This window comes from Cryomorphaceae bacterium, assembly GCA_007695365.1.
Lineage (GTDB): Bacteria > Bacteroidota > Bacteroidia > Flavobacteriales_D > SKUL01 > SKUL01.
Map to the genome: position 1 here is coordinate 1 of REDV01000140.1, position 57671 is coordinate 57671.

Here is a 57671-nt window from a genome sequence, read left to right on the forward strand (position 1 = left end):
TGCCAGGCGAGGCTCCAGTAGTAGCCCCGCCAGGAATTCCCGACATCATCCTTCGTCGGGATAGACTTCGATTACACGACTTTTGCAAGTCGTGCGGCACTCTTTGACGAGTGCCAGGCGAGGCTCCAGAAGTAGCCCCGCCAGGAATCGAACCTGGATCTAGAGTTTAGGAAACTCCTATTCTATCCATTGAACTACGGGGCCAAAAAATGGAGCTGCAAAAATAAACCTTCCGAATCGAATCACTCCAACCAACAACCAACTCAGGAATTTTCGCTATATTGTGGGAAATTCTCATACACATGAAACACCTCGCATTCCTGATTTTGTTTCCAACCCTCATCGCGGTTACCAGTGCGTGCAAATCACTCGTAACACTTGATGACGTTAAAAAACAAGAAACCAAGGCTAAAAAAGCTACAGAAGAAGCCCGCAAGGAATCTACAGCCCTGGCCGATCTCAAAACCCAGTACTCCATTGACGAGGTGAAAAGGCAGATCGACGCCCTGGAAAAGGAGCAAAAAGCAGCGAAAAAGGACATTAAAAAACTGAAAGGAATAGCCACCGAAACGGCAGTGGGTACCACCGCAGGCACGCTCAAAACCCTCGAAGAACGCAGTTCGGCCATCGACGGACAAATTAAAGATCTCAAGGCCAAACAGCCCGAAAACTGGGATGAAGCCGTACGCACCATCAGTCAGGATATACGCTCCATCAACGCAGAGCTCGACAAAATCATGTCGAACCTTCGCTAGCGCACCACGCTGCCGGCTGGCCAGTTCGCAGGTGGAGCCACAAAGGTCAATACACCTTCGCTGTTCTCGGCCATCAGCACCATTCCTTGTGATTCAATGCCCCGAATTTTGCGCGGAGCAAGGTTCATCACCACGCACACTTCGCGGCCAATGACATCCTGGGCCGTGAAGCAATGCGCAATACCCGAAACAATCGTGCGCTTGTCAAGTCCGGTGTCCACCAGCAGTTGCATCAGCTTATCGGTTTTGGGAACCGGTGCAGCCTCCAATACTTTGCCTACACGTAGATCGAGCTTGGTGAAATCGTCAAATGAAATGTCAGCCAACTGAGGGGTATGAACGGGCTGGGTGCTGCTTTCCTGATGCAAAACGGAGTCTTCGGTTTTTAGTTTAGCCACCTGGGCATCAATCACGTCATTTTCTATTCGGCCGAAGAGCAACTCGGCAGCTCCAATGGTGTGGCCTGTTGTAAGGAGATGCATGGATCCTGCTGCACTCCAGCGGCCTGTTTTTTCTGGTTCCAAATTCAACATCTTGCAAATGCGCTCTGCGGTGTCGGGCAAAAAGGGCTGCAACAACACCCCGAGATTGGCGGTAATCTGCAGGCAGTTGTTCAGGATGGCCTGTACTTTCCGGGGGTCTGTTTTCTGGAGCTTCCAGGGCTCGGTTTCGGTGAGGTATTTATTGCCCAAACGCGCGAGGTTCATCACGCGCTGCTGGGCTTCGCGAAATTTGTAGCCCTCAATCAACCGCGCCACCTCCACAGGGCATTGCCTGATGTTTTCCTCAATGCCGTAGTCGCTCTCATCCGAACCCGCTTCGGGAACAACTCCTCCGTAGTATTTGTGACTCAGCACCACTACGCGGTTTATAAAGTTGCCAAGAATGGCCAGCAATTCATTGTTCACCCTTTCAGCAAAATCTTTCCAGGTAAACTCACTGTCTTTGTTTTCAGGGGCAATGGAGTTGAGCACGTATCGAAGCTCATCGCGCTTGCCAGCAAAATCCTCGAGGTATTCATGCAGCCACACAGCCCAGTTGCGGGAGGTTGAGATTTTCTTTCCCTCCAGGTTGAGAAACTCGTTGGCCGGCACATTGTGCGGCAGGATGTACGCTCCGTGGCTTTTGAGGATAATCGGGAATATGATACAGTGAAAAACAATGTTGTCTTTGGCCAGAAAATGTACCAGTCGCGTGTCTTCATCTTGCCACCAGGGTTTCCAGTCGAGTTGATGGTCGGCAGCCCATTGGCGCGTGGCACTGATGTATCCGATGGGTGCATCGAGCCATACATACAATACTTTACCCTTTGCATTTTGCAGCGGCACCTTTACGCCCCAGTCCAGATCGCGGGTCATGGCACGCTCCTGCAAGCCTCCATCCAACCACGACCGACATTGCCCCAATACATGGTTCTTCCACTCTTTGGGGTCGTGATGGGGCTTGTCGTTGAGTTGCCCGTCGTTGAGCCACGTACGCAGCCATTCTTCGTGCAATTGCATGGGAAGGTACCAGTGGGAGGTTTTTTTCAACTCCGGTCGGGTACCGCTGATGGCACTTCTGGGGTTGATCAACTCTGTAGGGCTGAGGGTTGAACCGCATTTTTCGCATTGGTCGCCGTAGGCTTCAGGGTGTCCGCATTTTGGGCATTCACCCAGGATGTAGCGGTCGGCGAGAAATTGCCCTGCCTCAGGGTCGTAGTATTGTTCGCTCTCCTTCTCTGTGAAAACGCCTTGGTTGTGCAGGTGGGTGAAGAATTCCTGAGCGCACTCGTGATGGAGCTCCGAAGAGGTTCGGTGATAGATATCGAAAGAGATTCCAAATTGCTCAAAGGCATTGCGGTTGATTTCATGGTATCGATCCACAATTTCGCGGGGGCTAACACCTTCTTTTCGGGCACGCATGGTGATGGCCGCGCCGTGTTCATCGCTTCCACACACAAAAAGTACCTGGCGCCCCTGCATGCGGAGGTAACGGGCGTAGATGTCTGCGGGAATGTACACACCGGCTATATGCCCGATGTGAAGAGGGCCGTTGGCATAAGGAAGCGCAGCGGTAATGGTATAGCGTTTCGGAGCTTTCAAAGTGTGTGGGTTCTCTATATTTGGGCAAAGATAACAAGCCGTTTTAACCGAAAAGCCCAACCATGCGCAAACCACCTCCGCTCACTGCGGGCGATGAAATACGAGTCCTCTCTACCGCCAGGAAAATAACCCCGCAGGAGGTAGAGCCTGCCGTTCAAATACTGGAATCATGGGGCTTTAGGGTGAGCCTGGGCAAACATCTCTATGCCGAAGAAAGGCAGTTTGCAGGTACCGATATACAACGGCGCGCTGATTTGCAGCAGGCACTCAACGACCCGCAGGTTAAAGCCATACTTTGCGCGAGAGGGGGGTACGGAACTGCGCGGTTACTGGATGAACTCGACTTTACACACTTTCATAATACTCCGTGCTGGTTAGCCGGATACAGCGATGTAACCGCATTGCACAACCATCTGCACCGACACCTGGGTATTTGCTCCCTGCACAGCACCATGCCCGTGAACTTCCCAACCAATACCCCTGAAGCCCTTGAAAGCCTCAGGCTGGCACTCACAGGTCAAAACCTTGAGTACAGTACCGAACCGCACCCCCTGCAGCGGGTCGGAGAATGCAGCGGGCAGCTTACGGGCGGTAACCTTTCCATGCTTTACAGCCTGATGGGCAGCCCCTCGCAGGTAGATGCCGCCGGCAAAATTCTTTTTCTGGAGGATTTGGATGAGTACCTCTACCACGTTGACAGGATGATGCTCAATTTGCTTCGTTCTGGGGTGCTGGGTAATCTCGCCGGATTGGTGGTGGGTGGTATGACTGATATGAACGACAACGCCGTGCCTTTTGGTCGCACTGCCGAGGAAATCGTTCGCGAGGCGATTGAACCCTTCGATTACCCTGTGTGCTTTGGTTTTCCGGCTGGTCATATAAAAGACAACCGCACTTTGGTACTCGGTCAAAAAACAAAGCTCACCGTCGGAGAGTCCGGGGTGAGCCTTGTACAAATATTGTAAAGATTTTTAACCGTCTAGTCGCGCTCAAAACGCGCAAACGTCTCCGGAATAGCGAATAAGTCGTCCGGAAGTCTCTCTCGCACTACGCTTTCCACTGTGAGTCTGGAAATTTCCGTTCCGTTTATTTTGCGCTCCACACCTTCCAGCGGAAACACGCCGCCCGCATCGGGAATGAGGTTGAAATATACCGCCAGCTTATCCTTTCGGTTCATGGTGTTGAGCATCGGAATAAAGAAATCAAAATCATCTCCGGCTGCCCAGTAGGTGGCTTCACGGCCATCGTGCACACACTTTACGTGCCACTCGGTGCATTCCATCCCAAGCAGGGTCTTGGTATTGCCTGTTTTATTGGTTTCTACCTTCACTTCCTTTGGTTTGCGGTGATTCGGGACGTCAATAAACATCTTCCGCTCCGGACTCAAGGCAGTAACGGTATTCATGCGGGTGTCCACAATCATGATGCCTTGAACATCACCTTCTTCACCGAGTTCTTCCACTCGAACACGGTCTTCTTTCACGTAGTAGATGTACTGCGCGGATACCGGACCGATGGTTTTGGTAAACTCAATTTTTCCTTCGAATGCCTGGGCGTTTGCGGCTGTACCTCCCAGAAAAAGGGCAATCCCAAGGCCGATCTGTACAAAATGCTTCATGGTTGTGTAAATTTGTTCTGTTAAAATGCTCCTGCCATGGCCGGTCACAACCAGTTGGGTCATCTCGGCGAGGCCCTTGCTTGTACGCACCTCGAAGAATTAGGTTACCGCATCCTGGAAAGAAATTGGCGGTACGACCGCGCTGAAATTGATATTATCGCTGAAAAAGAGGAACTTTTGGTTGTTGTTGAGGTGAAAACACGCAACACAGAATTTTTTGGAAGGCCTTCAGAATTTGTTTCGCAGCGCAAGCAAGAACTACTTATGAAGGCCGCTGAGGCCTACCTCGAATCTGAGAATCTTCAAAGTGAAGTGCGATTTGATATTGTAGGAGTGGTAATTGACCCTGCATGGCCCGACAAGCCCGGCATCCGACACATCCCCGGAGCCTTTTCGGCCTTTGGGTGAAAAATGCTCGTACCTTTGTAGCCAATTAAAAAGCTATGGGCGACGCCTCAGGAAAAAATAAAAAACACAAAAGCCCTGCACGGGGTACGCGTGGCGGAAGCCGAAACAAGCCTCTGTCTAACCGGGATGGGAAACGTCCGGATAGACAGGCATCGCGCACTTCATCGCGCCCTGATGGCAGCCGTAGCTCGGGGGGCAACCGCTTTGATGAATCCAGCCGTGGTAAATCTCGGGTGGGCGACAAAGACAAAGGATCTACCCGACGCAATAGTATTCCCATTCGCGACCAGGATTCCGGCTTTAAGGTGAGCCGTATCAAGGGTAAGAAAAAAGAGCTGGTGTGGGAACCGCGTAAGAGCGACGAGAAAGACACCGGAAAGCGCAAGCCACAACCTACAGGTTTTGAGCGCGCTATTCGCCTTAACAGATTTATTGCGAACGCAGGTATTTGCTCACGACGTGAGGCGGACGTGCTGATTGAAGCCGGTGCCATTCGCGTAAACGGGGAGGTTGTAACCGAACTGGGAACCAAAGTGGGCCCCGACGACATTGTTCATTACGGAGAGCAAAAGCTCAGCCGGGAGAAAAATGTGTACGTGCTTCTCAATAAACCCAAAGACTTCGTAACCACCACTCGCGATCCGGAAGGCCGCAAAACGGTGATGCAACTGGTGCGAGCGGCTTGTCGCGAAAAAATTCTACCCGTAGGGCGCCTCGACCGGCAAACTACAGGTTTACTGCTGTTTACCAACGATGGGGATATCGCCAAAAAACTCACTCATCCCAAGTACAAGATAGGGAAGTTGTACCACATTCACACTGATAAGAAGGTATCACCTGCCCACCTCGAAAAATTAACTTCGGGGCTGCAATTGGAGGATGGTCCTGTGAAGGCCGATAAGGTGTCTTTCGTGGGCGAAAGCCAGCGCGAACTGGGCATGGAAATTCACGTCGGAAAAAACCGCATTGTGCGTCGCATGATGGAGCATTTGGGTTACAAGGTGATCAAGCTCGACCGTGTGATGCTGGCGGGTCTTACCAAGAAAAACCTGCCCCGGGGTCACTGGCGTTTTCTCACTCCCGAAGAAGTGAACCGCCTTAAAATGCTCTGATTCGGTCTGCTGCCAACTGTGGAAAACATAATTTCCGCAAGGCTTGCAAACTTCGTTTCTTTACCCTCAAAATTTCTGTGCAGATGAATGTACTGGTATTGGGCTCCGGAGGTCGTGAGCACGCGTTGGGTTGGAAGGTTGGGCAGAGCTCGTTGCTTCGCTCCCTGTATTTTGCGCCCGGAAATCCGGGTACAGCCGCTATTGGCACCAACCTCGATGTCAATATCCTCGATTTTGAAGCGGTAAAGCAGGCGTGTATTGAACACGATATCGCTGTGTTGTTGGTTGGTCCGGAACAACCCCTGGTAGAGGGAATAGCTGATTTTTTTGCTGCCGACGATGCTTTGAAAAAGGTGCTGGTGATAGGCCCTTCCAAAGAAGGAGCTCAGCTGGAAGGTAGCAAAGCATTTGCGAAAGCATTCATGCAAAGGCACAATATTCCTACAGCTGCTTATCAAAGCTTCGAAAAGAAAGAAGAAAAAGCTGCGTGGGCATTTCTCGAAACGCTTCAACCGCCATACGTACTGAAAGCTGATGGGCTTGCGGCAGGAAAAGGGGTGGTAATTGTTGATTCGCTTCCAGCCGCCCGCAAGCAACTCAAAAGTATGTTTGCCGGTGAGTTTGGCGAAGCAGGCCACAAAGTGGTGATTGAGGAGTTTCTGAAAGGAGTTGAAATGTCGGTTTTTGTGCTGACGGATGGAAACGCATACAAAGTACTGCCCGCTGCCAAAGATTACAAACGTGTAGGTGAGGGCGATACCGGGCCAAATACCGGAGGTATGGGCGCTGTTTCGCCGGTGCCTTTTGCGCGTCCCGATCTGATGGGCAAAATCCACGACCGTATCATTGTGCCCACCATCAATGGCTTGCGCAGCGAGAAGATCACCTACAATGGTTTTATTTTTGTCGGGTTGATGATTGTGAAAAATGAACCCTACGTCATTGAGTACAACGTGCGCATGGGCGACCCCGAAACCGAGGTTGTGATGCCGCGCCTGAAGTCAGATTTGCTGGATATGTTTGAAGGTATTGCCACCGGCACACTCTCTGAGCGTCACGTAGAAGTTGATGAGCGTACGGCTGCTACAGTGATGCTCGTTTCAGGAGGCTACCCGGGGAGCTATGCAAAAGGAAAAACCATAACTGGCTTGGATGCTGCCCCCGAACATGTGTTGGTGTTTCAGGCGGGAACGGCTTTTGGCGATGACGGCTCTGTGCAAACATCCGGCGGACGGGTTGTTGCCGTTACAGCTTTGGGCAAAGACCTCGAAAGAGCACTTGGCAAAGCATACGAAGCCGCCAACAATGTGCAGTTCGAAGGCAAAAGCCTCCGCTCAGACATTGGTCAGGACTTGCTTGAAATGAAAGTGGGTCGGTAAGCGATTATTTCAGGGTTCCGCTTTCCTCAGCCTGCTTGTTGTACTTTGACTGGGCTCGCAACCAGTAAAAAAGTCCGAAGAATCCCAATACGATGAAGAGATTGTTGGGGTTCATGGCTCCAAGGTCCCCAATCGGGACCAACAGATTGTCGAACGTCCACACAATCAGATTTCCAAGAGGGTTTACGATGTAGTCCATTTTACAGGTAATTAATGAGTGGGCTCCAAAAGTAGTACATCTCGTGGAAAGAGCATTATTTTTAGCGCATGATCCTGCGCATTTTCCGCTCCAACCAGCCTGTGTTGTTCGCTATGCTCATTCCTATTGGGCTGGTTTTGTGGCTTCCAGGGTGGTGGTATTCTACGGGTTCCATTCCAGACCTCAGTGTATTACCAACCCTTTACGGCCTGATTCCAATCCGTGCGCTGCTCGTGTTGGGATTTGTCTTTTTACTGTTGGGCGCCCTTGTGTTTAATCAGCTGTTTCAGCAATTCGACCTTATTGAACGCCGTAATCAGTTACCCGGACTGTGCTTTGTGCTTGCTTTTTCATGGTCTCCTGCATTGCTGGTGTACAGTTATTTTCTGCCCGGGTTGGTGTTTGTGCTTCTTGCTTTGCGCCGCACCATGCAGGTTTACAGGCAGACCTGGGTGATTCGCGAAATGTACGACGTAGGCGTACTGCTGGGCTTGGCTGCACTTTGCTACCTACCCATGACGGGACTATTATTGGCAGGCTGGATGAGCCTTTTGGTGCTCAGACCCTTCTTCTGGCGTGAGTGGATGGCGCTGCTCAGCGGTTTTTTGACCATTGTGATTCTCTCGGTGGGTTTGTACTACGTTTTTGCCGGAGCGACTTGGCCCGACACCGCTATGCTTTTCGCTGAGGCTCCCCGTACTAAAGTTCCGGCTACATTTAAATATGCGGTTGCAGTGTTGTTTGTGCTACTTGCGCTGGCTGCAACACCCACCTTTATGCAGTCACTGGGCCGCAGTACCATGCGAAACCGCAATCTTCGGCTATTGCTGGTGGTATTTGGCATGGTAACACTTTTGATTTTTCCAGTACTTTATTTTGTTTTTCCACGGCAAAGTAACCTGCAGCTTGTGGGGTTTCCGTTGGCCCTCATGCTCGTATATGCGGTTGCCGATAAACGCGTAAACTGGATCATTACTACTCTTTTTTATGTTCTCATTGCCATGGCCCTGGTCATGAATATTGGGTATATATTCTGGAATCAGCTCTTGTAATACGCATCAGAAATAGGGGGCTTTCAATCAACGCACCGCACAGAATGATTACCTTCGCAGCAGCAAAAGCTGAATGCCGCACGGCACAATCTAAATCACACACTCTATGAAATTTGGCGTTGTAATTTTCCCGGGCTCCAACTGTGATGAAGACATGATTTACGTGCTCGAATCCATCATGGGTCAGCAGGTAGAACGTCTTTGGCACAAAGATACCGACCTCAAAGGCTGCGATATGATAGTGTTGCCGGGTGGTTTTTCTTACGGTGATTACCTTCGATCGGGTGCTATTGCCCGCTTTTCGCCCATTATGGAACAGGTGATACGCTTCAGCGAAAAAGGCGGTTACGTTCTCGGAATCTGCAATGGTTTTCAGGTGTTGTGCGAGGCAGGGATGCTTCCCGGGGCTCTGTTGCACAACAACAGCCGCCAGTTCATTTGTAAAAATGTGTACCTCACTCCTGATAACCACGACAACATCGTGACGCGCAGCATACCACCGGGCGATGTGCTCAAAATACCCATTGCGCACGGCGAAGGAAAATATTACCTGCCCAATGATGAGCTGGAGAGAATTACCGAAAATGGTCAGGTGCTCTTCCGATACTGCGATGAACAAGGCAAAGTGAGCGAATTTGCAAACCCCAACGGATCAGTGGCGAATATTGCAGGTGTTTGTAACGCGGGCAAAAATGTGTTTGGAATGATGCCTCACCCCGAACGCGCTGCAGACATTGAGCTCGGCAACGTTGACGGTCGCTTGATTTTTGAATCCATCCTCGACACCATCTCCGCACCCGGCGCCTGATTCGGGCTTTTTGCAACCAAAGTGAATGGGTTGCCGTATTTTTGAAAGATGAAATGGGTCATTCTTGTATTTTGTTGTTCACTGGCATACAACGTCAATGCGCAGTTACCCTGCGACCATCCCGACCGAATTCCACTTATAGTAAAAGTCCCTAACGTATTTACGCCCAACGGCGATGGGGTGAATGACCTTTTCAGGCCGGAATACAATATCCTTTCATTCGACAGCTATCAGCTACAGGTATTTAATCGTTCGGGGGTATTGATTTTCTTTACCGATCGCCCTGGCATGGGCTGGGATGGGAGAACACCATCCGGAACCGTCGCTCCCGGAGGATCGTATTTCTACGTGCTTGAGTATGCCGGTCCATGCGAAGGAAACCGTTTGGCGGGAATCGTCAACCTGATGCGCTGAGGGCCTCTCAGCCGCAAACCGTATCTTTACCCACGCATGTCGGAACCTAAACCATATATCGTGGGCATTGCAGGGGGAAGCGCCTCAGGAAAGACTTCTTTCCTCAATGAATTGAGAGCCGGTATGCCCGACGGCAGCATCTGTGTTATCTCGCAGGATAATTACTACCTGCCCCGCGAAATGCAGGCCACCGATGTGCATGGCCAGATTAACTTCGACCTGCCGACCTCCATCCATCGTGAAGATTTTGTGAACGACCTGAAGAAACTGGTAGCCGGTGAGCAGGTATGCCGCCGCGAATATGACTTCAACAACCCCAGGTCGGAGCCTAAGCTGGTTTGTGCCGACCCGGCTCCCATCATCGTGATGGAAGGGCTCTTTGTGTTTCACTTTTCTGAAATTTGGGAAATGCTCGATCTCAAAGTGTACATTGATGCGCGGCACGACATCAAATTACAGCGCCGAATTGCCCGCGATGCCTTGGAAAGGGGCTACGACGAGTCGGTTGTGCGGTACCAGTGGCTACACCATGTAATGCCGGCGTACTTTAAGTTTTTGCGCCCCTACCGCGACCTTGTGGATGTGATTGTTACCAATAACACTCACTACCGGAATGGCCTCAAAGTGCTGAACAATCACCTGCTGGCTGTGTTAAAGGAGCGTACTGTGGTTCTACCCGCAGTTTCCGACTCTAAAGGCTATGCATAAACTTACTTTTCTTTTACTTGTTGCCCTCATCCCTTTGTACTTGTGTGCTCAGGATGACCTACCCAACGGTGGATTTGAAGAATGGGTAACGGGGGGTGGTTTTTTCAATAGCTACCGTGATCCTGTAGGGTGGGGCACCCTTAACTCAGAAACTGCATTGTTCGGCATCACAACCGCCCGGCGTGCTTCCAGTCCCAACGAAGTGTATAGCGGGCAATATGCGCTCAAGCTTCAGAGTCAGTTCTTTTTACTGGCAAATGAGGTTATACCCGGACTGTGTCTTACAGGAAGTTTCAATATCCAAACCCGGCAAATTGAAGGTGGACTTCCTTTCAACCTGCGCCCCGAAAGCATCAGTGGCTGGTATCAATACAGCCCGGCCAATGTGGATACGGGGCAGGTTGGAGTGGTACTCACGAGATGGAACGCTCTCGAAAATAAACGCGACACCATCGGAATGGGTGGGCACTTTGCTACCGAAGCCGCAATTTCATTCACATTTTTCGACGGTCCGATTGAATACATGAGTGATGATACACCCGATACCATGATGGTGGTGCTGGTGTCGAGTTCCACCCACAGTCCGCAAAATGGTTCGGTGTTTATTCTCGATGATCTGGCGCTCAACTTCACGGCCACTTCAGTTCCATTGCAGGACATCATTGAGGCGAAAACCTATCCAAATCCAACCAGAGATTTTCTCAACTACGATGTGCGGGGCTCTGCTCAGGTACTGATTTACGCCACGTCCGGTTCTCTGGCTAAAAAACTACCACTTGTTGCCGACAAAGGGATGATTGACCTGTCCGATCTTCAAAAGGGTAGCTACCTGCTGCATTTTCTCAACGAACGCGGTAAACTGAACGCGGTGGCACGCATCGTACTGGCTTAATGGCAATCTAACTGACTTTGTTCTTCCCGGAGTCTTGCCATCACCTTCATTCGTTTGCATTATTTTAGGGCGTTCGTTTCGACCTATGAATACAGTTTCAAAATCAATACGCGCCGTCAACTACCTGATTGATTCTTTATTCATTGCGATTGCAACGGCCATCTGTAATGAAGTGGTGCCCGACACCAGCAAATACATTCTTTTTGCTTCAATTTCAGTGTTTTATTACACCTGCTTTGAAACTTTCACAGGCCAGACACCCGGTAAGCGCATTACCAATACCGTGGTCGCGTGCAGGGATGGCTCGAAACCCGGTGCTTTTCGCATTCTTATTCGTTCAGTTTTGCGGCTCAACCCACTCGATGTCTTCTCGTATTTGTTCGGTAATGAAATGGGTACACACGATGTGTTATCGGGTACGCGTTTGCAGGTGAAAGAATGATTCTTTTTGTTTCCGTGCCTCGCCAGAAAAACAGGTGCATTTTCAGAAAAATCGCATTAATCTGCATAGCTGTGAGAATAGTGGCGCCCTGATTACAAACGCTTAGTCGTCGCTTTTAAACCGATCTATTTTTCTTCTGTCGCGCTTGGTTGGCCTTCCGCGGTCGTGCTGAAAAAGTATCTGATCGCGCTGGACGAGTCTGTATTCCTCAAGCCTTTTAAGCTCTTCGGGCGGTGTGTTTTCCAGAAGGTATTCCGGCACAAGCGCACCCTTTACCCGGTTGGCAGGGTGATCCAAAATTTGGAACGTGCGCCAGATGGGTGTTGTTTTCACCGCAATGGTATCGCCTTTTCTGGCAGGCTGGGCTGCTTTGGCAGCTTTTCCGTTGATGGTTACGTGTCCTTTTTTACAGGCCGCTGCTGCCTGGCTGCGCGTTTTGAAAAGACGCACCGTCCAGAGGTATTTATCGAAACGCGGATCACTCATCGGCAGTAGCGTTTCATTACAGCAAAAGATGGCTGGTATCCGTTTTCACCGGCACTGCTCAGGTGTTTGCACGCATCGTCGCGATTGTTGAGGTAGAGCAGGGTAAGGGCCAGGTTGAAGTGAATTGCACCCAGATTGGGCACAAGTTCAATAATATCGCGGTAAGTCTTTACAGCAGAGCGATGGTCGCCCATGGAGGCGTACAAGTTGGCAAGGTTGAAGCGCGCAGGGATAAACTCTGGTTTCAGTACAATGATGCGCTCAAGGTTTCCGGCCAGTTGGTGGTAGTCGCCCGCAATGACGCTGCCTGCTTCGTCGGGCTTGTGCTTTTCGCTGAATGAAGCTTCCAGCGCATCGGTCAGAAACAGCATCCTGTGCAGCACGTACGAACGGTTTAACAGCGCAATGGTATGATCGGGTTCTTCGCTCAGCACTGCGTCGTACACCTCAAGAGCCAGTTCGTAGTTTTCGAGCAGTTGAAACAATATCCCCTGCTGAATTAGTGCCATGCGGTTGTCGGGGTTTTCGGCGAGGTCACGGTTCAGACGCTCCTGGCGCTCTTCGGCTCTGTCAAGCATCCAGCCGGGATGGCTCATTGCAACCATGGGTCGGGTGGAAGATGTCATGCGAGTAAGTATCCCCAAATAGAGGGCTTCTGATTTAAGTGAGTCAGGAACCCACGGCTCTGGCACGATGAAAAAGTCGGGAGCAGGTCGGATTTCTGTACGCTTGTTTTGAATTCGCCCAAAGCGTGTATCAGACCCCTGAAAATCCTCACGAATGGTAGCGAGTTCTCGAATCTTGCTCAGCTCTTCGGCTTGTTCAATTCCGCTGAGTGCATACATTTCCGACTTTATTTCACGCGCCCTATCCATGTCTTTTTGCGCCTTGTGATTCAATCCCATTCGCGAGTAAGCCATGGCGCGGTTGAAATATGCCTCGGCCATACCCGGATAGATTTCGATGGCTTTGCTGAGGTCTTCTACCGCCGCAGAGTATTTGCCTTTGTCGAAATACATGCTTCCGCGGTTGAAGTAGGTGATCATGTGTCCTCCGGTAAGCACAATCACCATGGTAAAATCTTCAATGGCCCCGTCTTTATCGCCGGTTTCAGCCAGCAAATTACCGCGCTCAAAGTAGGCCATGGCAGAGGCCGGGTCAATATTAATCATGCGAGAATACTGATTCATAGCACGATCAGGCTGATCCATTTCGCGATAAATATGAGCCAGTTGAAACATGGCGTGCAGATTCAATGAATCCAGCTCAAGCGCCTTGTCGAGGTCCTTCAGCGCGTCGTCATATTTAAGCTGAAAGGCATAGGTCATCCCCCGTTTGGTGTAGGTGTCGCTATTGAACTGGTTGATTTTTAGCGCCCGCGTGTAATCACGTATAGCTTCTTCAAGGTCATAGGTTTGGTATCTGTTCCACGCCCGGCAAAGAAATGCCCGTTCGTTCTTTTTGTTGATGCGAATGGCTTGGTTGCATAGCTCAATGGCCTGCTGGTGTTCTTCCAGATGCGTTTTGGTAAATGCCTTGCTTACGAGTATGTTGTCATTGAAAGGCTCCAGGCGGAGCGCGCGGTCAAAATCGTTGATGGCGTCGTGAAAATTCATCAGGCGCTCCCTGCTCACGCCTCGGTATAACAATGCGTCGGGAAAGTTGGGTTTGATGTTGAGTGCCGAAGTAAGATCCTGTTCGGCACCTTTGTAATCCCCCAGGTTGTACCGCGCTACAGCCCTCAAAAAGAAGGGCTCATACAAGTCGGGGCGAATTGGAATGACACCATTGAGCAAATGAATGGCCTCTGTGAAGTCGTTTCGCCCCAAAGCCTGCTTGCTTTTAAAAATCTGGTTGTTCACGTTTACCTGAGCCGTGGCCGAAACAGATAAAAAGAACAATACCAGCGCAAAATACCTCAATCCTTGAATTTTTTACGAAGATACGGAGAGTGGTGGTTTTTCGGTGGTATCAAAGTCTGCGATGATGAGTTAACATCGCTTAATTGAATTTTTTTTTTTGGCACCTGAAACCTCGCGCCACGAACCTCGTACACTGCTCTGATCCGAAATGAGCTTCTCGAAATGAATTATTTGCATAACTACACAATCGCTATAATTGTTGTCATTCTCACGATTTATTCATGGGGCTTGCAGGCCAGCACATGTATAACGGTGGGCAGCGGTGATTGGGCAACACCGGGGATCTGGAACTGTGAGCCCGGTGGCGGATCCGTAGATTGTGGACGCACCCAGATTATCATTCAGCCGGGTCACACTATTACCGTGGCCAATCAGTATAATTTTTTGAACTGCAGCCAGCCCATGCATTTGGTGGTTCATGGTAACCTGGATTTTACCAATGGTAACAAACTGGATTTACCTTGTGGTTCTGTCGTTGAAATTATGCCGGGAGGAAAGATTTTTAAATCTACACCGGGAGGAGGTAGCTCCACCCTTGTTGCCATTTGCAATGACAACTGGTGGATTGCAGGTAATGGGGATCAACAAGGTTACCAGGTTTGGGGTGCGAGCCCATTACCCGTTGAGCTTATCAGTTTTGAAATCAACACGAAAGGTAAGGATGTGCATGCCTCCTGGACAACCGCAACCGAGGTAAACAGTGACTATTTTGAATTGTCCCGAAGCCGTGATTTAGAGGAATGGCAAGTGGTTGGAAGGGTGTCGGCAGCGGGTATGGCCTCCACTGTAAGACACTACCGGTTTGTAGATAGGAACGCGCCTCAAGGAACGAATTATTACCGCCTGAAGCAAGTCGACTACAACGGTTTAGGTGGGGTGATTGCGATACAGTCAGTGGTTGTCGATGATGCAGCGTGGGAAGTTTGGCCCAACCCTTCCATCGGACAGTTTAATATCCGGCATCAGAACAAATTGTCAGAGTACAACTACCGCTTGCTGGATATTTCAGGTCGTCCGGTGAATATTGCGTCATCCTTCGGCAACGGAGAGATTCAGATTTCAACCTTCGGTCTTGCTCCGGGAAATTACCTGTTGGTGGTTGAAGATCGCAGTGGCCAAATCGTTACCCGAAAAAAAGTAATTATTCATTAGTACCGCATATTCAACAATAAAAAACCCCGACATACATCGGGGTTTTTACTTAAGATTTATGATTGTTTGTTTTCTCATCGTCCTGATTGCGCGTAATTCATCATTTGCAATCGGAGTTCCTGGAGCATAGCAAGTTGTGCAATGTACGCGCTGAGGTTGCCTTGCTTCATCAGTTCAACGGCCTTTTTGCGGGCCTCACGGTAGGTTTTTTTCAGATCAATCATGGCTTTTGTTTTTAATGGTTTCCTGCCCTAAAAACAAGCCGTGTGCCAAAGTTGTTCGAGGCACTTCACACAATTGATATAATGGGTGTTAAGATCGGTAAAAGTGCATCTCCTCCACGTATCTGAAAACCGGCTCGGTAAGCAGGTATCGCACGTCCTTGCCGTCGCGGATAGCGTGGCGAATAAAACTGGCGCTTACTTTCATCACCGGTGCGTCGCAGAGTTTTACATTGGGATGCTTTAAGAGCGCAGGGGCCGGCTCCAGCTTCATTTGGTCTTCGCGCTCAGATTCGGTAAGCGCGCGGGGGTACACATAGAGTTCGTGGTGCGCAATAATCTCTTCGTGGTTTCTCCACTTGTGAAAAGTGCGCAAATTGTCTTCACCCATAATCAGGGCAAAGCTGTGTTCCGGGTATTTCTCACGCAAATAGGCCAGCGTTTGCACCGTGTAAGACGGCTTTGGTAGCTCAAACTCAATATTCGACGCCCGTAGTTTGTTGTTGTCTTCAATGGCGAGGCGCACCATGGCGAGCCGGTGATAATCGGCCAGCAGGGTTGATTTTGCTTTTAGCGGATTTTGAGGAGTTACCACCAGCCAAACCTGATCGAGTTCTGTGTGATCGGCCATGTAGTTGGCAATAATCAGATGGCCTACATGCACCGGGTTAAATGTACCGAAATACAAACCTATTTTCATGACTTTATAAAGGATTGTACGGTTTCGGTAGCTTGCTTAAGCGCGATTTGGAGGTCGTCGTTGAGGAGTACCACGTCAAAATGAATGGCGTCTTCCAGCTCTTTTCGGGCCTTGCCGACTCTGCGCTTCAGCGTTTCTTCGGATTCAGTTCCGCGGTTGCGCAGCCGGGCCTCCAGTACTTCGATGGAAGGCGGTTGCACAAAAATGCTCAAGGCTCTGTCTCCTAGGGCTTTCTTGAGGTTGATGCCTCCTTTTACATCCACGTCAAAAACAACGTGTTCTCCACGCGCCCAAATGCGCTCTACTTCGCTGCGCAGCGTACCGTAATACATATCGGGATACACTTCTTCCCATTCCACAAACGCGTCTTCCGCTATGCGCTTCCGAAAATCTTCAACACTCAGAAAGTGATAGTCCACACCATTCTTTTCATGGCTGCGCATGGGCCTGCTGCACGCCGATACGGAAAATGCCAGGTTCAAAGGCTGATCGAGCAGGTGGTGAACGATGGTAGTTTTTCCGGCCCCTGAGGGTGCCGACAGAATAATGGCCTTGCCTCGCATTACATGATGTTGAGCACCTGCTCCTTAATCTTTTCCAGTTCGTCTTTCATTTGCACCACCAGTCGTTGGATGCCTGCATGATTCGCCTTGCTTCCCAATGTGTTAATCTCGCGCCCCATTTCCTGGCCAATAAACCCGAGCTTCTTGCCTTGCCCGGGCGGCTCATCCAAAGTTTCCAGAAAATAGTTGCAATGGTTGTGAAGCCGCACCAGTTCTTCGGTTATATCGAGCTTTTCCATGTAATAAATCAGCTCCTGTTCGTAGCGGTTTTCATCCATTTTATCTGGGCTTGAAAGATCCGCCAATGCTTGACCGAAGCGGTTTTTGATGTTCTCAAGACGTTCACCGGCCAGGCCTTCCACCTCTTTTTGTAGTTTGGTGATATTGTCCACCCGTTGGCGAAGATCTACCTCCAGATGTCCGCCCTCACGGGTGCGAGAGGTGTTGAGAGCATCAAGGGCTTGGTGCAGTACTTTTCCAGCAGTCTGCCACTCGGCGTCTTCCAACTCGGGTTTCTCTGAGCTGAGCACATCTGGCATGCGCACCACAGTGCTCAAGTAATCCACGTCCTTTTGCCCGAAAGACTCCGCGAGCTTGCGCAATTGCTCAAAGTATTTCAAGGCCAGCGCTTCATCCAGACGGCTGGGGGTGCTCTCTGCATCCGACTCGGCATAAATCACCAGATCTACCTTTCCGCGAATTACTTTCTCGGTGAGTAATCCCCGTATTTCCAGCTCTTTTTCGCGGTAGAGCGACGAAGACTTCACGGAAGCGTCCAGCCCTTTGCTGTTGAGGGACTTGACTTCTACGACAATCTTTTTGTTGCTCCACTCGGCAGTGGCTTTGCCGTAACCTGTCATGGATTTGATCATGCGCGTGTGCGTTTGGGCAAAGATAGGAAAAAGGGTAGGGGCAGTGAAGCTTCAGTTTTGCGACTTCTTTCTGGCGCGGTCAATACCGGGCTTACTGACCAGGTAAACACCTATAAAAATGAGGACGGCACTGAGCACCTTGCCCGCAGTCAGCCCACCGGTGTAATCAACAACGCTCCAGCCCAGCCACGCAAAAAGGGCGGCAAATGCCGTGGCAGTGAGAGGCTGAAGATAAATGTAGCTGCTTACCACGTTGGGGCTTACCACGCGGATGGCGAAGATGTTGAGCAAATACGCAAAGAAGGTGGTGCCAATCACCACGAAGGCCGCAGCACCGACGTCGGCAGTAGAAAAGGTGCCCCATTCGATGGCGCTAAACTGGCTCCAACCCACCGGCATCACCACCACAGCCCCGAGCAGAAATACCCAGCTAATCACGGTAATTGGGCTGTATTTCTGCATAAGTGGCTTTACCATTACGAGGTACAACGCGTAGGAAGCTGCGTTCAAGAGAATCATCAAATCGCCCTTCCAGTTGCCGCCTAGTGCGCTGCCATCGGCGCTGGTAAGAATGAGCCATACTGCTCCGGCACCTCCTGCAATAATACCTGCTACCCGCACACCGGCAATACGCTCGCCCAGCAGCACGCTGGCCATCACGAGCACCAGAATGGGGTTGGCCGTCATGATGATGGCCGCGTTGATGGGTGAAGTAAGGTTCAGTCCGTTAAAGAAAAGCAGTTGGTTGCCGGCTACACCAAAAAGCCCGCACAGCGCCAAACGCCAAAAATCACGGGGAGCAACAGGCTGGTGCTGTACCGTGAGCCTGAGTATCCAAAACAAGGTAGTAGCTCCCAAAACACGCAACATGATAAACCCCGATGGTTGTATGAGGTTGGGCATAAGGCCTTTTGCAATAAGGTAGTTGGCCCCATAAATAAGGTTCACGGCGAGCAAGGCAAGATGCGCCCTAAACAATCCGCTCATATCCTAGTACAGGAAATTGTCGTAAGGAAAGCGCTCTGCGTGAATTGTTTTTACCATGTCGTAAAGGCGGTTGCGGAGCATGTCAATATTGGTCTTGTTCTGAGCTGAGATAAACAACACACCATCTTCACCTGTTCGACCCATCCAGGTTTTTTTCAGGTCGTCGAGTGAGTCGTTGGCCGCTGTGCGGGGAGTAAGATCGTCGGGGTCTTTTTCCTCAAAACTAAAGGCATCAATCTTATTGAACACCATGAGTGTGGGTTTGTTGAGGCAGCCGATGTCATCCAGGGTTTGGTTCACAATCTCTATCTGCTCTTCAAAACCGGGATGAGAAATATCAATCACATGTACCAGGATATCGGCTTCGCGAACTTCATCCAGGGTAGATTTAAAGCTCTCAACCAATTGGTGGGGTAGCTTGCGGATGAATCCAACCGTATCGCTCAGCAGGCACGGTACGTTGTGAAGCACAATTTTGCGCACGGTGGTATCGAGCGTGGCAAAGAGCTTGTCTTCGGCAAACACTTCAGACTTGCTCAACAGGTTCATGAGGGTGGATTTCCCTACGTTGGTGTATCCCACAAGTGCCACTCGAACCAACTGACCCCGGTTTCCGCGCTGGGTGGCCATTTGCTTGTCAATTTTCTCGAGACGCTTTTTAAGGAGTGCAATCTTGTCGAGGATGATCCGGCGGTCGGTTTCTATCTGCGACTCACCCGGCCCGCGCATCCCGATTCCTCCTTTTTGCCGCTCAAGGTGCGTCCACATGCGCGTGAGGCGTGGCAACAGGTACTGGTATTGGGCCAGCTCTACTTGTGTTTTGGCGTGAGCAGTACGTGCGCGATTGGCAAAAATATCCAGAATTAAACTGCTCCGGTCAAGCACCTTTACCTTGATGTCATCGTTGGAATTGAGGGAACGCTCAATGTTTCGTAGCTGCGATGGCGAAAGTTCATCGTCAAAAATCACCATGTCAATCTTGTGCTCCTCAACATAGTCTACAATTTCATCAAGCTTTCCGCTACCCACAAATGTGCGCGGGTGGGGGGTGTCAATCTTCTGAACAAAACGCTTTACGGTTTGGGCACCGGCAGTTTCTGCCAGAAAGGCCAGTTCGTCAAGATAGGCTTTGAGGTGTTCGTCGTCCTGGTGTTGGGTAATGAGCCCTACAAGAACGGCGCGTTCAGTGATGTGGGCGGTTTCAATATTTTGGGCCATAGGCAGATCCCCTTCTTCAGCTATTCAGTTCAAAACCAGCCCCTGCCAAGACCTGCCTCGCGAAACGGCCATGGAATAGAGAGCAAAATCAACAACAGGGCAATACCGAAAAGCGTAGCAACGGTTTTGTATCGCGTGGCGTCGTTGGCAGCCCGCTTGGCACGAGCGCTACCAATAGTAATCAGCGCAATGGCAATGAGCATGCCCACAAGGTGCTCCACTGCAAAGAAGCGTGTAATAGGCTGCTTCATGGTTTCGCCCATTTGCGTGAGGGCACTGGCCCAGGGCCCCATAAAGTAGAGTACAAATCCGATGATAAGCTGCAAGTGCGCTATCAGCACCGTGTAGAATACCAACTTGCCGTGACCTTTGGTGTAAGGCTTGTTTTGTTTCCATCCGATGATGGAGGTGATCACGGTATAAAGCAGCACCGCGAGCAAAAGCCAACGGAGCATAGAGTGCATGTGCATGAATCCTGTGTACATAGGTTTGTGTTTTGCGCAAAGGTAACAAGAATCGATATGCGCAGCTTGCTTGCCATTTCAAGGATGAACCAAAGTGTAACAACGACCAACTGCAAACGCTTGACGGCAAACCGATTTTTTTCTACCTTGGCTGCCCGCGCGCCAAAACCTGGAACCAAACGGCCGCTTTTTTCGTAACCCAACCTGCAATTGAACGAAGAAACCATGACAACAAATGACATCAACCAATTGTCGCCTCGGCAACTCAGGAGACTTAAAAGACACAACCTGCTTTCTTTTCACAGTTTTATGCTCGTTGCCTTAGTTCTGATGTTCAAGGCATGTAGTGAAATCAACGCGGTTGTCTTGCTGCTTTCTTTTGGGTTGATGCTCGTGTCCCGAATGTTCTACCAAAACGCACGCTTCATAGATTCCCTGAGGGAAGACCGCGTAAAAGCGAGTTAGACCGACGGTGTAAAAAGCACCTTTAATGAGCTGATTATCTGAAAGACTGCGCCCTGCTCTGCCCGGGGTTGCAGCTTTCTTTTTTTGGCTACTTTTGCCGCAAACCTTTAATGCTATCAACATGGATACAGCAACAGCGCACAAATCTGCCATTGAGTCATTTATGGACAAGGTCCGCGCCAAAAACAGCCACGAACCTGAGTTCCTTCAGGCAGTGGAGGAAGTAGCTGAAACGGTCATTCCATTCATGGAAGAAAACCCGCGCTACAAAAAGCACAAAATTCTTGAAAGAATGGTGGAGCCTGAGCGTACCATCATGTTTCGTGTTCCCTGGCTCGACGACAAAGGCGAGGTTCAGGTAAACCGCGGTTACCGGGTTGAATTCAACTCAGCCATAGGCCCTTACAAAGGCGGCATCCGCTTTCATCCCTCAGTGAACCTGAGCATTCTCAAGTTTCTCGGTTTTGAGCAGGTATTTAAAAACAGCCTCACTACACTGCCCATGGGGGGAGGTAAAGGTGGTTCTGATTTTGACCCCAAAGGGAAGTCAGACAATGAAGTAATGAAGTTTTGCCAGAGCTTTATGAATGAGCTTTACAGACACATTGGCCCGAATACGGATGTGCCCGCCGGAGATATTGGTGTGGGCGGTCGCGAAGTGGGCTATATGTTTGGTCAGTATAAGAAGCTGGTAAATGAGTTTACGGGTGTTTTCACCGGTAAAGGTTTCAACTGGGGAGGTTCTCGTATGCGCCCCGAGGCAACGGGCTATGGCTGTGTGTACTTTGCGGAAGAAATGATGAACTACCTCGGTGACACCATCAAAGGTAAAACCGTGGCAGTTTCCGGCTCAGGTAACGTGGCTCAGTTTGCTTTTCACAAGGTTATTCAGATGGGTGGTAAAGTGGTTACACTCTCAGATTCATCTGGTTTTGTTTATGCAGCTGATGGTTTTCACTCGGCTGATTTTGATTTCCTGCAGGATCTCAAAAACGTACGACGCGGGCGTATTGAAGAAATGGCTGACAGCCGCCCGGGGATAAAATTCTTTGAAGGAAAACGCTCGTGGGAAGTGCCTTGTGAAATTGACGTTGCATTACCCTGTGCCACGCAAAACGAACTTGACGGCGACGATGCTCACCGCCTCGTAAACAAAGGCGTGAAACTGGTGGCTGAAGGGGCCAATATGCCCTGCACGCCTGAAGCCGTTGAGGTGTTTTCTGAGCACGGTATCAGCTTTGCCCCGGGTAAAGCTTCCAATGCTGGAGGTGTTTCTACTTCCGGATTGGAAATGAGCCAGAACTCACTGCGCTACAGCTGGAGTGCAGATGAAGTGGACCGCAGGTTGCACCAAATCATGAAAGATATTCACGCATCTTGTATCAAATACGGAAGAATGGACGATGGCTCCGTGAACTATGTTCGTGGCGCAAACATCGCCGGATTTGTGAAAGTTGCCGATGCTATGATTGATCAGGGACTGGTTTAATTCATCCCTCGCTAACATTAAAAACCCCAATCGCTTTTCGGTTGGGGTTTTTTGGGGGCCGGTTGCGAATTGAACCAGTGCAAAACCCGCAATGCCATGCAGAGAATACAACAAAAAAAGCCCCACCATATAGGTGAGGCTTTTTGCTGTTTTGGTTATGCTTACAGGAGTGTAGAAGGGCACACGTAGTCACTCTTCTCAATACCTGTTTCAGCTATCGTTTTAAATCCGCCGCGCACATCCACCATGTTGTCCCAGCCGCGTTGCTTGAGGATAGAGGCCGCAATCATGCTCCGGTATCCACCTGCGCAGTGCAGTGCGAAAGGTTCGTTTTTGGGGAATTTCTCCAGGTGCTGGTTGATTTGATTCAGTGGCACATTCTCGGCTGCGAGAAGGTGCTCAGAGTCGAACTCACTCTTTTTACGCACGTCGAACACTTTCATTTCGCCTTTTTTCATGCGCTCTTCCAGTTCGGTGGCGTCAATGCGCTCTACGCTATCCACTTCCTGACCTGACTTCTTCCAGGCTTCAAATCCACCGTGCAGGTAACCCACAACGTTGTCATATCCCACACGTGAAAGGCGGATGATTGCTTCTTCCTCGCGCCCTTCAGGAGCAACGAGCAGAATGGGGTGCTTCACGCCGGGAACCATTTCGCCTACCCACATGGCAAAGTTGGCATCCAGACCGATGTTTACGCTGTTCGGAATAAAGCCTTTGGAGAAGGTTTCATCGTCGCGCACATCGAGCATCAGCGCCTGGGTTTCATTGGCGGCTGCCTCAAAAGCCTCGGGCGAAAGTGGTTGCTTGGAACGATCCATTACGTCGTCCAAAGAGTCATAGCCTTTGATGTTCATAAGCACGTTTTCGGGGAAGTATGCCGGAGGTGCAGTAAGTCCGGTGAGCAACTGCTTGGTGAATTCCTCTTTGGTGAGTTCGGGATTCAGAGCGTAGTTGGTCTTCTTCTGATTTCCGAGGGTATCAGTGGTTTCCTTGCTCATCATTTTTCCGCATGCGCTACCGGCACCGTGGTTCGGGTACACAATCAGGTGGTCTGCCAACGGCATAATCTTGTTGCGCAGCGAGTCGAAAAGATGGCCTGCAAGTTTCTCCTCTGTAAGGTCAGATACCACATGCTGGGCAAGGTCAGGACGACCTACATCTCCAATAAAGAGCGTGTCGCCGGTGATAATACCGTGCTCCTTGCCGTTTTCGTCAATCAAGAGGTAGGTTGTGCTCTCCATGGTGTGACCGGGCGTGTGGATGGCTTTGATTTTGTAGGCACCCACCTCAAATACTTGTCCGTCTTCGGCAATGATGGCGTCAAAACCAGGCTTGGCAGTTGGGCCAAACACAATCTCAGCGCCGGTTTTTTTGGCGAGGTCAAGGTGACCACTCACGAAGTCGGCGTGAAAGTGCGTTTCAAATACGTATTTGATTTTGGCTCCGTCCGCAGTTGCGCGGTCAATATATGGTTGAACTTCACGAAGGGGGTCGAAAATGGCCGCTTCGCCGTTGCTTTCCAGATAGTATGCAGCGTGTGCGATGCAACCGGTGTAAATCTGATGTACATTCATGGTTTTTGGGGTTTTGATGTGTATAATCTTGTTTGTTGTTTTCTTTTGACGATACAAAGTTAAGGCAGATACGCTGCACGGGGAGTAACTGATGTTACGAAACTCCTCTTCATCCTCTGTTAATCTGTGTATTGGGTGAAACGATGGCCGTTGTTGGTCTGCAATGCATAGGGGTCTTTGGTGGGGCCTTCCTTAGATCGGATTTCCCGCACGGCATCTTCCACGCTCAGGTGAAAGCGACTCACTCCAACATGATCCTGCAAGCCGCAGCGCATAAGCACATCGCGAACAGGCCCGCGGGCTTCGGCAATGTGCATGGAGATTCCTCGTAATTTCAATTCAGCCACCAAATCAAAAAGTGCATGCGCAGCACTGGAGTCAATGCCTGTGATGGCACCTGCGTTCATCACCACGTATTTCGCATCCGGTCGCTTTTCAAGCTCGCGCTCCAGAAAATCACGAATGTAATTGGTGTTGGCAAAGTACATCTGGGCGTCAACCCGAAAAATGAAAATATCCGAATCAGTTTCGAGGTCTTTAAAACGAAGGATGTTGCGATACTGTGTTGTGCCGGGCACTCTGCCCAAGATGGCGATGTGCGGGTAAGAAATACGGTAAATCACCACTCCCAGCGAGAGGACTACACCAATCAGAATGCCTTCTTCAATGCCCAATGCCAGGGTTCCGAGGGCTGTAATGCTAAAGAGAACAAGGTCTTGCGGGTCTGTTTTCCAGAGGTGAACTGCTTCGCGGACATCAATCAGCCCTGCTACTGCCACCATGATGATGGCTGCCAATACCGCGTTTGGCAGGTAGTAGAACAGGTCTGTCAGGAAAAGCAGGGTGAGGATGATCAACAGCGCTGATACGATAGTAGCCAGCCCGGTTTTGGCTCCCGACTGATCATTAACCGCGGTGCGCGAAAAGCCTCCTGTAACGGGAAAAGCCTTGAAGAAGGCTCCCGCAATATTGGCCATTCCGAGCGCCATAAGCTCCTGGTTGGGTACCACTTTGTAATCTTTGTGCTTGGCCTGTATAGACTTGGCTACGGCTATGGATTCCATAAAGCCAATAAAAGCAATGGTGAGCGCGATGGGCAGCAACACCGATGCCGCACCGAAATCCAGCGTTGGCAGTGCAAAAATGTTAAAGCCTCCGGGCACGTCGCGCACAATAGATACGCCTTTCTCATGCCAGTCGAAAGTGGTTACAACCCCGATACCGAAAATTACCACCAACAGCGGCCCCGGTATTTTCTTGCTCACCCTTTTCAATCCAACGAGCAGCGCAATGGAAATCACACCTATGAGCAAGGCTATGGGTTGAATGTCGGCGATATGCGTTACAGCATACCAGAGTGTTTCGTGTACTTTTCCTCCGGGTATATCCATTCCCAAAAGGTGCTTGAGTTGACTGATGCCAATAATCACCGCGGCAGCAGATGTAAAGCCTGCAATCACGGGGTGTGAAAGAAAATTCACCAGAAATCCCAACCGGAAAACACCCATGGCGAACTGTAGTACACCCACCATTAGGGCCAGTAAAATGGCGTAAGCAATATAGGCGTCGGTACCGACTTCGGCGAGCGCGCCTACACCGCTGGCAATAAGCAGCGAAACCATGGCCACCGGACCAACGGCCAATTGGCGCGAAGTTCCCATCATGGCGTACACGATCAGCGGAATAGTGCTGGCATAGAGTCCGTAAATAGGAGGTAAACCTGCCAGCATGGCGTATGCCATACCTTGCGGAATCAGCATCACGCCCACCGTGAGGCCGGCGCCCAGATCACCCCCAAGGTGTTCGCGCTTGTAGTTGGGAAACCACTCTAATATTGGAAAATAGCGTTTCATGCCGTATGGGTTGAATGTAAGCTTTTTTGCTGGTTGCAGCACAGGATTTCGAGGAAGCAGAGTCTCCCCTTTCGCTGCAAAGGTCTGAATAGGGATGTTTGCGGGTGGTAACCTGTGTTACGGTGCCCGCGGCAATAGCAGGGGCAATACCCGCGTAAACAAAGCCGTTATTACCCATAAACCAATCCAATAACCATGCGGTTAGTGCTTTTTGCGTTACTTCTGCCCGCCTTCACTGTTGGGCAAACATGGACACAAATTCCCGATTTTCCAGACCATGAACGCGACGACGGTGCCGTGTTCGTGATTGGTAATCAGGCCTACTGCGGAACCGGGTTGCTGCCGTGGTGGTCTTCTACGCGCGATATGCATGTGCTCAATCTCGACAATGACATGTGGTCTGAAGGAAATGACCTGCCCGAAGGCGAAGAACGACAATACGTGGCTGCTTTTGCGAGTGAAACGGCCGGCTATTTTGTGGGAGGGTATATCGGTAGCAACAACTTTCTGAATGATGTATGGAAGTACAACCCGGCGTCGGGGCAATGGATGGATTTGGGCACTTGTCCGTTCGACGAGCGGGGCGGGGCGCTGACCTGGGTGCTAAACGGAACGGCCTACGTGATTGGGGGGCGCAATGCCGATAGCAACGCCCTAGATGAAGTTTGGGCCTTTGACCTTGCCACCGAAACATGGAGTGAGCGCAACCCCCTTCCCATGGGAGGACGCTGGCGGTCGGCCGGAGCTGTGCTCAACGGAGTTGGCTACCTGATTCACGGGCGCGACGAAAACGGCCACTTTCAAAAGGGCCTGTACGCATACGATTCTGAAAACGATTCATGGGACTGGCAATCAGATTTTCCGGGCGACGGACGCAGTCATGCAGCCATGGCGGCCATAGGCGAGAACTTGTTGGTGTTTGGCGGTAGCGACTCGTTGAATCAGTTTCACGGAGACCTCTGGCAATTTCATCCGCCCAGCGGAATGTGGACTCAGCTTGAAGATATTCCGGCCCCCGGTCGTCGCGGAGGAATACACTTTGCGCATGGGAATGACTTTTATTTTATCACCGGACTCGCAGCCGGGAGCGAGCATCTGAAAGAAGCGTGGAAGTACGGCTGGCCTTCAAGTGTGAATACGTTACCCGAAAAAGAACCCTTGCTGGTTTTCCCCAATCCGGCCAATGATCATCTCCGAATCGCTGAAATAGATGGTAGTCCGGGGCAGGTAACCATTTTCAATGCCGCCGGACAACCGGTATGGCACGAACCAACAGGCGAAAGCACCGACCGTATTTCATTACAACATCTTCCGAATGGGTGGTATCGTGTGGTGTTCGAAAATGCGCAGCACCGGCGTGCGGCGTCGATAGTTATTGCGCGGTAGAACGTATTCCGCTATTATTACGGCGGATACGCTCAAACGTACCCGGTTGTAAGAATTAGAAAAGTTCAAAGCTTTTGCACCTCATTCGCAATATAGTCTTTGATGGTTCCCCACAAAACAGGTTGAAGCATCTGAGGCATCTCTTCTTTTTCTGCGTCTTCGAAATAGTGCAGGCTTTTAATCACCATGAAAGTAGATCCATCCGGATATTTTTGCCAATAAAGATCAATGATTTCAGTCAACTTGAATCGCTGTAAAAGGAAATACAAATCGATGAAATACTTTCTGCTGCCACGACCGGCAATTGCGTAAAGCTTCATCGCCCCAATATCCTCCAAAGAAGCCATTCTGATTTTGGACGCAGAATGAATAGGGCGAACAAAGGATAACGATAATTCACTATATCCACTTTAATTGAATCCACGCTGAACACCTGAATACTTTTGCTGCGTTTGAGTGCTGTGACCGGGCCGAAACCGGCAAGAATTCCAGCTAAATCAAGATCTTCAAGCGGTTGAATTCCAAACAAGTCAGCATCAACCGAAACGCGATGTCCTATTTGCAACGCCAGCGCAGTGCCTCCAACCAACACAAACCGGTTCAATTCCGGTTGGTTCATCAGAAAGTCTATAAGTTCCAGAAGTCGTGGGCCGACTGCTTTTTTGTGTAGCATCGAAATGCGGTTTTGTCCAGGTTGAGGTATGCTGCGATAAAAGCCAGCGTAACGTCATCCAGGCTGCGCAGGTTGGTGGTTACTTCACGGAGCGTGTCTTTATTGTACACAGCTTGTACTATTTTCCAGTCTTCGAGTTGACCGTATTCCAACACTTGTTGAATAATTTGCGCTTTAGACCGATCAAAGTCCAGCGTGCTCCGGTCGGTGTCCCAAAACAAGTGCTTCGAAAAATCGTGTATGGTGTAATTGGCCGGCATGGGGTTTAAAATTAGGGAATAAACGCTTGCTGAATGAGAATGCGTCTCCAACACATGCCGCGGAACTATATCGCCGCCTTATTCTTATTCGCCAACTGCCCACAAGCCGCATCGATATCTTTCCCGCGGCTTCGGCGAATATTCACAATGATGTTTTTCGATTCGAGATGTGCTGCAAAGGCATCCACCTTTTCGGGGTCCGCCTGGGCAAATTCGCCGTCGTCAATGGGGTTGTATTCAATGATATTCACCTTGCAAGGCACATTTTTGCAGAACTCCGCGAGTTCCTGAGCATCGATGAGTTCATCATTGAAGTCCTTGAAGATGATGTACTCAAAAGTGACCCGTGAGCCGGTTTTGGCGTGAAAGTACTTGAGGGATTCAGCAAGAGCTTCCAGCGAATTTTGCTCGTTGATGGGCATGATATGGTTGCGCTTCTCGTCGTTGGCAGCATGCAGCGAAAGCGCCAGGTTGAAATTCACTTCATCATCTCCGAGCTTACGGATCATTTTTTCAATTCCGGCTGTACTCACCGTAATGCGGCGTGGAGAGATGTTGAGACCTTGTTCTCCGGTAATGAGCGCAATAGAATCGAGAGTATTGCGGTAATTCAACAGCGGTTCACCCATGCCCATATACACAATGTTGGATAAGGGTTTTCCGGTTCGCTCCATGGCTTCGCGGGCAATAATGGAAACCTGGTCGTAAATTTCGTCGCCACGCAAATTGCGTTCGCGTTTCAATCGGCCGGTAGCACAAAACTTACACGCCAGGCTGCAGCCTACCTGCGATGAAATACAGGCTGTGGTGCGGTTGGTGGTGGGTATCAACACGCCTTCTACCACAAAGCCGTCGTGCAGTTTAAAGCCGTATTTCACGGTGCCGTCTGTACTGACCTGCTTGTCGGCGATGGAGACCGGTAATATCTCGAAATGTTCGTTGAGCAATACCCGCGTGGCCACCGAAAGGTTGGTCATTTCGTCGATGGTGGTCGTCGATTTCTTCCATAGCCATTCGTGCACCTGTTTGGCACGAAAAGCCTTTTCGCCATGCGAGGTGAGGAACGCTGTCAGCTCCTCCAGAGAAGTATTTCTCAGGTCTTTTTTCATGGGAATATCCGTGGCAAAGGTACGGCTTATCGGGCAGCGAGCACGGTTTCGGCCACGTGCAGGTGAAAGGGCACCGTGATTTTGAAGTTTTCAACGTTGCCTTCTACGAGCTCCACGCGTTCGCCCAATTGCTCTACCACGCTGGCATCGTCGGTAAACGTAGCCGAGTAATCTTGCTCATAAGCCCGTTTGAGTAATGAGGTTTTGAAGCATTGGGGTGTTTGAATACGCACAAATCGCGAACGATCTACCCACCGGCTTTCGGAGCCATATACTTCGCGTAATGTATCATCCACCGGAAGCACCGGCACGGCAGCTCCGTACTGCTCAGCCGCAGTAAAGGCGCGTTCAATGGTTGCGGCATCCACAAATGGCCTTACGCCATCATGCACGGCAACAAGCGCTGCTTCATTCACCAGAGCCAATCCGTTTTTTACGGAGTGAAAACGCTGCTCTCCGCCGGTTGTTAACGTGTGTGGAATGTCATGCTCACAGTTGGCATACATTGCTTCCCATTCGGAGATATGATTATGCGGCAGCACCACGATTAGTTGGATGTTAGGATCATACTCTGCAAATGCGCGCAGGGTGTGGAGCAGCACCGGCTCTCCGGCGAGTGTAAGAAATTGTTTGGGACGGTCGCAACCCATGCGGGTTCCGGAGCCTCCGGCCACGATGATAACTGCCTTGCCGGGCATCACCACAGCCATTAGATGATCAGCATCGCGTCGCCGTAGGCCATAAAGCGATACTTTTCCTTGATGGCTACTTTGTAGGCCTCCATCACTTTATCATAACCTCCAAATGCGGCAACGGTCATCAAAAGTGTTGACTCCGGCGCGTGCAGGTTTGAAATCATGGCGTTTGGAATGCTGAACTCGTAAGGAGGGAAAATGAACCGGTTGGTCCAGCCTTCAAATGGCTTGAGATGACCATCGGTAGATACCGACGACTCAATGGCACGCATGGCAGTGGTGCCCACGGCGCAAACCCGCTTTTTGGCATCAATGGCGCGATTCACAATATCAGCGGCTTCCTGGGTAATAAAGGCCTGCTCAGAATCGGTTTTGTGCTTGGTGAGGTCTTCTACTTCCACCTGACGGAAGGTTCCGAGGCCTACGTGAAGCGTCACTTCGGCAAAATTCACCCCATTTAACTCGAGGCGCTTCATAATACTCTTGCTGAAGTGCAAACCGGCTGTGGGTACTGAAACCGCACCTTCGTTCTTGGCAAAAACTGTTTGAAAACGCTCCTCATCAAGAGGTTCGGCCGGACGCCCCAGGTATTTGGGGATGGGGGTTTCACCCAATTCACGCATGGTTTTGCGGAATTCCTCATAAGGCCCTTCAAAAAGGAAACGCAGGGTTCGTCCGCGCGAGGTGGTATTGTCAATTACTTCTGCCACAAGTTCATCATTCTCACCAAAGTAGAGCTTGTTGCCGATGCGGATTTTTCGGGCAGGATCCACCAGAACATCCCACAGGAGGCTTTCGCGGTTCAGTTCGCGCAGCAGGAACACCTCAATTTTTGCATTGGTTTTTTCCTTGTTGCCAAAAAGCCGAGCAGGAAAAACCCGTGTATTATTCATAATCAGCGCGTCGCCGTCCGAAAAGTAATTTACTATATCGCTGAATACTTTGTGCTCGATTTCGCCGGTGTCACGGTGCAATACCATTAATCGCGCGTCTTCACGGTTATCGGCCGGGTATTGTGCAATAAGTTCGGAAGGGAGTTTAAACTTAAACTGGGAGAGCTTCATGGAGGCGTTTTTTGTCCTGAATTTTGGGGCTGCGAAGATACGGTATCAACAGCTATTTTACAAAGTAGCTTTTTTGGTGTTGAGATGGTTGCACAAGTCATCGAGACTAAATGAGTCTGATACCTTGTAAGGGCCTGTTTGGGTGCGTCGTAAAGATATGAGGCAAGCTCCTGTTCCGAGGTGCTGTCCTACATCTCGGGCAAGCGATCGGACATAGGTACCCTTGGAGCAGCGTACCTCAAAATCCACTTCCGGTAGCCGAAACGCAGCAAGCGAAAAGGAATAAATTTCGATGGCTGCGGGTGGAATTTCCATGTCCTGACCCTTGCGGGCTGCTATGTATGCCTTTTTTCCGTCTACTTTTTTGGCCGAAAAAAGCGGAGGCACCTGCATTTGCGGTCCGCTCAGCGCGGCAAAGGCATCCAATACGGCTTCCTCAGTGATATGATGTGTAGGAATGTCTGTTTCAAAAGGTGTTTCCAAATCGTATGAAGGGGTGGTTCGGCCCAGCAGAAAGGTGCCGGTATAGGTTTTTTCCAGTCCGGTGAGCTCCTGTAGCCTACGTGTATAGGGGCCGGTGCAGATCAGCAGCAAACCCGTTGCCAGTGGGTCGAGTGTACCGGCGTGCCCCACCTTGATTTTTTTAATCCCATATGCCTTGCGGATGGCGTTGCGTAATTTGTTCACCACATCAAAGGAAGTCCACTCGAGTGGTTTGTCAACCAACAGAAGCTGGCCCGAGGGTGGATCGAGCTGTTCAGGTGCTTTAACGGGCTCTATCAAACGAAGAGGGTGTAAAGAATAACGGCCAGACTTACCGCAAAGCAGTACACGGAAAAGTACACCAACTTGCTCTTTTTCACCAGCGCAATCATCACCCGGCATGCAAATACCCCGGCGATAAAGGCTGTGATAAAACCGGCGGCGAGTTGCGGGGTTTGTGAAGACTCAAGCGATAAGCCGCCGTCCAGGATATCTTTGGCCATTTTGCCCAATATCAGCGGCACCACCATCAGGAACGAAAAACGGGCAGCCTTGGCGCGGTCAACACCCAGCATCACCGAGGTAGCAATGGTTGCTCCAGAGCGTGATATCCCCGGAAGGATGGCGATAGCCTGTGCAATTCCGATGATTGCTGCGTTGAGCGGACTTACGGGTTTATCGGTATGGCGGGCTTTGTCTGCAAGAAACAACAGCAACCCTGTAACGGCGAGCATCCCTCCAACCAGGAGCAATTGCCCGTCGAAAAGTGCCTCAATCTCATCGTTAAAGAACACCCCGATAAATGCGGCGGGAACCATGGATATCACTACTTTCCAAGCAAACAGGGTTTCTTCATTGATCCGAAACTGAAAAATACCTCGCAGCAATTCGGCCACGTCCTTGCGGTACACCACAATGGTGCTGAGTGCAGTGGCAGCGTGTACTACCACGGTAAACATCAAGCTCTCGGCGGGAAGGCTTTCATCGCCCAGTATGGCTTTGCCAATTTCAAGGTGGCCGCTGCTGCTCACCGGTAAAAATTCGGTGAGGCCCTGGATGATTCCCAGGATAATGGCTTCAATAATACTCATGGATGTAGGCGTGTTGTGGCCGACCTAGTCGCCCTTTTTCATGATGGCGTAAAACACCACTGCGTAACCTACCAGCGCAACGATAGGTGCAACGGTAATCCGTCGCGGACTGAACACTTCGTAGTTAAACACGTTGGGGTCGTCGCTTCCGCCACCAATCATCAGCAAAAATCCGATGATAATCAGCGCGAGCCCTACGGCCAAAATCAGGTAATTGATTCGGGTAAAGGCAAATTGGTCTTTGGGTTCTTCGGTCATGCGTCAAAAATAATCAATACAAATCATCCAGCTTTAGGCGCAGGTATCTTCCCACTGCCAAAAAAGTTGAAACGAGTGAAATCAATATCCCCGCAGCCAGCACAATGGCCAGCACGTACAAGAAGGTCTCGAGATCCTGAAGCTCAAAGAAATCGGGCATTTCCTGCTGCGCGATGTATATCAGCGCGGCCAGCATTCCCGCGGCAATCACCGCTGCATAAAAGCCATTGAGCACTCCCTGCCAGATAAACGGCCTGCGAATAAACCACGATGTTGCCCCCACCAGTTGCATACTGCGAATGGTAAAACGTCGTGCATACATGGATAGACGAATGGTGTTGTTAATGAGCGCCACGGCCACCAGTAGCAGCAAACCGCTGAAAACAAGTAAAATCAATGTGATTTTATTCACGTTTTCATACACCTGCTGAATGAGATCGGGGCTGTAAGCCACCTCGTGTACCAACGTGTTTTTCTGAAGGTCTTCGGCAATCCAGAGAATGGAATCGGGGTGGGCATATTCGGCCCGAAGCCGAATATCAATGCTCGGAAGCAGTGGGTTGAAGCCGAGAAATTCAATAAAATCCTCGCCCAATTCTTCCTTGAGGGTGTTGGCCGCTTCTTCTTTGCTCACATAACGGGTCTCGCGCGGGTAGCCTTGTGTGTCTATGGTTTTTTTGAGCTGGATGATGTCCACCTCGCGCGCATCATCGCTCAGAAAAACCTGCACCTGTATGTTCTCCTTAACATACACCGCCAGTTTGCGGGCGTTGAGTAACAACAGTGCCGCAGCTCCAATCATAAAAAGCACCAGCGAAATACCAATAATGGTGCTGGCTGCAGAACTACGGGCTCTTTTTTTGGCGTACTTGTCTTTCATGCTCTGACAAACGGCGCTAAAGTAACAAATGATTGTGCGTGGGCACAAAAAAAGAAGTCAGGGAGCAAAATTACTAACTTCGCCACCCCTTAAACCCATGCCCTTCGGGGCGGCATTCAGAACCATGAAAGATTACCGTCATCAGGACATTGAGCGCAAATGGCAGAAGCGCTGGAAGCAAAACGAAACCTACCGTGTAACCCAAGATTCAGAGCGCCCTAAGTTCTACGCACTCGATATGTTTCCCTACCCCTCGGGCGCTGGCCTGCACGTGGGCCATCCGCTCGGCTATATCGCCTCGGATATTCACGCGCGCTACATGCGACACAAAGGCTACAACGTACTTCACCCCATGGGCTTCGATTCCTTTGGATTGCCCGCAGAGCAATACGCCATTCAAACCGGGCAGCACCCTGCCGTTACTACCGAAAACAACATTGCGCGCTACAAAGAGCAGCTCGGTAAACTGGGCTTCAACTACGATTGGAGCCGCGAAGTACGCACTTCCGATCCGGACTATTACCGATGGACGCAGTGGATTTTCAAACAGCTCTACAACGCGTGGTACAACAAGGAGAGCAACAAGGCCGAGCCCATTGCCACCCTTATCGAAAAGTTTGAGCAAAACGGCAGCTACAATGTGCAGGCGCACGTCGAGCCCAACTGGTGGAAATCACTTTCGCCCGAAGCATTTCCCTTTTTTGGCGAGCATTTTCGCGGTGAGTTTACCGCCACCGACTGGAAGAGCATGAACGAAAAACAGCGCGAATTGCTGCTAATGCATTTCCGCCTTACGTACCTTGCCGATACCATGGTAAACTGGTGTCCGGCCCTGGGAACCGTGCTGGCTAACGACGAGGTGAAAGACGGCCGCTCTGAACGCGGCGGACACCCCGTAGTGCAAAAACGCATGCGGCAGTGGAGCATGCGGATTACAGCCTTTGCACAGCGCCTGCTGGATGGATTAGAGACCATCGACTGGAGCGACCACATCAAAGAAATGCAGCGCAACTGGATTGGGCGCTCTGAAGGTGCTTCCATCTGGTTTGAGCTGGACGGGCACCCCGAAAAGATTGAGGTGTTTACTACGCGTCCCGATACCATTTTCGGTGCTTCGTTTATGGTGCTTGCGCCCGAACACGAGCTGGTTCAGCAAATCACCTCAGCCGAGTACCGCGATAAAGTTGCGGACTACCTTCAACAGGCATCCCTCAAAACCGAGCGCGACCGACAGAGCGACGTGAAAAACGTAACGGGCCAATTTACCGGAGCCCACGCTATTCACCCGTTCTCGGGAGAGAAAATTCCGGTTTGGATTGCCGATTACGTGCTGGCCGGATACGGCACCGGGGCTATTATGGCTGTTCCCGCCGGCGACCAGCGCGACTGGGATTTTGCGCGAAAGTTTGACATTGACATTCCCGAAATATTTGAAGGCGTTGACATCAGCGAGCAGGCCTGCGACGACAAAACGGTGAAACTCGTCAACTCGGGTTTTCTCACTGGCATGACCCCCGAAAAAGCGATACGTCTGTGCATTGAAGAACTGGAAAAAGCAGGCATCGGACAGGGCAAAATCAACTACCGATTGCGCGATGCCGTGTTCAGCAGGCAGCGCTACTGGGGAGAGCCTTTTCCGGTGTATTACAAGGACGACGTGCCGCACTTGATTCCGGACGACCAGCTTCCGGTAGAACTCCCCGACGTGGACAAATACCTGCCCACCGAAGATGGTGAACCCCCGCTGGCCCGTGGACGAAAAGAAGACTGGAATGTGTTTGAGGGCGACCGCATGGAGTACAACACCATGCCGGGCTGGGCGGGAAGCAGTTGGTACTTTCTGCGGTACATGGACCCGCACAACCAAACCACCTTTGCAGACCGAGCAAAAATCGACTACTGGAAACAGGTGGATTTATACATCGGCGGGGCAGAGCACGCCACCGGCCACCTGCTTTACTCGCGCTTTTGGACCAAGTTTTTGTACGACCTCGGACATATCGGGTTCGACGAGCCGTTTAAAAAGATGATCAACCAGGGGATGATACTGGGGCGGAGTAGTTTTGTGTATCGCCTTATGATTCAAACAATCCATCTCGTTAAGGAGGGTGAAACAGTTCGCTTTTATAGCCAGAGGGAATTACCTCAGATTTTAGTGCCCAAATCTTATTACGACTTCCACAATGAATGGAAGCACTTTGATGATAATCAATCAAAAAGAATCAATGACATTCTTGAGAAGATTAGGCTAAAGCTGGAGGCAAACCCTGCCAATGCAAACAGAAAATGGCATGCACAAGCTGTAGGAGTTCAAAAGCTTCACATTCCAATTGACTGTGTTGATAATGACATTCTAGACGTAAGAAAACTAGGGACATCTGTTTCAGAGTTTGATAACGCTATTGTTGTGACGGACGACAACGGGAATTACCACTGCGGCCACGAAGTCGAAAAAATGTCCAAATCCAAATTCAATGTGCAAACGCCCGATGAACTCGTAGAGCAATTCGGCGCTGACACCTTGCGCATGTACGAAATGTTCCTCGGTCCGCTGGAGCAAAGCAAACCCTGGGACACGAAGGGGATCAATGGCGTGTACAACTTCCTCAGAAAACTCTGGCGTCTGACCCACGAAAAAGACGGTGCAATGCGCGTAACCGACGAAGCCCCCACCCGTGATGAACTGAAAGCAGTGCACAAAGCCATCAAGAAAGTAAGCGAAGACCTGGAGCGACACGCCTACAACACGGTGGTGAGTACGCTGATGATCTGCGTCAACGAACTCAGCGATCTGCAGTGTTCCAAGCGCGAAATCATCGAACCGTTGGCGATTTTGCTTTCGCCCTACGCGCCGCATTTTGCAGAAGAGCTGTGGGAAAAGCTGGGGCATTCTAAATCTATAACCGAACAAGGCTGGCCCGAGCACAACGAAGGCTACCTGGTAGAAAACAGTTTTGAGTACCCTGTTTCGTTCAACGGCAAAACGCGGTTTAAGCTGGAGCTTCCTTTAGGCCTCGACAAAACCGAAGTAGAGAAAGCTGTGCTTGCCGACGAGCAAAGCGCCAAATACCTGGAAGGCAAGGCTCCGAAAAAGGTCATTGTGGTTCCCGGCAGAATTGTAAATGTGGTGGTGTAGGGTAGGAACTGTTATTTACCGATTCGCCAAAACCTGTTGTATGTCAACCGCCGAACTAATTTTCTAGTTCCGTTAAAATCATTAAATGAAATTTCGGCCAATTTCGGTTGATTCATTTTTATGATTTCTTCTGTGGCATTTGCGATAATGCCCGGATTGTTGTCTTCAAGCGCCTTTTTAGTGAGTCGAATGCAAGCTCTCTCCAAAGGTCTGCTGCTGAAAGCGATGACTGTAGCTGCAAATTTTGTAATTCCATACTGGTGTGGTGACGACCAGCAACCGCCGCGAATCTCATTGTACAGCAGAAAGGGTATCATCTCGATAGGGTAATCTTTCAGACCCTCTCTCCACTCGCTTATAGCGCGTTTTGAACGAGCGTTACCTTCGAGTTCGCACCTTTGCAACAGTTTTGCAGCGTCATAAGAATCTTCAACACGCTCAAACTGGTTTGAGCCATAGTGACCGTATATGCTTCTGATGGTATTGCTGAATCCGGTAATAAAAGCGCGTTGAGGGTTAAGCTTTTTTGCACCATTCATAAAGTCACTGGCTTTTCCAGCCCCTCCTGAAACACCTATACGTCGAAGATAGTCAATTGAGTCTTGTGTGCTCGCTGGTTCGATATTAATAACTGTTTGTGGTCGGCCCAGTTTTTTGGCTATGAGTTTAGAAATGTGACAGTCAATACGATCGCCCAATTTGTCGTCGTATTTAAAGGTTACGAATTGGGTGCGCTTCAATGCCTTTTTTGATGTGCAGGCGGCAATGAGTCTTGAATCCAGACCACCAGTCAGAGTGAGGTATATGTCGTAATGTTCTGCCAGTGAGTCAATAATGTGTCGAATTTCATTGCTCGCCCTTTGTAGTTCTTTGTTTGGGTCGTCTGTCTTTTCAAAATCTGTGGGTCTGGGCCAATGTCGTTGTACCCTCCAGGTATTGGTGTGTAATGCAAAATTGGGAAGAAGCCGGGCCACGTCGTCAGTTCTTGTGAGACCAGCCGGGTATGATTGACAAGCCAGGGTGCAAATGGGGTCTTTCAGTGCTGCTCTCAGGTACTCATCCGAAGGGTTTTTAATCAAGCTCCAGGTGGAGGCGATAACAGGGTGGTCCAGTGAATATACTGCTGCAAGTGCCCCCAAGGGGTCCAAATCAAATCTGGCTACGTTCGGAGAATCTATAAAGGAAACATATCGACCTCGAATGGTGCTGAGCCAGTCTGAAAACCCCGAATCAGCTTCGGTGGCACTGCGTGGTAGTTTGATTTGAGCACCGTGTTTGAGCAGGCCGTGATCATCAATGGCGGTTCCCAGCAGAAATCCAACATGTCGTTCCTCTTCGTCCGTTAACCGGATCATCGGCAAATCCGGACACGTGTAGAAATGCCATTTGTTCAATGAATTTTGTGCCCAACCCTCGCCGCCTTGATTGCTTGCGCCAGCGCTAATGAAGAACTGAAAATAATGAAAATGATCTGAGTATAACGGTGGGGCTATCAGAGAGTCACTGTTATGCGAGATGGCGGGCCGGCTTCCTCCTTCGTGGTGCTGATCTGTAGTCATTAAGGGGTGTTGCTTGGTAAATTTGTCATCGGGTATGGCTCACAGGAATCTATCTGTTGTTGGTTGTAACGTCAATGTACGATGAACTCAGAATTGAACCACTTCAACCGCATACGCGCAAAGGTAGTAATCCGATTGTTGCCTCTTCCAAAATTCAGATGCATGGAAATCCCTTTCCTGCAATTGTAAAATGGCTTTGGCGAGGGGCTGCAGGTTACACCCTGTCCTGAAATACCCACCAGAGCTCAGGTTCCAGCACAAATAACACAAGTGCTACCGTTTTGATATGTAGTATTGGTTTCATCATACCTGAAGGTACGGAGATTCGGGGCGATTAGTCAGCGCATTACGAGGCACGGTGCTTATGGGTTCATTATCGGACAAATTGTGTTTTTTTGTAACGTCCGTACCCGGTCAGGCAATGGAAGACACACCCGTATATACAGCCATTATTGTTGATGACGAGCAGCATGCCCGCGCCAATCTGGCCATGATGCTTTCGGATTATTGCCCGGATATACGCGTGGTGGCCGATGCAGGGAGCGTGGAAGAAGCCGTACGGGTTGTTGATACGCATCGTCCGCAGTTCATTTTTCTGGATATTCGGATGCCTTCGGGAGCAGAGGGCTTTACACTGTTGCGCCAACTACCCGAATACCCATACCTTGTGGTTTTTGTCACCGCATTCAGAGATTATGCCCTGCAGGCGCTCAATGCCAACGCGGTGCATTACTTGTTGAAGCCTGTTGATCCTGAAGACCTGCAAGCCGCAGCCGAAAAGCTTCGCAAGTTGGCGGGAACCATCCGCAACAATCCAAACGAGCAACAGGCCTATCAGGAAAAGCTATGGCAGTTTCTGGAGGAGCTTTACGGCGAACGGCAGCGCATTGCCATTCACCATGCCCGCGGCATTCGCATGGTGAAAGTGGCCGATATTGCTTACGTACAAGCCGAGGGGAACTGTGCCCTTATTGTACAGAGGGATGGCAGCCGCTACCTCGATACACGCACCCTCAAGGTGTATGAAGAACTGCTGCCTGCTTCAACTTTTCACCGTGTGCACCGATCCTACCTGGTAAACATGCAATGTGTTTCTGAGCTGACCCGCAATGACCACCCCGAACTTTTACTGACAGATGGCACCCGTATTCCCGTATCGCGCACCCGCATTTCGGAGGTGATAGAAGCCCTTTCGGTATCCCGATAAACCGTTTACTCAATCATAGACGTCATTCGCTCAACCAATCCCTGGGTTGGCCATCTGGCCGTTGTTCAGCCTTGAAGCTATGCCTAACTTCAGACCATTCGAACCCTCAAAAACCCATAATTATGAAACTACGAGCAATGATTGTTGACGACGAGTTCAACGCGAGCAGCAACCTTCAGATGATGTTGCAGGATTTTTGTCCGGAGGTAGAAGTAACAGCTATTTGCAACTCAGCCGCCGAGGCGAGGGAGGCATTGGAAGAGCACGATGTAGATGTGGTATTTCTCGATATTAAAATGCCGGGTGAAGACGGGTTTTCAATGCTTTCGTCACTTCCGTCGCACGATTTCTCAGTGGTTTTTACCACCGCGCACAACGAATTTGCCCTAAAGGCTTTTCGGGCAGGCGCCATTGATTACCTGGAAAAACCAATCAGTGTAGATGACCTGCAGCAGGCCGTGGCCAAGGTCATGCGAATGCATCAGGCGGGGACTACCAATACCTCAGATTATCCCAGCCTTGAAGAAATGTTCAAGCATATTTCCGCCCAGCGCAATCCCGAAAAAATGGCCATCCCCACTCGCGACGGCTATTTGATTGTGGACAACAAAGAGATAGTGCGCCTGGAGGCATGCGACAGCTACACCAACATTTACCTCAGCAACGGCAAGCGTTATATGAGCAGTAAAAACATCAAGGTGTATGAAGATATGTTGAGTAAACGCGACTTTTTCCGCACCCACAAATCGCATATCATCAATGCGCGCCATCACCTCAAGGAATTCAGCCGCGCTGACGGTAATTTTGCTATCTTGTCCGATGCCTCAACAGTTCCGGTGTCACGTCGTAAGTTACCTGAATTTTTGGGGCACATCGCCAGTTTCTGAGGGGTGTTCACAATGTATTGTTATGGCTCAGCGGCTCTTGATATGCATGGTAAGCTTGTTGGTTGCGTTGGCAGCCGGGGCACAGCAATTTGGTTTTATCCACCACAGTATTGAAGATGGACTCGCACAAAGCCAGGTGCGTGCAATAGCGCAAGACAGCAGGGGTTTTTTGTGGTTCGCCACCATGGGTGGGGTGAGCCGTTTCGACGGAAATCAGTTTTTGAACTATGCCGCCTCCGATGGCCTTGTTGACAACCAGGTAAATTGCATCTATGAATGCTCAGACGAAGGCTTGTGGTTTGGGTGTTCCGGCGGTATTTCAGTTTTCAATGGCACACGATTTTTTCCTTATCCGCTACCCAAGCCATGGCAAAACAATATGGTATTGAGCCTCGTGGAAGAATCTCCCGGCAAACTACTGATTGCCACCAACGGAGGAGGGCTGATTCGCTTTAATACCGCTACAGTAAGCTACGAGCAGGTGGACGAATTCACTTCCGACTCGTTTATCCGCATTCTGTTGCGCACACCCTCTGATGACCTGCTTGTGGGAGGCAGGTCCGGGTTGTATCGCTCCCCCAACTTTCAACTGGACAAGCTGGAGCCTTTGTTGAGCGGGGTGAGCATCAGCGACGTGGTGCTTGGCGACGACGATCTGGTTTGGGCAGCCAGTTTCGGCAGTGGCGTGTTCAGGCTTGAAGGCAATACCGTGCAAAATATCACGGAAGGAGAAGGTCTGCAAAACAACTTTGTGCGCGAAATTTCCCGCGACCGTGACGGAAACCTGTGGGTGGCGTCGCGCTCCGGATTGAACAAACTCACATCCGATGGTCAGCCCAAATTCACCACCAACATCGGGCTGAACTACGAGAACATCAAAACACTTTTTCTGGATCGCGAAGAAAACCTCTGGATTGGCACCGACGGTAAAGGTGTGTTTCGGTTTACCGGCGAACGATTTGTTACATTTTCGCAGCGCGACAGTCTTGTGAGCGACATTGTGATGGCAATTCAGCGAGACAGAAACAACCATTTATGGCTGGGATCTTACGACAACGGGGCATGCCGTATAGGTCCGGAAGGTGTGCGCGGCTTCAGTACCGACAACGGGTTGCTGCACAACACTATCTGGAGCCTTCAGGTTGACGTAAAGGGGCATGTGTGGTTCGGAACCAACGTTGGAATCAGCCGATACGACGGTCGCAGTTTTACCAATTACACAGGTCCCACTGCCGACACCTATTTTGACCGTGTTACTGCTGTGCGCGAAGACTCTAAAGGGCGCATGTGGTTTGGAGTAGTAAACGGTGTTGCGCGCTATGAAAACGGCAGATTTGTGCCCGATTCGCTGATGCCTGATTTTCCCGGCAAGCGGGTCCGCAACATCTTTGAGGATACCAACGGCACGATGTGGTTTGGTACCGAAAACGGATTGGTAGCCTCCGCAAATGGCAGTTACAAGCTCTACGCATTACCCGATGACCCCCGCAACCAGGTGGTGTACAGTTTGGCCGAGGACAATCAACAGCAATTATGGGTTGGGAGCAAACGCGGTCTATTTGCCTTGCAAGGCGATTCTTTGGTGCAAGTGGTATTTAGCAGTGGATTTGGCTCCAATAACATCAACTTTTTGGCTCACAAGCTGGGGCTGTTGTACATCGGTACCAATAATGGCCTGTTTGTGCTGGATACGCGAAGTTACCATGCGAATGGGGAAGTAAAAACACAGCACTTCACCGATCAGGAGGGTTTACCCAGCCTGGAGTGCAACCAAAACGCAGTATTTCTGGACGACGACGGTCATTTGTGGTTCGGAACTACCGAGGGCGTGATTCGCTACGACGCCACCGAAAACCCTTTTGACGCAGTGCCTCACGAGCCGCGCGTGCTTATTAACAGCGTGAAACTTGTGCTGGAAGACCGAAACTGGGAGGAGATTGCCGCAACGATCGACCCGCGCACCGGGCTTCCTATCGGATTGGAACTGGACCCCACCAACAATCACCTCACTTTTGAGTTTGTGGGTTTGTATTTTAGCAACCCCTCCAAGGTTGAATTTCAATACATGCTCGAGGGAATCGATGAAGCCTGGTTGCCGGCAACCTCCACCAACTACGCAACCTATGCTTCATTGCCACACGGAACCTACCGTTTTAAAGTGCGTGGCCGGATTGCTGGCAACGAGTGGACTGAAACCTACGACTCTTTTGCTTTCACCATTCTCACACCTTTTTATCTCACCTGGTGGTTTATTCTTTTGCTGGTGATAGCCCTCATTTTATTGGTAGCGGCCATAGTTACTGCGCTTCTTCGTCAGGAAGCACGCAAACGCATTACCCAGCAGCTCGAGTACACATCCCGTATGCTTGCCCTTGAGCAGCAAGCCCTCAACTCAAGCATGAACAGACACTTTATATTCAACGCGCTCAATTCTATTCAATACTACATCAACCGGCAGGACCGGCTCAGCGCCAACAAGTACCTTTCGAGCTTCGCCAAACTGATCCGCAAAAATCTCGACAGCTCGCAAAGCAATTTTACCACCCTCGCCGATGAACTTGAACGCATCAACCTCTATCTTTCCCTCGAAAACATGCGCTTTCCTGATAAATTTGAATACCACCTGCAGGTGGATCCTTCCATTGATACACATCATGTGAAAATTCCAGCCATGCTTTTTCAGCCATACCTGGAAAACAGTATTTGGCACGGAATCCTCCCCAAAAAAGAAAAAGGCAACCTCGAATTGACGGTGCGTAAACAAGGAGAGGACGTAGTGATTCGGATTACCGACGATGGAATAGGGATTGAAAAAAGCCGTGAGATGCGGGCATCTACCGAAAATCAACACATACCTCAAGGGATGTTGATCAATCGAAACCGTATTGACCTTTTCCGAAAGATGACCGACCAAAACTTCGGTATTGACGGGCCTCACGACCGGGTTAGCCCCGACGGTGTAACCCTGGGAACTGTGGTAGAAATCACATTTCCGTTAAAAAGTGTGATGGAAAACGGTGTAGGTACTTGATTTTCTCGCGGAAAATACTTAGGTTTGTGAGGTAAGTTTAAAGGACATGAAAACATCTCGTATCATACTTTGGGTTTTTGCGCTGGGGTTGATGACTTCCTGCGAGAAATTTGAGCTCAATGAGCACTGCCCGAAAGACGACCCGTCTGTGGATGCACAGCAGGCCCGGGCCATGGTGAACGATGATTCCGATCAGGAAGACGGCGTGAATCGTGCACTGGGTAATACCCTTGACGCCACAGGCGATCCGCTAATCCAGCAAAACTCAACTTCGGGAGGCAATACGGGAGGAGATCAAACCTCCGACGACGATTTTGTAAATGATGACAGCGACAACGAAGAAGAAGTAACCACCGCGAAGCAGCCCTCGGGTTCTTCAGGAGGTGGGAACGGCCCCAAATCAGGCCGCCCATAATTATACAACTCCAAGAGCATTTTAAAGCGTGGAAATTTTAACCTTCCACGCTTTTTTTATGCCATCATTTTCGTATCTTGAAGAAGTGATGACAATGCTCTATACCCTGTATTCATTCGTGTTGGATGATCCAATGCGGGATTGTACCAAAGTGGAAACCGGGCCAATTGTTGTTCGAAAAGCCAAACCAAAATTTCGTAATTCTTTACATGTCTAACAAGGCCTCAGACCAACTTTTCAACCTTATAAAGTCGCTCACCACCCCCGAGAAGCGATATTTTAAGGTGTACTCAACTCGCCATGCCACGCTTGGCTCCAAAGGTGTTTATCTCAAGCTTTTTGAAGCCATTAATAAACAAGCCGAGTACGACGAAGAGGCCATCCTGAAAAAGTTCAAAGGGCAGGCCATTATCAACCGGTTTTCCATCTCCAAAAACAGACTGTATCACAGCATTTTACGAGCGCTCGACTCTTACTACTACGACAGTTCTGTGGACGCTGATTTGCGCAGGTTGCTTCACTCAGTTGAAATTCTCTACAAAAAGTCGCTCTACGATCAGGCCTTTAAGCTGATGAAAAGTGCCAAGCGCATCGCCTACGAGCAACAGAAGCACACCATTCTGATTGAAATCCTGAACTGGGAGAAGATGCTGATTGAAAAAGACAACTACGAAGGGGTATCGCAAGAGTCTATCGATGAAATCCTGAAGGAGGACAAGCGGATTGCAAGCCTGATTGATGCATACAATGAGTTCTGGAATGTAAAAAGCCACCTGTTTCACCTGCTTTTTCGCAAGGGCAAGGCACGTTCCGAAGAAGAGATTCAGGAGTTCAAGGCACTCATGGATCATACGCTCCTGCACCGTTCAGACGACGAAATATCGGTACACACCCGTTACCTCTATTATCACATTTACAGTGCGTATTATTTCGGTACAGGTGATTACAAACAATGTTACAGTTTTCTCACCAAAAACATCGCTTTTATTGAGGCAAACAATGTGCTGTTTCAGGAGGAGCCCAATACCTATGTGTCGGTACTGACCAACGCCATTTATGTGGGGATGCAGCTAAAGCGCTACGAAGAGGCTTTTGCCTACCTCGAAAAGTTGCGACGTGTGCCCGAGAAGCTGGTGATTCCGCAAAACGAAAATCTTGAAATACGGCTTTTCAGCTCGGCTACAAGTATTGAACTGGCACTCTATGCCCTTACTGGCGAGTTTGAAAAGGGCCTCGATATTATTCACGAGGTGGAAAACGGACTGGTGCGGTTTTACGACAAGCTGAGCAGTGTGCGCAAGGCAGCCTTTTACTTCAGCATCGCCATTATCTATTACGGTGCCGGCGACTTATCGCAGGCGCAATACTGGATCAACGAATTGCTCAATACCATTAACGTGGATGAAAGCGAGGATATTCACTGCTTTGCCCAGATTATGAACCTGATCATTCAGCTCGACAGGGGCAAAAACAAGCTGGTGCCCTACGCCCTCAAAAGCACGTCGCGTTATCTTCAATCGCGCAACCGGGTGTACAAATTTGAATCGGTAGTGCTCGATTTTATCCGCCGATCGCTCAAAGCCCGCTCCATTGAAGACCGCGAGCGCATTTACGAAGACCTTGTTATCTCCCTCAAGGAGTTGCGTGCCGATCCATTTGAGAGCACGGCTTTTGAGTACTTTGATTTTGTGAGTTGGGCCGAAAGCAAGCGCTACAACCGACCGTTTAAAGAGCTGGTAAAAGAAAAAGCGAGCCTGGGAGCTTAGTCGTTTTTGAGGCCATCCCAGCCCTGAGCCGTAAGCGGGTGCTGGGTTTGGTCGCGCGTTACGAGCACAGCTCCTGCCGAAGCTGCTGTTATGTGACCAATGGGTGTGAAGTGCGGGTCGTTGCGCAGTTTCTCGTAATCATTTGGGTGAATGGTAAAGAGCAACTCGTAATCTTCGCCACCGTTTAGTGCGCACATCGTGGGGTCGAGATTAAAATCGCGGGCGCGATCGGCGGTCATGGGATCAATCGGAATTTTCTCTTCGTAAAGTGCGCAACCCGTGTTGGAGGCCTTGCACAGGTGCAGAACCTCCGAGGCAAGGCCATCGCTGATATCAATCATCGAGGTGGGTTTCACACCGCGCTCAGCAAGGGTTTTTACCACATCGGTGCGCGGCTCGGGTTTGAGCTGCCGCTCCAGAATGTAGTCATTGCCTTCCAGGTCGGGTTGTACTCCTTGGGTGCTTTGAAAAACAGCTTTTTCGCGTTCCAGCAACTGCAGGCCCATATAGGCGCCGCCCAAATCGCCGCTCACCATCAGGATGTCGTTTTCCTGAGCGCCCGAACGAAACGCCACATGTTCCGAAACGGCTCTACCTACTGCGGTAATGCTGATGACCAGCCCGGAGCGCGATGAGGTGGTGTCGCCACCCACAATGTCTACCCCGTATCGCTCTGCTGCCGAGCGCATACCTGTGTACAGCTCTTCTACGGCTTCCAGCGTGTACTTGCTAGACAGTGCCAGCGATACCAACACCTGCTCGGGCAGGGCATTCATGGCGCAGATGTCTGAGAGGTTTACCACAATGGCTTTGTACCCCAGGTGTTTGAGGGGGGTGTAAACCATGTCGAAATGTACGCCTTCAACCAGCATATCGGTGCTCAGCAGGAGCACTTCATTGCCCGCCGAAATCACCGCAGCGTCATCACCTACGCCCAACAGGGTAGATGAATGGTGATTTATTAATCCGTTGGTAAGATGGTCAATCAGGCCAAATTCGCCCAGCGCCGAAATAGGGGTTTTGTCTTTGTTTTCAAGCATGGGAGCAAAGGTAGGAGGTTTTGGGGAGTGTCAATCAATGGATATGGTGCAGCAGATGATGGGAGACTCGCACCGATTAAATTAAGAACAGCGGCTACTATGCCCTTCAAAATGGACCACGCAAATGCCGGGTTTGCGAACCGGTGGGCAGTGATTCTTCATCCTTAAGACAAACGCCGCACTCCTTACAAAGTACGCCCGATGCGGAATAACCTCTTTTTTTCGGTTAACTTTCGCCACCTTGCGCATACGAGCAATCCAAAACGGGCGTTTAGCATAACTCCATGAGTCTTTACTCACAAAAACAACGTTGGAAACTGCTGCTGCTATCACTGGCTGCAGTTATTATTGGGGTATCCATGTGGTACTCCAACCTGATGGTTACCAATGTTCGGACGGATGAACGCCGCAAGGTAGAGCTTTGGTCGCAAGCTATTGAACAACGCGCAACACTTGTAAACTATACCAACAAGCTGTTTGATACCCTCCGAAATGAGGAGCGCAAAAAAATGGATACCTGGGCCAAGGCAACAGCTCGAATCAATGTGGCAAGCAACGAAGAGCTTACCTTTTTGATTGATATCATCACCAAAAACACCACCATTCCGGTAATCATTGCTGACGCTGCAGGGAACATAGTCACAGACCACAACCTTCCCGATCATTATTCTCATGAACAGAAGACAGAGGCGCTGCAGAAAATGAAGAACCAATACCCGCCCATTGAGATTGACATTTACGCGGGTATGAAGCAGTATTTGTACTACCGTGACTCGCGTATTATCACAGAGCTTGAGGATGTGCTGGGCGACATTATCAATTCATTTATCAACGAAACGGTGATCAACGCGGCTTCTGTGCCGGTCATTCTCACCGACTCTACCATGACAAGAGTCATCAGTCATGGAAACATTGATCCTGTTGTGATGGCCGATTCGCTGCAGCTTCAGGAGAGAATTCGCACCATGGCATTGGCAAACCCGCCTATACAAGTAATGCTGGGCGATCAACAGCATTTAATTTTTCACGAAGACTCTGTGATTCTCACCCAGCTGCGTTATTACCCCATCGTACAATTTGTGATTATCGGACTCTTTTTGCTCATTGCTTATTTGCTGTTTAGTACCTTCCGAAAAGCTGAGCAAAACCAGGTTTGGGTGGGTATGGCCAAAGAAACCGCGCACCAGTTGGGTACTCCGCTCAGCTCGCTGATGGCATGGGTGGAACTGCTCGACGCAAAAGGCGTGGATGAAGAAACCCTCAAAGAGCTGCAGAAAGACATTGACAGATTAAACACCGTAACCGAGCGCTTTTCGAAAATCGGTTCCAAAACCGAACTTGAACGCCTCAATGTGCGCGAAGTAGTTCACGCCACACTGCGCTATTTGGCACCGCGGGTCAGCAGTAAAGTGCAATTCAGCATTGCGCCCGACGAAGAAACCGAAATCATGGGACAGGTAAATGCGCCTCTTTTTAGCTGGGTGATAGAAAACCTCTGCAAAAATGCCATTGATGCCATGAACGGCGAAGGCTTCATTCATGTTGAAATTTTTGAAGAAGGAGCCTGGGTGATTATGGACATAACTGACACGGGAAAAGGTATTTCGAGAGCAAATCTCAAGGCCGTTTTTAAGCCCGGCTATACCACCAAGAAAAGAGGGTGGGGACTGGGTTTATCGCTCTCCAAGCGCATTATTGAGAACTATCACCACGGCAAAATTTTCGTGAGGCGCTCAGAGTTGAACAAGGGAACCACTTTCCGCATTCAACTGCGCAGGTGATGGCCGGAGTGTACTTTCATATTCCTTATTGCAAAAAGGCCTGTCACTATTGCGACTTTCATTTTTCTACCAACACACGTACCCGCTCCGCCATGGTAGATGCCATGGTGCGTGAGCTGCAATTGCGCCATCACAGCCTGAAGGAACGGAGCATAGAAACCATCTACTTTGGCGGTGGTACGCCCAGCTTGCTAAGCCAAGCGGAAATCCAAAACCTGATTCAGGCCGTAGCGCAACACTTTGTCATATCAGACGATGCTGAAATTACCCTTGAAGCCAATCCCGACGATCTTCAACCCGAAACCCTGAGCGCTTTGCGCAGCGCAGGCATCAACCGGCTGAGCATCGGAATCCAATCGTTTTTCAATGAGCACCTGCGCTGGATGAACCGCGCGCACAGTGCGGAACAAGCCAAACGATGTATTCCGCTGGCACACGAGGCAGGTTTTCAAAATATTACTGCTGATTTGATTTATGGTTTCCCGGGGCTTTCCGACGAGCAATGGGATGAAAACATTTCTACACTCATCGCACTTGGTGCACCGCACATTTCATGCTACAGCCTTACCGTTGAGCCCGGCACCGCGCTGCATCATTTTGTTGAAAGCGGCAAGCAACCTGCGCCCGATGATGACGCACAGGTACGGCATTTTCTGCACCTGGTTCAACGCCTTACCGGGGCCGGTTATGAACATTACGAGGTGTCGAATTTTGCGATTCCCGGTTATCGCTCAAGGCACAACAGCGCCTATTGGAGCGCTGCGCCTTTCCTCGGAATCGGGCCGTCGGCACATAGTTTTACAGGAACCGAGCGCTGCTGGAACATCGCCAACAATCACCAGTATCTGAAAAGCATAGAGCAGGGGCAATTACCTCTCACGTGCGAGCCGGTAACCCAACAAACAGCCTGTAATGAGTATTTGCTAACGGGTTTGCGAACGGCCGCAGGTATAGACCTCAACCACGTGAAGACTCATTGGAGCTACCCCGTTGAAGAACGTTTTGCAAGCTACATTCAAGGTCTGGTAAACAACGGCAGAGCGACCTGCAGTCAAGGTAAACTCAAGCTCACCACCGAGGGCATGCTCTGGGCAGATGCCATTGCTGCTGAGTTTTTTCAAAACGATTAGTTTTACTCGTAGCTGCCCACAGGTCGTATAACCTGATAAACCCCACTTAGGTCGTAAGTGCGGTAACGACCAGGGGCATTGCGGTGTTCGCCGCCATAGCTGAGGGTGGTGCCAATCATTCGCTCTTCGTCTTCCCAGTACACAAAAATGCCGCTGTGCACGGTTCCGTAACTATAGTTAACGTGATAGAGCCAGTCGCCCGGGGCAATGTCGAACAGGGTTGCATAAGGCCCTGTCTCTTTTGACTGAAAAACAGTTTCGCGCTGGGCCGAATACCCTGCCCGCCTGAAAACTTCGTTGATATAATCCCAACATGATCCGCGCACAATTAATCGCTCTTCCAACGCCATTTTTCTTCCTTCACTCAATACGGAACGGGCTGCGCTGTCCGCATCCCACTCTGCGCGCAGCAATGGGTCGCTGGGTGGCGACGGAATCTCTGCTGATTCTGCGGACTTCGGAAAATCAATGTGAACCCCATCAACGCCAATGGGCGGCGAGCTTGCCGGTGGAGGAGTCATGGCAATGTTCTTTTTGCTTCCGCATGAAGTCAGCACAGCGAAAGCAGCAAATAGCACGCAAGTATGGAAATAGAGCAATCGCTTAATCATCCTCTGCTTGCATAGGATTGTTTGGATCCGCAATGGCCTTACCGCTGCGAGACTTTCTCCACCACCAAATGACGCCAATCATGAGTGCCCCTGAGAGCATGGCAAAGTACTGGTCGGGATGACCGGTTCCCCACTCTTCAACAGCCGGGCTCATTGCTCCGCGAGCAATGGCAAAGTGTAGGCAAACCGCGGTGGCGTTGTTGATAAAATGGGCCAATACGGGCACCCAGATGGAGCCGCTCCAAACCAGCATATAGCCGAATAATGCGCCCAACATCATGCGGGGCAGAAATCCGTAGAACTGAAAATGAAGGGCGCTGAAAAGAAATGCGCTGATCCAGATGGCCGCGTGGTAGCTGCCGGTCCAACGCCTCAGGATGTTCTGAATACCCGCTCTGAACATCAGCTCTTCGCCAATGGCGGGAACCAACGCGATGAGAAACAGATTTATAAACAGGCTGCTCCACTGCGTGTCTGCGAGAATAGCCTGGGTGAGTTCGGCCGCCTGTTCTTCCGCCGCCTGAAAAACATGCTCAAGCCATCGCAGCGCTTCAGGAAACTGCACCGACTCGTTCCAGTGCACCATCAGGTTGATGGGCAGCATGGCCAGTACCATCAGCAAAACAGTGTAACCAAAACTGCGAGCATCGGTGGGCTTCTGCATCCACAGGTAGCGTTTCCAGTCAACCGAAACGAGCTGCGCAAACACCAAAGGGGGCAGCACAAACAAACCCAGGTGTTGCAAAAACAACAGCAGTTTGTTGGCCGAAACTACATTGGGGTCGTTGTATTGCCGCAACACGTTGAGGTCTTCCATTACATTCAAGCCCCAAATGGATTGAATGACCAGGTTTCCCAAACCAATAAACAGCGAAACCGAAACAAAGCCCAGCAACATAAGAACGATGAGTTGTACAAAGGGGTCGTAACGTTGAAAGATGGGAGTTTTCACAAGGCTGTGATTTTGTACCTTTGCCACTGGCTTTAATACCTGAAAGCGTGGCGAAGATAGGAAATATTGAACTCGGAGAATTCCCGTTGCTGCTCGCACCTATGGAGGATGTGAGTGACCCACCTTTTCGCGCTTTGTGCAAAAAGTACGGCGCTGATTTGATGTTTACAGAGTTCATCTCTTCCGAAGGGCTCATCCGAAATGCGGCAAAAAGCACACAAAAGCTCGATATTTACGAGTATGAGCGCCCGGTGGGGATTCAGGTTTTCGGTGCCGAACTGGAGCCCATGATTGAGTCAACACGCATCATTACAGAAACCAACCCCGACCTTGTGGACATCAACTTCGGATGCCCGGTGAAAAAAGTAGTGTGCAAAGGTGCCGGAGCCGCCATCCTTCAGGATATTCCTAAAATGGTGCGCCTCACCGAAGCCGTGGTCAAAGCCACCCATCTTCCGGTAACCGTAAAAACCAGGCTTGGCTGGGATGAATCCACCAAATACATCGTAGAAGTGGCCGAGCGCCTTCAGGATGTAGGAATTCAGGGCTTGTCCATTCACGGTCGTACGCGCTCGCAGATGTACAAAGGCGAGGCCGACTGGTCCCTGATTGCCGAAGTAAAAAACAATGCCCGTATGCATATTCCGGTGTTTGGAAATGGGGATATTGACTCGCCACAAAAAGCCGTGGAATACAAAAATCGCTACGGTGTGGACGGGGTGATGATTGGCAGGGCCAGTATCGGCTACCCTTGGGTTTTTCGGGAAATTAAACACTACCATCGCACCGGCGAAATGTTGCCTCCGCCCACTGTGGATGAGCGCGTTGACGCTGCTGCACAACACCTTGAAATGTCGGTGAAATGGAAGGGCGAACGATTGGGCGTACTCGAAATGCGCCGTCACTACGCCAACTACTTCAAGGGCCTCAAAAACTTTAAGCAGGTTCGAACAGCGCTGGTTGAAATGGATAGCTCAGCAGAAATACTTGCCTGTTTGGATGAGGTTCGGCTCAACTATTCGGATGCTGACTTTGCGGCTATTTAGCTACCTTTAAGCCGGTAAAGCCAACCTGAACCAACTTGAAAAAGCCATTACTCGTCCTTTTCTGGATGTTGACGTGCGTTGTTTGCGCGGCAGGCAATGAACTCGACAGCCTGCGCAGAATAGCGCCTCAACTGCCCGATTCTCAAAAGGTATATGTGTACAGCGATTTGTGCTTTGGCTACCGCTTTGTGAACAGCGATAGCGCGTTGTATTTTGGCGAGCATGCACTGAAACTGGCACTACAGCTCAAAGACCAGCGCGGGCAGGCCCAGGCTCTGAACGACCTCGGGATCATTTACGCCGATCGCAATGAATACGATACATCGCTGGAGCTGTACGGTCAATCGCTCGAAATCCGCACAAAGCTTGCCGATACCCTGGGCATCGGAGCGCTGCACAACAAAATGGGCATCATCCACCAGAAGAGGGGCGCGTACCATACGGCCATCGAGCATCAACTGCAGGCGCTTCGCAAGTTTGAGTATTTGGGTATTGATCCCTATGTGGCAACGTGCCAAAACAATGTGGCCATTCTCCACTTTAACCTGAAGCAGTACAAAAGAGCACTTGCCATGCACCAGGAGGCTCTTGAAACACGCAAACGCCTCAACAATCCCGAAGCCATTGCCATGTCGCACACCAATATTGGCAATGTGTATCTGGAGCTGGGCGATACATCACTTGCCGACGCTCAATACAGCATGGCAGCGGAATTATACAACCAGCTCAACCTGCCCGAGGGAGAATCTACCAACCTCCACAATCATGCGGGTTGTTTTCTTCATTCAAACCCCGCACGGGCGTTATCCATGCTGAAGCGGGCGCTTGAAATTCGCACGAGGCTCGACGATGATAAAATGCTTGCCTCCACCCATGCGCTCATTGGCAATGCCTTGTCGAACCTCGGACGGCATCAGGAGGCTTTGGGCCACTTCAGAACTGCCTTGAAACGCTCGGAGGCAGCCGGTGTAAGCGCAGAGCAGATCAACGCCAATGAGCAGATGGCGAGGCTTTTTCGGAAGTTGGGTAACGCAGATAGTACCTACTTCTACCTGGCGCGCTCGGCCGCGCTGAAGGATTCTGTGTTCAATGAATCCCTTCGGCAGGATTTTGCAGAGCTTCAGACCCGCTACGAGACCGAACGAAAAGAGGCCAGCATTGCCTTGCTTACCGAACAGAACAAGGTGGCAGACCTTAAAGTGCAACGCCAACGAAACCAAATGATATTGCTCGTTACGGGCTTTTTTCTTCTGCTGCTAACGGGCTCTCTGGCCTATCTGCGGGTGCAGGCCCGACGTCGCGCGGAAATTGCCGAAGCCACCCTTCGTGAGCGAGAGGCCGGATTGCAGGCCGTAATCACCGCCACCGAAGCTGAGCGCAGCCGCATTGCCCGCGACCTTCACGATGGCGTGGGTCAGCAATTGAGTGGCTTAAAAATGGCGTGGCAAAAGCTTACCGACGATTTACAAACTTCAGAAGCAGCTGGGAAGTTTCACATTCAGGGGCTTACAGAAGTGCTCGACTCGGCATGTGCCGATGTGCGCGAGATTTCGCATCGCATGATGCCGCGCTCATTGGAGCGTTACGGACTACTGCCTGCGCTCGAAGACATGGTTACCAAAACCTTTTCGCCGACTTCCATCACATGTTCGTTTGAGAAGTTTGGCGTACAAGAACTTAGGCTGACAACCGAAACAGAATTGGCTGTGTACCGTGTGGTTCAGGAGTTGGTTTCCAATATCCTGAAACACGCAAACGCCACCGAAGTGCAGGTGCAGGTGCTGAAAAATGCCAACCAGTTTATCGTGATGGTTTCCGACAACGGAAAGGGCTTTGATCTCCATGCGTCGGGTAAGGGCATGGGCTTGCGCAACATGGAAAGCCGGTTGCGCGCAGTAGGGGGCGACATTCATTTCGACACACAACACGGCACACATGCCACCATTCGCATAATTATACAACCATGAACAAGATTCGCCTTGCCATTGCAGATGACCACCCTTTGGTGCTGGACGGTTTACGCTCGCTGATTGACGGTGCCTCCGATATACAACTCGTGGTGACCGCCGAAAATGGCGCGACCCTGCTCCACAAGCTCATGCATCAAGACGCCGATGTGGTGCTGATGGATATCGATATGCCGGTGAAAAATGGTATTGAAACCACAAGGGATATACGTCAGCGTTATCCTCAATTAAAAGTACTTGTGCTCACCATGCATGATGAGCCGGCCATGATACGTGAGCTGGTGAATGACGGCGCCCAAGGCTACCTGCTCAAGAATTGCGGAAGGGACGAGCTTTTGCTGGCCATACGCACGGTTCGCGAAGGCAAGCCCTACTTTTCGGGAGAAGCGGCTGTAAAGCTGTTGCAGTGGAATGAGGGCCCGGCAATTCCTGAGGAGCTGAAGGAACTTACCGAGCGTGAGCTTGAAGTGCTAAAGGCGATTGCTGAGGGAAAATCCAACAAGGAAATCGGGGATATGCTCTTTATATCACACCGCACGGTAGATACCCACCGCACCAACCTGATGAAGAAGCTGGATGTTCACAACATCGCGGGGCTTGTGCGAATCGCCATGCGGAATGGATTGATCGAATAACACGTTGTTTTTTGAATCCGCATGGTACATTTTATTGTGCATGAAACGCAATTTGGTCAAGTCAGTCTCTTCGGGCACCACTCCTCTGATTTCCTGACCTACCCCGGTATCGGCAACTCGCTGACCATTTTAAGAATAGCTGAAGACATTGTTAAAAACTCTTTTTCATCCCCTTCCCCAAATTTCTTCATATTTGTACGAACGGGTTAGAATGAATGGGTTATCACTATTCTCTGTGTGGAAGTTGTAAGGAAAGTCAGGAATAATTAAAGTTGAGCATGGAAATAAGCAGACTGAAACCGAGAAAGGCGCTGAATAAAGCCTTTTTGAAACAACTACAAAAACTGACATGCTAGATTTTACTCATCTCCATCCTATTCTTGTGACAGACATTCAAAGCCATTTTGAAAATGGACTCTATACTGATGCTGTGCGTTCAGCAGTAATTACGTTTAATGATGAAGTCAAGAGGTACATCAAGAGCATTTACGAGTTGGAATTGGATGGTGCTGATCTGATGCGTAAAACTTTTTCTAGGCAGAAGGGATTGCTAAAGTTTTCAGAGGATGATACTGAAACTACCCGAAATGTTCAAGAGGGGTACTGTACAATCATGGCCGGTGTTATGCAAGGAATCAGAAATCCAGTCACTCATGGAAACGAGTATTTCTCGGAGATTGAATGTGCAGAGATACTGGTGATGATTAGTCATTTATTGCGTATGTTCGACGGAGCTAAGGTTAATAATAGAATCCATTTGGATGGTCTTATATCCAAAATACGTTCTCTTGGGCCCGAATCATTCATAAGAAGCGACAGAGGAGATAAAAGGCGATGGGTGGTCATCGAAGGCACCATTCACCACATTCATGACGGGCAAACTCACGGGCGTATTGGCAAGCTTAACGGGTACCTAAACAGTCCTCGTAAAGTAGATGGGAAAAACATAAGCAGTTACAAAAAAGGCAAAGAAATCGTTTCATAGGTCATTCGGATCCTTGACTTGAATATTTTATATCATTAACTCAAAGAACATGAATCAATCAAAGCTATACGGCGCAGGAGACAAAATAATGAAGCTTGTTAAGGATGAAGTTATTAGTATTCCTACGCACCAATTAAATATTCTGGATGTGGGTTTCGGAGATCCTGGTTCATTTTTTCTATTCTTCCACCTTTGTCCTTTCAATCAATATTGGGGAGTAGACCTGCTTGAAGAACAGAAATTTAAACTATCATACCCTGTAGCACTAATTAAAGAATCTGGTGAAGAATGTATTACCAATGGTTACGATTCTGTATATGTGAGATACTGTACTTTTTACAATTGCATTATTAAACAATTTAATAATAAAGTAAGTCCACTTCTTTCGGAGCAAGATTTCAAGAAAATTTTCAACTTCCACTTTGAAATGCCTGTCCAGCAGTATTTGACTGATGGTGTCAAGAAGGATTATCGTCCGAATCTACTTGTGTTGTCTAATTTTCTTCATTGCTTGAATGACAAGAATGAAGCGGTTAATGTCTTTAGTAGCCTTATTGATTTTGTGAGTGATGATTGCTTTATTTTTATACAGGTATATACAGAGCCGCCGTTAGGGCAAACAAAGCTAGTATTCACAGAAGATGATTTAAAATTATTTGATTCACGTCTAAATGTTAAATGTAAGTATCCTGATGGGCAGTTTACCATAATTGCTGGAAGAAAGAGAGCGTAAAATGCACCCCATCTCGCGCAAGCATTAGCGCAGCGGTGCTTGTGTGAATGAGTTTTTCCACTGTTTTCGCATCTATCCATTTAATCGCTTTCTAAACGCCTTCATTTCAGCCTTTGTGCCGGGCGGAGAAATTGGCCACCGGGCTTTGCGTGCCATGATGGTTCTCAACTTTTCTGATTTTGTTCCGATGATGATCGTATGAGCTTTGTTATTCGGCTCTCCAAGATTTTCGGGATCTGAAAAAATGGGGTCGTACTCAACTTCTTGTTTTGGACAGTCTAATTGGTGGATATTTCGCCATTCCTCCACTTTGTGACTATAAACGAAGTAGTGCTTTGGGTCTTTAAAATTTGTTGTTCCCGTTTTGTACTGCTTCCCCAAGCGACTTAATGTTTCTTTGGGCGTTGAATACGCCGACCAGTCACAGGATTTATTGGGCCCCTTTTCAGGTGTGTTACCAAGCGCAGCCTCCTTGGGTTGAGGCTTTTGATCTTGGGTTTTGTGCGTTACATTCTGGTGATGAATAAAGAAATAAAGATCATCTGCATCAGGTATTTCTTCCTTTTCAAACATACTGTCATTAGCGGGAAAGGGCAGTCAGGTAACCTACTACATCATCAGGAAGCGGCTTATCCAATTCAATTCCTCCTTGCCGCCCCAATTCTTCTCTGTACTTATCGAAGTAGAAATATGCGATTTTGGATGCGGGATTTCGGAAATTTATCAGCATAAACGCTTCTGACAAACGCCAAACCACGTCAATCGATCCGTCGGGACACGCGTTGATTTCTGGAAAAGACAAAATCAGGTTCTGCTGGTCAGAGAGACTTTTAAATGCTTTTTTCAAAAAGGCTAAAGCATTCTCTATATTTTCTGATTCTGGTTTAAGCGCGTCATTCTCATCCCAATTGGCAACTAAGGATTCGAGCTCTGTTCTTTCTTCTTTCAGCTGTTGATTGAAATGATCATAGTCCTTGTTGGACGAACGTTCGAAACCCACTACAACTTTCATCTCGCTTCTTGGAGCATACGCCCATTCAGAGTCAAGAAA

The 57671-nt window shown here is 49.9% G+C and carries 56 protein-coding genes, 1 tRNA gene and 1 pseudogene (1 of these 58 running past the window's edge); 28 read left to right on the plus strand and 30 right to left on the minus strand.

Annotated features, from left to right (window positions below):
* Positions 1-132: 132 nt before the first annotated feature.
* A tRNA-Arg gene (locus tag EA392_14035) sits at positions 133-204 on the minus strand.
* Positions 205-302: 98 nt separating this feature from the next.
* Between EA392_14035 and EA392_14040 the strand changes: the two genes are divergently transcribed.
* Positions 303-755, plus strand: a complete 453-nt coding sequence (locus EA392_14040; protein ID TVR36845.1) for a hypothetical protein — start codon at positions 303-305, stop codon at positions 753-755.
* Here the strand turns inward: EA392_14040 and EA392_14045 are convergent.
* A complete protein-coding gene (locus EA392_14045; GenBank protein ID TVR36846.1) occupies positions 752-2839 on the minus strand; it encodes a methionine--tRNA ligase in 2088 nt (695 codons plus the stop codon). The genes EA392_14040 and EA392_14045 overlap by 4 nt on opposite strands.
* Before the next feature lie 62 nt (positions 2840-2901).
* Between EA392_14045 and EA392_14050 the strand changes: the two genes are divergently transcribed.
* Positions 2902-3804: an LD-carboxypeptidase gene (locus tag EA392_14050; GenBank protein TVR36847.1), complete on the plus strand. Its 903-nt coding sequence runs from the start codon at positions 2902-2904 to the stop codon at positions 3802-3804.
* A gap of 14 nt (positions 3805-3818) precedes the next feature.
* Here EA392_14050 and EA392_14055 read toward each other — a convergent pair whose 3' ends face one another.
* Positions 3819-4520 carry a DUF4412 domain-containing protein gene (locus EA392_14055; protein ID TVR36848.1) on the minus strand — a complete coding sequence of 234 codons (702 nt, stop codon included), beginning with the start codon at positions 4518-4520 and terminating at the stop codon, positions 3819-3821.
* Between EA392_14055 and EA392_14060 the strand changes: the two genes are divergently transcribed.
* The 3 genes from EA392_14060 (at position 4494) to purD (ending at position 7356) form a co-directional block, all read left to right on the plus strand.
* On the plus strand, positions 4494-4865 hold the full coding sequence (locus EA392_14060; protein ID TVR36906.1) for a YraN family protein: 372 nt from the start codon (positions 4494-4496) through the stop codon (positions 4863-4865). The genes EA392_14055 and EA392_14060 overlap by 27 nt on opposite strands.
* A gap of 35 nt (positions 4866-4900) precedes the next feature.
* Positions 4901-5977, plus strand: a complete 1077-nt coding sequence (locus EA392_14065) for an rRNA pseudouridine synthase (GenBank protein ID TVR36849.1) — start codon at positions 4901-4903, stop codon at positions 5975-5977.
* 83 nt (positions 5978-6060) lie between these two features.
* Positions 6061-7356, plus strand: coding sequence for a phosphoribosylamine--glycine ligase (purD, locus tag EA392_14070; GenBank protein TVR36850.1), 1296 nt, complete (start codon positions 6061-6063; stop codon positions 7354-7356).
* 4 nt (positions 7357-7360) lie between these two features.
* Here the strand turns inward: purD and EA392_14075 are convergent, their stop codons facing one another.
* Positions 7361-7555: a hypothetical protein gene (locus EA392_14075; protein ID TVR36851.1), complete on the minus strand. Its 195-nt coding sequence runs from the start codon at positions 7553-7555 to the stop codon at positions 7361-7363.
* A gap of 68 nt (positions 7556-7623) precedes the next feature.
* Between EA392_14075 and EA392_14080 the strand changes: the two genes are divergently transcribed.
* The 6 genes from EA392_14080 (at position 7624) to EA392_14105 (ending at position 11871) form a co-directional block, all read left to right on the plus strand.
* Positions 7624-8607, plus strand: a complete 984-nt coding sequence (locus tag EA392_14080) for a hypothetical protein (protein TVR36852.1) — start codon at positions 7624-7626, stop codon at positions 8605-8607.
* 106 nt (positions 8608-8713) lie between these two features.
* Positions 8714-9415: a phosphoribosylformylglycinamidine synthase I gene (purQ, locus tag EA392_14085; protein TVR36853.1), complete on the plus strand. Its 702-nt coding sequence runs from the start codon at positions 8714-8716 to the stop codon at positions 9413-9415.
* A 48-nt stretch (positions 9416-9463) separates the two neighbouring features.
* Positions 9464-9829 (plus strand): gliding motility-associated C-terminal domain-containing protein, encoded by a 366-nt coding sequence (locus tag EA392_14090; GenBank protein ID TVR36854.1) that lies wholly within the window; start codon positions 9464-9466, stop codon positions 9827-9829.
* A 36-nt stretch (positions 9830-9865) separates the two neighbouring features.
* Positions 9866-10537: a uridine kinase gene (locus EA392_14095; protein ID TVR36855.1), complete on the plus strand. Its 672-nt coding sequence runs from the start codon at positions 9866-9868 to the stop codon at positions 10535-10537.
* Positions 10530-11429, plus strand: coding sequence for a hypothetical protein (locus EA392_14100; GenBank protein TVR36856.1), 900 nt, complete (start codon positions 10530-10532; stop codon positions 11427-11429). Before EA392_14095 ends, EA392_14100 begins: the two co-directional genes overlap by 8 nt.
* A gap of 85 nt (positions 11430-11514) precedes the next feature.
* Entirely contained in the window at positions 11515-11871 is a 357-nt protein-coding gene (locus EA392_14105) for a hypothetical protein (GenBank protein TVR36857.1), read from the plus strand.
* A gap of 102 nt (positions 11872-11973) precedes the next feature.
* On the opposite strand, the gene EA392_14110 is transcribed toward EA392_14105, so the two are convergent.
* The gene (locus EA392_14110) at positions 11974-12357 is read right to left on the minus strand and encodes an RNA-binding S4 domain-containing protein (protein ID TVR36858.1); all 384 of its coding nucleotides are present in this window, start codon (positions 12355-12357) and stop codon (positions 11974-11976) included.
* The gene (locus EA392_14115; GenBank protein ID TVR36859.1) at positions 12354-14279 is read right to left on the minus strand and encodes a tetratricopeptide repeat protein; all 1926 of its coding nucleotides are present in this window, start codon (positions 14277-14279) and stop codon (positions 12354-12356) included. The genes EA392_14110 and EA392_14115 overlap by 4 nt, the downstream gene beginning before the upstream one ends.
* A gap of 162 nt (positions 14280-14441) precedes the next feature.
* On the opposite strand from EA392_14115, the gene EA392_14120 reads away from it, so the two are divergent.
* Positions 14442-15431, plus strand: a complete 990-nt coding sequence (locus EA392_14120; protein TVR36860.1) for a T9SS C-terminal target domain-containing protein — start codon at positions 14442-14444, stop codon at positions 15429-15431.
* A 312-nt stretch (positions 15432-15743) separates the two neighbouring features.
* On the opposite strand, the gene EA392_14125 is transcribed toward EA392_14120, so the two are convergent.
* Genes EA392_14125 through EA392_14150 form a run of 6 tightly spaced genes read right to left on the minus strand, consistent with a single transcriptional unit; the run spans position 15744 to position 20477 of the window.
* Positions 15744-16352 (minus strand): nicotinate-nucleotide adenylyltransferase, encoded by a 609-nt coding sequence (locus EA392_14125; GenBank protein TVR36861.1) that lies wholly within the window; start codon positions 16350-16352, stop codon positions 15744-15746.
* Positions 16349-16915, minus strand: a complete 567-nt coding sequence (locus EA392_14130) for a guanylate kinase (GenBank protein ID TVR36862.1) — start codon at positions 16913-16915, stop codon at positions 16349-16351. Before EA392_14130 ends, EA392_14125 begins: the two co-directional genes overlap by 4 nt.
* The gene (locus EA392_14135) at positions 16915-17787 is read right to left on the minus strand and encodes a YicC family protein (GenBank protein ID TVR36863.1); all 873 of its coding nucleotides are present in this window, start codon (positions 17785-17787) and stop codon (positions 16915-16917) included. The genes EA392_14130 and EA392_14135 overlap by 1 nt, the downstream gene beginning before the upstream one ends.
* Positions 17788-17838: 51 nt before the next feature.
* Positions 17839-18774: a DMT family transporter gene (locus tag EA392_14140; protein TVR36864.1), complete on the minus strand. Its 936-nt coding sequence runs from the start codon at positions 18772-18774 to the stop codon at positions 17839-17841.
* A 3-nt stretch (positions 18775-18777) separates the two neighbouring features.
* Complete coding sequence (gene hflX, locus EA392_14145) at positions 18778-19992, minus strand: GTPase HflX (protein ID TVR36865.1); 1215 nt, start codon at positions 19990-19992, stop codon at positions 18778-18780.
* Between the two features lie 29 nt (positions 19993-20021).
* Positions 20022-20477 (minus strand): cytochrome B, encoded by a 456-nt coding sequence (locus EA392_14150; protein ID TVR36866.1) that lies wholly within the window; start codon positions 20475-20477, stop codon positions 20022-20024.
* Between the two features lie 11 nt (positions 20478-20488).
* Here EA392_14150 and EA392_14155 point away from each other — a divergent pair, with 11 nt between their 5' ends.
* Positions 20489-20695 (plus strand): hypothetical protein, encoded by a 207-nt coding sequence (locus tag EA392_14155; protein TVR36867.1) that lies wholly within the window; start codon positions 20489-20491, stop codon positions 20693-20695.
* An 82-nt stretch (positions 20696-20777) separates the two neighbouring features.
* On the opposite strand, the gene EA392_14160 is transcribed toward EA392_14155, so the two are convergent.
* A complete protein-coding gene (locus EA392_14160; protein TVR36868.1) occupies positions 20778-21044 on the minus strand; it encodes a hypothetical protein in 267 nt (88 codons plus the stop codon).
* Between EA392_14160 and EA392_14165 the strand changes: the two genes are divergently transcribed.
* The gene (locus EA392_14165; protein TVR36869.1) at positions 21043-22410 is read left to right on the plus strand and encodes an NADP-specific glutamate dehydrogenase; all 1368 of its coding nucleotides are present in this window, start codon (positions 21043-21045) and stop codon (positions 22408-22410) included. The genes EA392_14160 and EA392_14165 overlap by 2 nt on opposite strands.
* Before the next feature lie 161 nt (positions 22411-22571).
* Here the strand turns inward: EA392_14165 and EA392_14170 are convergent, their stop codons facing one another.
* The gene (locus EA392_14170; GenBank protein TVR36907.1) at positions 22572-23987 is read right to left on the minus strand and encodes an MBL fold metallo-hydrolase; all 1416 of its coding nucleotides are present in this window, start codon (positions 23985-23987) and stop codon (positions 22572-22574) included.
* A 119-nt stretch (positions 23988-24106) separates the two neighbouring features.
* Positions 24107-25840 carry a solute carrier 26 family protein gene (locus EA392_14175; protein ID TVR36908.1) on the minus strand — a complete coding sequence of 578 codons (1734 nt, stop codon included), beginning with the start codon at positions 25838-25840 and terminating at the stop codon, positions 24107-24109.
* Between the two features lie 195 nt (positions 25841-26035).
* On the opposite strand from EA392_14175, the gene EA392_14180 reads away from it, so the two are divergent.
* Positions 26036-27226, plus strand: coding sequence for a T9SS C-terminal target domain-containing protein (locus EA392_14180; GenBank protein TVR36870.1), 1191 nt, complete (start codon positions 26036-26038; stop codon positions 27224-27226).
* Between the two features lie 65 nt (positions 27227-27291).
* On the opposite strand, the pseudogene EA392_14185 reads toward EA392_14180, so the two are convergent.
* From EA392_14185 to EA392_14225, 9 genes and pseudogenes are all read right to left on the minus strand, one after another.
* Positions 27292-27899 (minus strand): annotated as a pseudogene (locus EA392_14185) (hypothetical protein).
* A complete protein-coding gene (locus EA392_14190) occupies positions 27854-28159 on the minus strand; it encodes a hypothetical protein (GenBank protein TVR36871.1) in 306 nt (101 codons plus the stop codon). Before EA392_14190 ends, EA392_14185 begins: the two are co-directional and overlap by 46 nt.
* A 65-nt stretch (positions 28160-28224) precedes the next feature.
* Entirely contained in the window at positions 28225-29268 is a 1044-nt protein-coding gene (rlmN, locus tag EA392_14195; protein TVR36872.1) for a 23S rRNA (adenine(2503)-C(2))-methyltransferase RlmN, read from the minus strand.
* Positions 29269-29294: 26 nt separating this feature from the next.
* Entirely contained in the window at positions 29295-29966 is a 672-nt protein-coding gene (locus EA392_14200) for a 2-C-methyl-D-erythritol 4-phosphate cytidylyltransferase (protein ID TVR36909.1), read from the minus strand.
* An 11-nt stretch (positions 29967-29977) separates the two neighbouring features.
* On the minus strand, positions 29978-31027 hold the full coding sequence (queA, locus tag EA392_14205; protein TVR36873.1) for a tRNA preQ1(34) S-adenosylmethionine ribosyltransferase-isomerase QueA: 1050 nt from the start codon (positions 31025-31027) through the stop codon (positions 29978-29980).
* Between the two features lie 57 nt (positions 31028-31084).
* On the minus strand, positions 31085-31912 hold the full coding sequence (gene truB / locus EA392_14210; protein ID TVR36874.1) for a tRNA pseudouridine(55) synthase TruB: 828 nt from the start codon (positions 31910-31912) through the stop codon (positions 31085-31087).
* Positions 31807-32601 (minus strand): undecaprenyl-diphosphate phosphatase, encoded by a 795-nt coding sequence (locus EA392_14215; GenBank protein ID TVR36875.1) that lies wholly within the window; start codon positions 32599-32601, stop codon positions 31807-31809. Before EA392_14215 ends, truB begins: the two co-directional genes overlap by 106 nt.
* A gap of 24 nt (positions 32602-32625) precedes the next feature.
* Complete coding sequence (locus EA392_14220) at positions 32626-32859, minus strand: DUF3098 domain-containing protein (protein ID TVR36876.1); 234 nt, start codon at positions 32857-32859, stop codon at positions 32626-32628.
* 13 nt (positions 32860-32872) lie between these two features.
* A complete protein-coding gene (locus EA392_14225; GenBank protein ID TVR36877.1) occupies positions 32873-33739 on the minus strand; it encodes an FtsX-like permease family protein in 867 nt (288 codons plus the stop codon).
* A 124-nt stretch (positions 33740-33863) separates the two neighbouring features.
* On the opposite strand from EA392_14225, the gene EA392_14230 reads away from it, so the two are divergent.
* Positions 33864-36875, plus strand: coding sequence for a leucine--tRNA ligase (locus EA392_14230; protein TVR36910.1), 3012 nt, complete (start codon positions 33864-33866; stop codon positions 36873-36875).
* Positions 36876-36886: 11 nt separating this feature from the next.
* Here the strand turns inward: EA392_14230 and EA392_14235 are convergent, their stop codons facing one another.
* Positions 36887-38434 carry a hypothetical protein gene (locus EA392_14235; GenBank protein TVR36878.1) on the minus strand — a complete coding sequence of 516 codons (1548 nt, stop codon included), beginning with the start codon at positions 38432-38434 and terminating at the stop codon, positions 36887-36889.
* Between the two features lie 364 nt (positions 38435-38798).
* Between EA392_14235 and EA392_14240 the strand changes: the two genes are divergently transcribed.
* From EA392_14240 to EA392_14260, 5 genes are all read left to right on the plus strand, one after another.
* The gene (locus EA392_14240) at positions 38799-39641 is read left to right on the plus strand and encodes a response regulator (GenBank protein ID TVR36879.1); all 843 of its coding nucleotides are present in this window, start codon (positions 38799-38801) and stop codon (positions 39639-39641) included.
* A 122-nt stretch (positions 39642-39763) separates the two neighbouring features.
* Positions 39764-40528: a DNA-binding response regulator gene (locus EA392_14245; protein ID TVR36880.1), complete on the plus strand. Its 765-nt coding sequence runs from the start codon at positions 39764-39766 to the stop codon at positions 40526-40528.
* Positions 40401-43559 (plus strand): hypothetical protein, encoded by a 3159-nt coding sequence (locus tag EA392_14250; protein TVR36881.1) that lies wholly within the window; start codon positions 40401-40403, stop codon positions 43557-43559. Before EA392_14245 ends, EA392_14250 begins: the two co-directional genes overlap by 128 nt.
* A gap of 91 nt (positions 43560-43650) precedes the next feature.
* Positions 43651-43974, plus strand: coding sequence for a hypothetical protein (locus EA392_14255; protein TVR36882.1), 324 nt, complete (start codon positions 43651-43653; stop codon positions 43972-43974).
* 125 nt (positions 43975-44099) lie between these two features.
* Positions 44100-45740: a hypothetical protein gene (locus EA392_14260; GenBank protein ID TVR36883.1), complete on the plus strand. Its 1641-nt coding sequence runs from the start codon at positions 44100-44102 to the stop codon at positions 45738-45740.
* On the opposite strand, the gene thiL is transcribed toward EA392_14260, so the two are convergent.
* Complete coding sequence (gene thiL / locus EA392_14265; GenBank protein ID TVR36884.1) at positions 45737-46780, minus strand: thiamine-phosphate kinase; 1044 nt, start codon at positions 46778-46780, stop codon at positions 45737-45739. The genes EA392_14260 and thiL overlap by 4 nt on opposite strands.
* Positions 46781-47064: 284 nt before the next feature.
* On the opposite strand from thiL, the gene EA392_14270 reads away from it, so the two are divergent.
* Entirely contained in the window at positions 47065-48561 is a 1497-nt protein-coding gene (locus EA392_14270) for a sensor histidine kinase (GenBank protein ID TVR36885.1), read from the plus strand.
* Positions 48561-49691, plus strand: a complete 1131-nt coding sequence (gene hemW, locus EA392_14275) for a radical SAM family heme chaperone HemW (protein ID TVR36886.1) — start codon at positions 48561-48563, stop codon at positions 49689-49691. Before EA392_14270 ends, hemW begins: the two co-directional genes overlap by 1 nt.
* 2 nt (positions 49692-49693) lie before the next feature.
* Here hemW and EA392_14280 read toward each other — a convergent pair whose 3' ends face one another.
* A complete protein-coding gene (locus EA392_14280) occupies positions 49694-50302 on the minus strand; it encodes a hypothetical protein (GenBank protein ID TVR36887.1) in 609 nt (202 codons plus the stop codon).
* Positions 50295-51281: a CPBP family intramembrane metalloprotease gene (locus EA392_14285; GenBank protein TVR36888.1), complete on the minus strand. Its 987-nt coding sequence runs from the start codon at positions 51279-51281 to the stop codon at positions 50295-50297. The genes EA392_14280 and EA392_14285 overlap by 8 nt, the downstream gene beginning before the upstream one ends.
* A gap of 20 nt (positions 51282-51301) precedes the next feature.
* On the opposite strand from EA392_14285, the gene dusB reads away from it, so the two are divergent.
* The 5 genes from dusB (at position 51302) to EA392_14310 (ending at position 56620) form a co-directional block, all read left to right on the plus strand.
* The gene (gene dusB / locus EA392_14290; protein TVR36889.1) at positions 51302-52300 is read left to right on the plus strand and encodes a tRNA dihydrouridine synthase DusB; all 999 of its coding nucleotides are present in this window, start codon (positions 51302-51304) and stop codon (positions 52298-52300) included.
* Positions 52301-52365: 65 nt separating this feature from the next.
* Complete coding sequence (locus EA392_14295; protein ID TVR36890.1) at positions 52366-54267, plus strand: hypothetical protein; 1902 nt, start codon at positions 52366-52368, stop codon at positions 54265-54267.
* Positions 54264-54902, plus strand: a complete 639-nt coding sequence (locus EA392_14300; GenBank protein TVR36891.1) for a DNA-binding response regulator — start codon at positions 54264-54266, stop codon at positions 54900-54902. Before EA392_14295 ends, EA392_14300 begins: the two co-directional genes overlap by 4 nt.
* A 349-nt stretch (positions 54903-55251) precedes the next feature.
* Entirely contained in the window at positions 55252-55887 is a 636-nt protein-coding gene (locus EA392_14305; protein TVR36892.1) for a TIGR02391 family protein, read from the plus strand.
* Positions 55888-55936: 49 nt separating this feature from the next.
* Positions 55937-56620, plus strand: coding sequence for a hypothetical protein (locus EA392_14310; GenBank protein TVR36893.1), 684 nt, complete (start codon positions 55937-55939; stop codon positions 56618-56620).
* 72 nt (positions 56621-56692) lie between these two features.
* On the opposite strand, the gene EA392_14315 is transcribed toward EA392_14310, so the two are convergent.
* Both EA392_14315 and EA392_14320 read right to left on the minus strand, forming a co-directional pair.
* Positions 56693-57193 (minus strand): hypothetical protein, encoded by a 501-nt coding sequence (locus EA392_14315; GenBank protein ID TVR36894.1) that lies wholly within the window; start codon positions 57191-57193, stop codon positions 56693-56695.
* A 7-nt stretch (positions 57194-57200) separates the two neighbouring features.
* Positions 57201-57671, minus strand: the 3' portion of a protein-coding gene (locus EA392_14320) for a hypothetical protein (GenBank protein ID TVR36895.1). The gene runs 93 nt beyond the window's last position; the window shows 471 of its 564 coding nt (coding positions 94-564); its start codon lies off the right edge, out of view; its stop codon occupies positions 57201-57203.

What these genes read in the sequence shown, in the direction of transcription:
- thiL (TVR36884.1), bottom strand. Translation starts at nt 46,780, where the DNA reads ATGCTTGAAAACAAAGACAAAACCCCTATTTCGGCGCTGGGCGAATTT.
- rlmN (TVR36872.1), bottom strand. Translation starts at nt 29,268, where the DNA reads ATGAAAAAAGACCTGAGAAATACTTCTCTGGAGGAGCTGACAGCGTTC.
- EA392_14245 (TVR36880.1), top strand. Translation starts at nt 39,764, where the DNA reads ATGAAACTACGAGCAATGATTGTTGACGACGAGTTCAACGCGAGCAGC.
- EA392_14220 (TVR36876.1), bottom strand. Translation starts at nt 32,859, where the DNA reads ATGACCGAAGAACCCAAAGACCAATTTGCCTTTACCCGAATCAATTAC.
- EA392_14270 (TVR36885.1), top strand. Translation starts at nt 47,065, where the DNA reads ATGAGTCTTTACTCACAAAAACAACGTTGGAAACTGCTGCTGCTATCA.
- EA392_14055 (TVR36848.1), bottom strand. Translation starts at nt 4,520, where the DNA reads ATGACCCAACTGGTTGTGACCGGCCATGGCAGGAGCATTTTAACAGAA.
- EA392_14200 (TVR36909.1), bottom strand. Translation starts at nt 29,966, where the DNA reads ATGCCCGGCAAGGCAGTTATCATCGTGGCCGGAGGCTCCGGAACCCGC.
- EA392_14180 (TVR36870.1), top strand. Translation starts at nt 26,036, where the DNA reads ATGCGGTTAGTGCTTTTTGCGTTACTTCTGCCCGCCTTCACTGTTGGG.
- EA392_14230 (TVR36910.1), top strand. Translation starts at nt 33,864, where the DNA reads ATGAAAGATTACCGTCATCAGGACATTGAGCGCAAATGGCAGAAGCGC.
- EA392_14175 (TVR36908.1), bottom strand. Translation starts at nt 25,840, where the DNA reads ATGAAACGCTATTTTCCAATATTAGAGTGGTTTCCCAACTACAAGCGC.
- EA392_14050 (TVR36847.1), top strand. Translation starts at nt 2,902, where the DNA reads ATGCGCAAACCACCTCCGCTCACTGCGGGCGATGAAATACGAGTCCTC.
- EA392_14260 (TVR36883.1), top strand. Translation starts at nt 44,100, where the DNA reads ATGATCCAATGCGGGATTGTACCAAAGTGGAAACCGGGCCAATTGTTG.
- EA392_14135 (TVR36863.1), bottom strand. Translation starts at nt 17,787, where the DNA reads ATGATCAAATCCATGACAGGTTACGGCAAAGCCACTGCCGAGTGGAGC.
- EA392_14225 (TVR36877.1), bottom strand. Translation starts at nt 33,739, where the DNA reads ATGAAAGACAAGTACGCCAAAAAAAGAGCCCGTAGTTCTGCAGCCAGC.
- EA392_14090 (TVR36854.1), top strand. Translation starts at nt 9,464, where the DNA reads ATGAAATGGGTCATTCTTGTATTTTGTTGTTCACTGGCATACAACGTC.
- EA392_14100 (TVR36856.1), top strand. Translation starts at nt 10,530, where the DNA reads ATGCATAAACTTACTTTTCTTTTACTTGTTGCCCTCATCCCTTTGTAC.
- hemW (TVR36886.1), top strand. Translation starts at nt 48,561, where the DNA reads ATGGCCGGAGTGTACTTTCATATTCCTTATTGCAAAAAGGCCTGTCAC.
- EA392_14255 (TVR36882.1), top strand. Translation starts at nt 43,651, where the DNA reads ATGACTTCCTGCGAGAAATTTGAGCTCAATGAGCACTGCCCGAAAGAC.
- EA392_14095 (TVR36855.1), top strand. Translation starts at nt 9,866, where the DNA reads ATGTCGGAACCTAAACCATATATCGTGGGCATTGCAGGGGGAAGCGCC.
- hflX (TVR36865.1), bottom strand. Translation starts at nt 19,992, where the DNA reads ATGGCCCAAAATATTGAAACCGCCCACATCACTGAACGCGCCGTTCTT.
- purD (TVR36850.1), top strand. Translation starts at nt 6,061, where the DNA reads ATGAATGTACTGGTATTGGGCTCCGGAGGTCGTGAGCACGCGTTGGGT.
- EA392_14305 (TVR36892.1), top strand. Translation starts at nt 55,252, where the DNA reads ATGCTAGATTTTACTCATCTCCATCCTATTCTTGTGACAGACATTCAA.
- queA (TVR36873.1), bottom strand. Translation starts at nt 31,027, where the DNA reads ATGAAGCTCTCCCAGTTTAAGTTTAAACTCCCTTCCGAACTTATTGCA.
- EA392_14080 (TVR36852.1), top strand. Translation starts at nt 7,624, where the DNA reads ATGATCCTGCGCATTTTCCGCTCCAACCAGCCTGTGTTGTTCGCTATG.
- EA392_14105 (TVR36857.1), top strand. Translation starts at nt 11,515, where the DNA reads ATGAATACAGTTTCAAAATCAATACGCGCCGTCAACTACCTGATTGAT.
- EA392_14315 (TVR36894.1), bottom strand. Translation starts at nt 57,193, where the DNA reads ATGTTTGAAAAGGAAGAAATACCTGATGCAGATGATCTTTATTTCTTT.
- EA392_14120 (TVR36860.1), top strand. Translation starts at nt 14,442, where the DNA reads ATGAATTATTTGCATAACTACACAATCGCTATAATTGTTGTCATTCTC.
- EA392_14150 (TVR36866.1), bottom strand. Translation starts at nt 20,477, where the DNA reads ATGTACACAGGATTCATGCACATGCACTCTATGCTCCGTTGGCTTTTG.
- EA392_14040 (TVR36845.1), top strand. Translation starts at nt 303, where the DNA reads ATGAAACACCTCGCATTCCTGATTTTGTTTCCAACCCTCATCGCGGTT.
- EA392_14190 (TVR36871.1), bottom strand. Translation starts at nt 28,159, where the DNA reads ATGCCGGCCAATTACACCATACACGATTTTTCGAAGCACTTGTTTTGG.
- EA392_14250 (TVR36881.1), top strand. Translation starts at nt 40,401, where the DNA reads ATGCGCGCCATCACCTCAAGGAATTCAGCCGCGCTGACGGTAATTTTG.
- EA392_14060 (TVR36906.1), top strand. Translation starts at nt 4,494, where the DNA reads ATGGCCGGTCACAACCAGTTGGGTCATCTCGGCGAGGCCCTTGCTTGT.
- EA392_14165 (TVR36869.1), top strand. Translation starts at nt 21,043, where the DNA reads ATGGATACAGCAACAGCGCACAAATCTGCCATTGAGTCATTTATGGAC.
- EA392_14075 (TVR36851.1), bottom strand. Translation starts at nt 7,555, where the DNA reads ATGGACTACATCGTAAACCCTCTTGGAAATCTGATTGTGTGGACGTTC.
- EA392_14215 (TVR36875.1), bottom strand. Translation starts at nt 32,601, where the DNA reads ATGAGTATTATTGAAGCCATTATCCTGGGAATCATCCAGGGCCTCACC.
- EA392_14160 (TVR36868.1), bottom strand. Translation starts at nt 21,044, where the DNA reads ATGTTGATAGCATTAAAGGTTTGCGGCAAAAGTAGCCAAAAAAAGAAA.
- EA392_14140 (TVR36864.1), bottom strand. Translation starts at nt 18,774, where the DNA reads ATGAGCGGATTGTTTAGGGCGCATCTTGCCTTGCTCGCCGTGAACCTT.
- EA392_14125 (TVR36861.1), bottom strand. Translation starts at nt 16,352, where the DNA reads ATGAAAATAGGTTTGTATTTCGGTACATTTAACCCGGTGCATGTAGGC.
- EA392_14235 (TVR36878.1), bottom strand. Translation starts at nt 38,434, where the DNA reads ATGACTACAGATCAGCACCACGAAGGAGGAAGCCGGCCCGCCATCTCG.
- EA392_14295 (TVR36890.1), top strand. Translation starts at nt 52,366, where the DNA reads ATGTTGACGTGCGTTGTTTGCGCGGCAGGCAATGAACTCGACAGCCTG.
- EA392_14280 (TVR36887.1), bottom strand. Translation starts at nt 50,302, where the DNA reads ATGATTAAGCGATTGCTCTATTTCCATACTTGCGTGCTATTTGCTGCT.
- truB (TVR36874.1), bottom strand. Translation starts at nt 31,912, where the DNA reads ATGCCGGGTGATGATTGCGCTGGTGAAAAAGAGCAAGTTGGTGTACTT.
- EA392_14065 (TVR36849.1), top strand. Translation starts at nt 4,901, where the DNA reads ATGGGCGACGCCTCAGGAAAAAATAAAAAACACAAAAGCCCTGCACGG.
- EA392_14130 (TVR36862.1), bottom strand. Translation starts at nt 16,915, where the DNA reads ATGCGAGGCAAGGCCATTATTCTGTCGGCACCCTCAGGGGCCGGAAAA.
- EA392_14240 (TVR36879.1), top strand. Translation starts at nt 38,799, where the DNA reads ATGGGTTCATTATCGGACAAATTGTGTTTTTTTGTAACGTCCGTACCC.
- purQ (TVR36853.1), top strand. Translation starts at nt 8,714, where the DNA reads ATGAAATTTGGCGTTGTAATTTTCCCGGGCTCCAACTGTGATGAAGAC.
- EA392_14300 (TVR36891.1), top strand. Translation starts at nt 54,264, where the DNA reads ATGAACAAGATTCGCCTTGCCATTGCAGATGACCACCCTTTGGTGCTG.
- EA392_14310 (TVR36893.1), top strand. Translation starts at nt 55,937, where the DNA reads ATGAATCAATCAAAGCTATACGGCGCAGGAGACAAAATAATGAAGCTT.
- EA392_14170 (TVR36907.1), bottom strand. Translation starts at nt 23,987, where the DNA reads ATGAATGTACATCAGATTTACACCGGTTGCATCGCACACGCTGCATAC.
- EA392_14110 (TVR36858.1), bottom strand. Translation starts at nt 12,357, where the DNA reads ATGAGTGATCCGCGTTTCGATAAATACCTCTGGACGGTGCGTCTTTTC.